The organism is Ruegeria sp. A4 (genome assembly GCF_056543025.1).
On sequence record NZ_JBQGAW010000004.1, the window covers coordinates 111,726 to 166,356 of the forward strand.

At 59.3% G+C, this 54,631-nt stretch carries 62 protein-coding genes (2 of these 62 only partly in view); 31 read left to right on the forward strand and 31 right to left on the reverse strand.

The genetic code is table 11. From position 1 onward, the window contains the following. From sucC to lpdA, 9 genes are all read left to right on the forward strand, one after another. Nucleotides 1-923: the 3' portion of an ADP-forming succinate--CoA ligase subunit beta gene (gene sucC / locus ACR0E2_RS13795; protein ID WP_480446783.1), read on the forward strand. It extends 271 nt beyond the left edge of the window; the window shows 923 of its 1,194 coding nt (coding positions 272-1,194); the start codon falls outside the window, past its left edge; it ends in the stop codon at nt 921-923. A gap of 97 nt (nt 924-1,020) precedes the next feature. Further along, the gene (locus ACR0E2_RS13800) at nt 1,021-1,848 is read left to right on the forward strand and encodes a glycosyltransferase family 25 protein (protein ID WP_171229785.1); all 828 of its coding nucleotides are present in this window, start codon (nt 1,021-1,023) and stop codon (nt 1,846-1,848) included. A 13-nt stretch (nt 1,849-1,861) separates the two neighbouring features. Further along, the gene (gene sucD / locus ACR0E2_RS13805) at nt 1,862-2,743 is read left to right on the forward strand and encodes a succinate--CoA ligase subunit alpha (RefSeq protein WP_152456828.1); all 882 of its coding nucleotides are present in this window, start codon (nt 1,862-1,864) and stop codon (nt 2,741-2,743) included. A gap of 116 nt (nt 2,744-2,859) precedes the next feature. Beyond that, a complete protein-coding gene (locus ACR0E2_RS13810; protein WP_480446784.1) occupies nt 2,860-3,357 on the forward strand; it encodes a DUF805 domain-containing protein in 498 nt (165 codons plus the stop codon). Beyond that, on the forward strand, nt 3,354-3,896 hold the full coding sequence (locus ACR0E2_RS13815) for a DUF805 domain-containing protein (protein WP_480446785.1): 543 nt from the start codon (nt 3,354-3,356) through the stop codon (nt 3,894-3,896). The genes ACR0E2_RS13810 and ACR0E2_RS13815 overlap by 4 nt, the downstream gene beginning before the upstream one ends. Continuing rightward, nucleotides 3,893-6,850, forward strand: coding sequence for a 2-oxoglutarate dehydrogenase E1 component (locus ACR0E2_RS13820; RefSeq protein WP_152456825.1), 2,958 nt, complete (start codon nt 3,893-3,895; stop codon nt 6,848-6,850). Before ACR0E2_RS13815 ends, ACR0E2_RS13820 begins: the two co-directional genes overlap by 4 nt. A gap of 3 nt (nt 6,851-6,853) precedes the next feature. Further along, nucleotides 6,854-8,368: a 2-oxoglutarate dehydrogenase complex dihydrolipoyllysine-residue succinyltransferase gene (gene odhB, locus ACR0E2_RS13825; protein WP_171726809.1), complete on the forward strand. Its 1,515-nt coding sequence runs from the start codon at nt 6,854-6,856 to the stop codon at nt 8,366-8,368. Between the two features lie 2 nt (nt 8,369-8,370). After that, nucleotides 8,371-8,640 carry a hypothetical protein gene (locus ACR0E2_RS13830; RefSeq protein ID WP_152456823.1) on the forward strand — a complete coding sequence of 90 codons (270 nt, stop codon included), beginning with the start codon at nt 8,371-8,373 and terminating at the stop codon, nt 8,638-8,640. A gap of 72 nt (nt 8,641-8,712) precedes the next feature. After that, a complete protein-coding gene (gene lpdA / locus ACR0E2_RS13835; RefSeq protein WP_480446786.1) occupies nt 8,713-10,101 on the forward strand; it encodes a dihydrolipoyl dehydrogenase in 1,389 nt (462 codons plus the stop codon). 165 nt (nt 10,102-10,266) lie between these two features. Here the strand turns inward: lpdA and ACR0E2_RS13840 are convergent, their stop codons facing one another. Next, entirely contained in the window at nt 10,267-10,845 is a 579-nt protein-coding gene (locus ACR0E2_RS13840) for a TetR/AcrR family transcriptional regulator (protein WP_480446787.1), read from the reverse strand. A gap of 103 nt (nt 10,846-10,948) precedes the next feature. On the opposite strand from ACR0E2_RS13840, the gene ACR0E2_RS13845 reads away from it, so the two are divergent. Further along, nucleotides 10,949-11,542, forward strand: a complete 594-nt coding sequence (locus tag ACR0E2_RS13845; protein ID WP_480446788.1) for an NAD(P)H-dependent oxidoreductase — start codon at nt 10,949-10,951, stop codon at nt 11,540-11,542. Nucleotides 11,543-11,562: 20 nt separating this feature from the next. On the opposite strand, the gene ACR0E2_RS13850 is transcribed toward ACR0E2_RS13845, so the two are convergent. The 4 genes from ACR0E2_RS13850 to ACR0E2_RS13865 are packed head-to-tail and all read right to left on the reverse strand — an operon-like array spanning nt 11,563 to nt 14,468. Continuing rightward, complete coding sequence (locus ACR0E2_RS13850) at nt 11,563-12,168, reverse strand: pyridoxamine 5'-phosphate oxidase family protein (RefSeq protein ID WP_480446789.1); 606 nt, start codon at nt 12,166-12,168, stop codon at nt 11,563-11,565. After that, nucleotides 12,152-12,895: a lysophospholipid acyltransferase family protein gene (locus ACR0E2_RS13855; RefSeq protein WP_171229793.1), complete on the reverse strand. Its 744-nt coding sequence runs from the start codon at nt 12,893-12,895 to the stop codon at nt 12,152-12,154. Before ACR0E2_RS13855 ends, ACR0E2_RS13850 begins: the two co-directional genes overlap by 17 nt. Next, nucleotides 12,895-13,794, reverse strand: a complete 900-nt coding sequence (locus tag ACR0E2_RS13860; protein ID WP_152456817.1) for a cell division protein FtsX — start codon at nt 13,792-13,794, stop codon at nt 12,895-12,897. Before ACR0E2_RS13860 ends, ACR0E2_RS13855 begins: the two co-directional genes overlap by 1 nt. After that, on the reverse strand, nt 13,791-14,468 hold the full coding sequence (locus ACR0E2_RS13865; protein WP_480446790.1) for a cell division ATP-binding protein FtsE: 678 nt from the start codon (nt 14,466-14,468) through the stop codon (nt 13,791-13,793). Before ACR0E2_RS13865 ends, ACR0E2_RS13860 begins: the two co-directional genes overlap by 4 nt. Before the next feature lie 182 nt (nt 14,469-14,650). Here ACR0E2_RS13865 and ACR0E2_RS13870 point away from each other — a divergent pair, with 182 nt between their 5' ends. After that, nucleotides 14,651-15,391, forward strand: coding sequence for a zinc-ribbon domain-containing protein (locus ACR0E2_RS13870; RefSeq protein WP_171229795.1), 741 nt, complete (start codon nt 14,651-14,653; stop codon nt 15,389-15,391). 3 nt (nt 15,392-15,394) lie between these two features. Here ACR0E2_RS13870 and ACR0E2_RS13875 read toward each other — a convergent pair whose 3' ends face one another. The 5 genes from ACR0E2_RS13875 to argH form a co-directional block, all read right to left on the reverse strand. Next, on the reverse strand, nt 15,395-17,938 hold the full coding sequence (locus tag ACR0E2_RS13875) for a TIGR02302 family protein (protein ID WP_371813365.1): 2,544 nt from the start codon (nt 17,936-17,938) through the stop codon (nt 15,395-15,397). 37 nt (nt 17,939-17,975) lie between these two features. After that, nucleotides 17,976-19,241, reverse strand: a complete 1,266-nt coding sequence (gene lysA, locus ACR0E2_RS13880; protein ID WP_171726811.1) for a diaminopimelate decarboxylase — start codon at nt 19,239-19,241, stop codon at nt 17,976-17,978. 62 nt (nt 19,242-19,303) lie between these two features. Continuing rightward, nucleotides 19,304-19,459, reverse strand: coding sequence for a hypothetical protein (locus ACR0E2_RS13885; RefSeq protein WP_171229797.1), 156 nt, complete (start codon nt 19,457-19,459; stop codon nt 19,304-19,306). 87 nt (nt 19,460-19,546) lie between these two features. After that, nucleotides 19,547-19,744, reverse strand: coding sequence for a hypothetical protein (locus tag ACR0E2_RS13890; protein ID WP_152459807.1), 198 nt, complete (start codon nt 19,742-19,744; stop codon nt 19,547-19,549). Beyond that, the gene (gene argH / locus ACR0E2_RS13895) at nt 19,744-21,132 is read right to left on the reverse strand and encodes an argininosuccinate lyase (RefSeq protein ID WP_171119715.1); all 1,389 of its coding nucleotides are present in this window, start codon (nt 21,130-21,132) and stop codon (nt 19,744-19,746) included. Before argH ends, ACR0E2_RS13890 begins: the two co-directional genes overlap by 1 nt. A gap of 21 nt (nt 21,133-21,153) precedes the next feature. Between argH and ACR0E2_RS13900 the strand changes: the two genes are divergently transcribed. The 11 genes from ACR0E2_RS13900 (at nt 21,154) to yddG (ending at nt 29,583) form a co-directional block, all read left to right on the forward strand. Beyond that, the gene (locus tag ACR0E2_RS13900; protein WP_050604043.1) at nt 21,154-21,720 is read left to right on the forward strand and encodes a TlpA disulfide reductase family protein; all 567 of its coding nucleotides are present in this window, start codon (nt 21,154-21,156) and stop codon (nt 21,718-21,720) included. Between the two features lie 63 nt (nt 21,721-21,783). Then, nucleotides 21,784-22,152, forward strand: a complete 369-nt coding sequence (locus tag ACR0E2_RS13905) for a hypothetical protein (RefSeq protein WP_170346338.1) — start codon at nt 21,784-21,786, stop codon at nt 22,150-22,152. Nucleotides 22,153-22,236: 84 nt separating this feature from the next. Beyond that, the gene (locus ACR0E2_RS13910) at nt 22,237-22,566 is read left to right on the forward strand and encodes a hypothetical protein (RefSeq protein WP_170346337.1); all 330 of its coding nucleotides are present in this window, start codon (nt 22,237-22,239) and stop codon (nt 22,564-22,566) included. A gap of 59 nt (nt 22,567-22,625) precedes the next feature. Continuing rightward, on the forward strand, nt 22,626-23,012 hold the full coding sequence (locus ACR0E2_RS13915; protein WP_171229800.1) for a hypothetical protein: 387 nt from the start codon (nt 22,626-22,628) through the stop codon (nt 23,010-23,012). Beyond that, nucleotides 23,009-23,980: a sterol desaturase family protein gene (locus ACR0E2_RS13920; RefSeq protein ID WP_480446791.1), complete on the forward strand. Its 972-nt coding sequence runs from the start codon at nt 23,009-23,011 to the stop codon at nt 23,978-23,980. The genes ACR0E2_RS13915 and ACR0E2_RS13920 overlap by 4 nt, the downstream gene beginning before the upstream one ends. Nucleotides 23,981-24,073: 93 nt before the next feature. Further along, the gene (locus ACR0E2_RS13925) at nt 24,074-24,262 is read left to right on the forward strand and encodes a hypothetical protein (RefSeq protein ID WP_171171185.1); all 189 of its coding nucleotides are present in this window, start codon (nt 24,074-24,076) and stop codon (nt 24,260-24,262) included. 103 nt (nt 24,263-24,365) lie between these two features. Next, a complete protein-coding gene (locus ACR0E2_RS13930) occupies nt 24,366-25,199 on the forward strand; it encodes an EAL domain-containing protein (protein WP_480446792.1) in 834 nt (277 codons plus the stop codon). Nucleotides 25,200-25,389: 190 nt separating this feature from the next. Next, nucleotides 25,390-26,565, forward strand: a complete 1,176-nt coding sequence (locus ACR0E2_RS13935; RefSeq protein ID WP_170346332.1) for an acetyl-CoA C-acetyltransferase — start codon at nt 25,390-25,392, stop codon at nt 26,563-26,565. 186 nt (nt 26,566-26,751) lie between these two features. Continuing rightward, nucleotides 26,752-27,474 (forward strand): acetoacetyl-CoA reductase, encoded by a 723-nt coding sequence (phbB, locus tag ACR0E2_RS13940; protein WP_152456804.1) that lies wholly within the window; start codon nt 26,752-26,754, stop codon nt 27,472-27,474. 298 nt (nt 27,475-27,772) lie between these two features. Further along, a complete protein-coding gene (locus tag ACR0E2_RS13945) occupies nt 27,773-28,720 on the forward strand; it encodes a transcriptional regulator GcvA (protein WP_171119722.1) in 948 nt (315 codons plus the stop codon). Then, the gene (yddG, locus tag ACR0E2_RS13950; RefSeq protein WP_480446793.1) at nt 28,717-29,583 is read left to right on the forward strand and encodes an aromatic amino acid exporter YddG; all 867 of its coding nucleotides are present in this window, start codon (nt 28,717-28,719) and stop codon (nt 29,581-29,583) included. Before ACR0E2_RS13945 ends, yddG begins: the two co-directional genes overlap by 4 nt. On the opposite strand, the gene ACR0E2_RS13955 is transcribed toward yddG, so the two are convergent. The 3 genes from ACR0E2_RS13955 to ACR0E2_RS13965 form a co-directional block, all read right to left on the reverse strand. After that, nucleotides 29,580-29,744: a YdcH family protein gene (locus tag ACR0E2_RS13955; protein WP_170346328.1), complete on the reverse strand. Its 165-nt coding sequence runs from the start codon at nt 29,742-29,744 to the stop codon at nt 29,580-29,582. The two genes, yddG and ACR0E2_RS13955, sit on opposite strands and share 4 nt — an antisense overlap. Before the next feature lie 115 nt (nt 29,745-29,859). Beyond that, complete coding sequence (locus ACR0E2_RS13960) at nt 29,860-30,639, reverse strand: tRNA1(Val) (adenine(37)-N6)-methyltransferase (RefSeq protein WP_480446794.1); 780 nt, start codon at nt 30,637-30,639, stop codon at nt 29,860-29,862. Further along, entirely contained in the window at nt 30,636-30,851 is a 216-nt protein-coding gene (locus ACR0E2_RS13965; RefSeq protein WP_152456800.1) for a putative signal transducing protein, read from the reverse strand. Before ACR0E2_RS13965 ends, ACR0E2_RS13960 begins: the two co-directional genes overlap by 4 nt. A 56-nt stretch (nt 30,852-30,907) precedes the next feature. Between ACR0E2_RS13965 and ACR0E2_RS13970 the strand changes: the two genes are divergently transcribed. Beyond that, nucleotides 30,908-31,906, forward strand: coding sequence for a polyprenyl synthetase family protein (locus ACR0E2_RS13970; protein ID WP_171171195.1), 999 nt, complete (start codon nt 30,908-30,910; stop codon nt 31,904-31,906). Here ACR0E2_RS13970 and ACR0E2_RS13975 read toward each other — a convergent pair. From ACR0E2_RS13975 to soxR, 4 genes are all read right to left on the reverse strand, one after another. After that, nucleotides 31,899-32,720, reverse strand: coding sequence for a 4-(cytidine 5'-diphospho)-2-C-methyl-D-erythritol kinase (locus ACR0E2_RS13975; protein ID WP_480446795.1), 822 nt, complete (start codon nt 32,718-32,720; stop codon nt 31,899-31,901). The genes ACR0E2_RS13970 and ACR0E2_RS13975 overlap by 8 nt on opposite strands. Then, nucleotides 32,710-34,380, reverse strand: a complete 1,671-nt coding sequence (locus ACR0E2_RS13980) for a tetratricopeptide repeat protein (protein WP_480446868.1) — start codon at nt 34,378-34,380, stop codon at nt 32,710-32,712. The genes ACR0E2_RS13975 and ACR0E2_RS13980 overlap by 11 nt, the downstream gene beginning before the upstream one ends. Nucleotides 34,381-34,525: 145 nt before the next feature. Then, a complete protein-coding gene (locus tag ACR0E2_RS13985; RefSeq protein ID WP_152456797.1) occupies nt 34,526-36,172 on the reverse strand; it encodes an electron transfer flavoprotein-ubiquinone oxidoreductase in 1,647 nt (548 codons plus the stop codon). Between the two features lie 136 nt (nt 36,173-36,308). After that, the gene (gene soxR, locus ACR0E2_RS13990) at nt 36,309-36,764 is read right to left on the reverse strand and encodes a redox-sensitive transcriptional activator SoxR (RefSeq protein WP_480446796.1); all 456 of its coding nucleotides are present in this window, start codon (nt 36,762-36,764) and stop codon (nt 36,309-36,311) included. An 84-nt stretch (nt 36,765-36,848) separates the two neighbouring features. Here soxR and ACR0E2_RS13995 point away from each other — a divergent pair, with 84 nt between their 5' ends. The 3 genes from ACR0E2_RS13995 to ACR0E2_RS14005 all read left to right on the forward strand — a co-directional run bounded on the left by ACR0E2_RS13995 (nt 36,849) and on the right by ACR0E2_RS14005 (nt 38,941). Further along, complete coding sequence (locus tag ACR0E2_RS13995; protein WP_480446797.1) at nt 36,849-37,229, forward strand: VOC family protein; 381 nt, start codon at nt 36,849-36,851, stop codon at nt 37,227-37,229. Nucleotides 37,230-37,460: 231 nt separating this feature from the next. Continuing rightward, nucleotides 37,461-37,931 (forward strand): transcription elongation factor GreA, encoded by a 471-nt coding sequence (gene greA, locus ACR0E2_RS14000; protein WP_170346321.1) that lies wholly within the window; start codon nt 37,461-37,463, stop codon nt 37,929-37,931. A gap of 14 nt (nt 37,932-37,945) precedes the next feature. Continuing rightward, nucleotides 37,946-38,941: a hypothetical protein gene (locus ACR0E2_RS14005; RefSeq protein ID WP_171634986.1), complete on the forward strand. Its 996-nt coding sequence runs from the start codon at nt 37,946-37,948 to the stop codon at nt 38,939-38,941. Here ACR0E2_RS14005 and ACR0E2_RS14010 read toward each other — a convergent pair. The 6 genes from ACR0E2_RS14010 to fdhD are packed head-to-tail and all read right to left on the reverse strand — an operon-like array spanning nt 38,938 to nt 44,143. Continuing rightward, nucleotides 38,938-39,531, reverse strand: coding sequence for a GNAT family N-acetyltransferase (locus ACR0E2_RS14010; RefSeq protein ID WP_480446798.1), 594 nt, complete (start codon nt 39,529-39,531; stop codon nt 38,938-38,940). The genes ACR0E2_RS14005 and ACR0E2_RS14010 overlap by 4 nt on opposite strands. Continuing rightward, nucleotides 39,528-41,573, reverse strand: a complete 2,046-nt coding sequence (locus ACR0E2_RS14015) for a molybdopterin-binding protein (RefSeq protein WP_480446869.1) — start codon at nt 41,571-41,573, stop codon at nt 39,528-39,530. Before ACR0E2_RS14015 ends, ACR0E2_RS14010 begins: the two co-directional genes overlap by 4 nt. Nucleotides 41,574-41,593: 20 nt before the next feature. Further along, nucleotides 41,594-42,085, reverse strand: a complete 492-nt coding sequence (gene mobB, locus ACR0E2_RS14020) for a molybdopterin-guanine dinucleotide biosynthesis protein B (RefSeq protein ID WP_480446799.1) — start codon at nt 42,083-42,085, stop codon at nt 41,594-41,596. Beyond that, on the reverse strand, nt 42,082-42,726 hold the full coding sequence (gene mobA, locus ACR0E2_RS14025; protein ID WP_480446801.1) for a molybdenum cofactor guanylyltransferase MobA: 645 nt from the start codon (nt 42,724-42,726) through the stop codon (nt 42,082-42,084). Before mobA ends, mobB begins: the two co-directional genes overlap by 4 nt. Continuing rightward, entirely contained in the window at nt 42,723-43,259 is a 537-nt protein-coding gene (locus ACR0E2_RS14030; RefSeq protein WP_171641584.1) for a hypothetical protein, read from the reverse strand. Before ACR0E2_RS14030 ends, mobA begins: the two co-directional genes overlap by 4 nt. Then, nucleotides 43,256-44,143, reverse strand: a complete 888-nt coding sequence (gene fdhD, locus ACR0E2_RS14035; RefSeq protein WP_480446870.1) for a formate dehydrogenase accessory sulfurtransferase FdhD — start codon at nt 44,141-44,143, stop codon at nt 43,256-43,258. Before fdhD ends, ACR0E2_RS14030 begins: the two co-directional genes overlap by 4 nt. A 49-nt stretch (nt 44,144-44,192) precedes the next feature. Here fdhD and ACR0E2_RS14040 point away from each other — a divergent pair, with 49 nt between their 5' ends. Both ACR0E2_RS14040 and ACR0E2_RS14045 read left to right on the forward strand, forming a co-directional pair. Beyond that, complete coding sequence (locus ACR0E2_RS14040; protein WP_480446802.1) at nt 44,193-44,909, forward strand: AzlC family ABC transporter permease; 717 nt, start codon at nt 44,193-44,195, stop codon at nt 44,907-44,909. Next, on the forward strand, nt 44,906-45,238 hold the full coding sequence (locus ACR0E2_RS14045; protein ID WP_171233141.1) for an AzlD domain-containing protein: 333 nt from the start codon (nt 44,906-44,908) through the stop codon (nt 45,236-45,238). The genes ACR0E2_RS14040 and ACR0E2_RS14045 overlap by 4 nt, the downstream gene beginning before the upstream one ends. Here the strand turns inward: ACR0E2_RS14045 and ACR0E2_RS14050 are convergent. From ACR0E2_RS14050 to ACR0E2_RS14080, 7 genes are all read right to left on the reverse strand, one after another. Next, nucleotides 45,227-45,859 carry a hypothetical protein gene (locus ACR0E2_RS14050; RefSeq protein WP_152456787.1) on the reverse strand — a complete coding sequence of 211 codons (633 nt, stop codon included), beginning with the start codon at nt 45,857-45,859 and terminating at the stop codon, nt 45,227-45,229. The genes ACR0E2_RS14045 and ACR0E2_RS14050 overlap by 12 nt on opposite strands. A gap of 17 nt (nt 45,860-45,876) precedes the next feature. Then, nucleotides 45,877-46,011, reverse strand: coding sequence for an aa3-type cytochrome c oxidase subunit IV (locus ACR0E2_RS14055; protein WP_050604020.1), 135 nt, complete (start codon nt 46,009-46,011; stop codon nt 45,877-45,879). Nucleotides 46,012-46,100: 89 nt separating this feature from the next. Continuing rightward, the gene (locus ACR0E2_RS14060) at nt 46,101-46,640 is read right to left on the reverse strand and encodes a hypothetical protein (RefSeq protein ID WP_480446804.1); all 540 of its coding nucleotides are present in this window, start codon (nt 46,638-46,640) and stop codon (nt 46,101-46,103) included. Further along, nucleotides 46,627-48,468: a glycerophosphodiester phosphodiesterase gene (locus ACR0E2_RS14065; RefSeq protein ID WP_480446805.1), complete on the reverse strand. Its 1,842-nt coding sequence runs from the start codon at nt 48,466-48,468 to the stop codon at nt 46,627-46,629. The genes ACR0E2_RS14060 and ACR0E2_RS14065 overlap by 14 nt, the downstream gene beginning before the upstream one ends. 56 nt (nt 48,469-48,524) lie before the next feature. Next, nucleotides 48,525-48,977 (reverse strand): DUF6173 family protein, encoded by a 453-nt coding sequence (locus ACR0E2_RS14070; protein ID WP_480446806.1) that lies wholly within the window; start codon nt 48,975-48,977, stop codon nt 48,525-48,527. Nucleotides 48,978-48,981: 4 nt separating this feature from the next. Continuing rightward, complete coding sequence (locus ACR0E2_RS14075; RefSeq protein ID WP_480446807.1) at nt 48,982-50,028, reverse strand: MBL fold metallo-hydrolase; 1,047 nt, start codon at nt 50,026-50,028, stop codon at nt 48,982-48,984. Continuing rightward, nucleotides 50,028-51,731, reverse strand: coding sequence for an acyl-CoA dehydrogenase (locus tag ACR0E2_RS14080; protein WP_480446808.1), 1,704 nt, complete (start codon nt 51,729-51,731; stop codon nt 50,028-50,030). The genes ACR0E2_RS14075 and ACR0E2_RS14080 overlap by 1 nt, the downstream gene beginning before the upstream one ends. A gap of 138 nt (nt 51,732-51,869) precedes the next feature. Here ACR0E2_RS14080 and ACR0E2_RS14085 point away from each other — a divergent pair, with 138 nt between their 5' ends. Then, on the forward strand, nt 51,870-52,820 hold the full coding sequence (locus tag ACR0E2_RS14085) for an L-threonylcarbamoyladenylate synthase (protein ID WP_480446809.1): 951 nt from the start codon (nt 51,870-51,872) through the stop codon (nt 52,818-52,820). Here the strand turns inward: ACR0E2_RS14085 and ACR0E2_RS14090 are convergent, their stop codons facing one another. Beyond that, a complete protein-coding gene (locus ACR0E2_RS14090) occupies nt 52,821-53,375 on the reverse strand; it encodes a YqgE/AlgH family protein (RefSeq protein WP_171724292.1) in 555 nt (184 codons plus the stop codon). 145 nt (nt 53,376-53,520) lie between these two features. Here ACR0E2_RS14090 and ACR0E2_RS14095 point away from each other — a divergent pair, with 145 nt between their 5' ends. Next, nucleotides 53,521-54,333 (forward strand): protein-disulfide reductase DsbD domain-containing protein, encoded by an 813-nt coding sequence (locus tag ACR0E2_RS14095; protein ID WP_480446810.1) that lies wholly within the window; start codon nt 53,521-53,523, stop codon nt 54,331-54,333. A gap of 4 nt (nt 54,334-54,337) precedes the next feature. Further along, on the forward strand, nt 54,338-54,631 hold the 5' portion of the coding sequence (locus ACR0E2_RS14100) for an NUDIX hydrolase (RefSeq protein ID WP_480446811.1). Its footprint extends 156 nt past the window's final position; the window shows 294 of its 450 coding nt (coding positions 1-294); its start codon is at nt 54,338-54,340; its stop codon lies off the right edge, out of view.

Below are 54,631 nucleotides of genomic sequence, written 5' to 3' on the forward strand. Positions count from 1 at the left end.
TGGTCACGCATCAGACCGGTCCGGCAGGCAAGCAGGTCAACCGCATCTATATCGAAGCAGGCTCGGGCATCGAGCGCGAACTGTACCTGGCCCTGCTGGTAGATCGTCAAACCAGCCGCATTTCTTTCGTCTGTTCGACCGAGGGCGGCATGGACATCGAAGAGGTGGCCGCCGCAACGCCCGAGAAAATCCTGTCCTTCTCGGTCGATCCGGCCACCGGTTACATGCCGTATCACGGTCGCCGCATCGCCTTCTCGCTGGGTCTGGAAGGCCCGCAAGTCAAGCAATGCGTCAAACTGATGGGTCAGCTCTATCAAGCCTTCGTCGAGAAGGACATGGAGATGCTGGAGATCAACCCGCTGATCGTTTCCGACAGCGGCGATCTCAAGGTGCTGGACGCCAAGGTCGGCTTTGACGGCAACGCGGTCTACCGCCACCCCGACATCGCCGAGCTGCGCGACACGACCGAGGAAGACCCCAAGGAACTGGAAGCGTCGAAATACGACCTGAACTACATCGCGCTGGATGGTGAGATCGGCTGTATGGTCAACGGTGCCGGTCTGGCCATGGCGACGATGGACATCATCAAGCTTTATGGTGCCGAGCCTGCCAACTTCCTCGACGTGGGTGGCGGCGCCACCAAAGAGAAAGTGACCGAAGCGTTTAAGATCATCACCTCGGACCCGCAGGTCAAAGGCATTCTGGTCAACATCTTCGGCGGCATCATGCGCTGTGACGTGATCGCCGAGGGTGTCGTGGCCGCGGTGAAAGAAGTTGGTCTGAAAGTACCGCTGGTCGTGCGTCTGGAAGGCACGAATGTCGAGAAAGGCAAAGAGATCATCAACACCTCTGGCCTGGACGTGATCGCGGCGGACAACCTGAAAGACGGTGCCGAAAAGATCGTGAAGGCGGTAAGGGGGTAAGCTTGTTCAAGTGGGGCTGGCCTCAGGCCCGCCCCATCGCGGCTAAAACCAAGCTGAAAAACACTGCCGCGCAAGGCCGAAAGAAGCAATCGATCTGATGACCATCCCAATCTTCCTCATAGGTCTTGAACGCGCCACAGGGCGGGCGCGTTTGATGGAGCAGGAGCTGCAAAAGGCAGGCCTGTCGGCGACGCGCGTTAATGCCGTTGATTGCGACGCCGCCACCCGTGAGGATTTCCTGCGCGACTGTCGGGCCGAGGGGCCGTGGGGCTATTTCCACACCAAGGACATGGCCTGCACCCTCAGCCATGCCAAAGCATGGGAGGTGCTGATCGCCTCGGGCGCGGAACAGGCGTTGATCCTTGAGGATGATGTGTTTCTGACACCGGAACTGGCAGACTGGCTGAATGATGCCTCATGGTGGCCCGCAGATGCCGATATCGTCCGGTTCGAACGCTGGCGCAGCACGAAGCTTTACGTGGCACTTGGACGCAAGCGGTTGTCCCATTTGGGGCGGGAACTGCGCCTGATGCGCTCGCGCCATCCCGGTGGTGCAGCTTATGCGCTGACACGCGAAGCGGCCCGGCACTTCCTGGCCCAGAAACCCTTTGACATTACGCTGGATGGTTTGTTGTTCAACCCTTCCGCCTCGCCGGCGGCGCGCCAGATCAACATCTATCAGGTGATCCCGGCCATGGTCGAACAGGGCAACGAAGCGCCCGGCGAATACAATATGGGTGCGCCGCGCGCGCGGCCAACAGGCTGGCCCCTGATCCGGCAAAAAGTAAGGCGTGGCATCGCTGAAATCAGCAGCGGCCTGCGCACGACGGCCAACCTGGCCCTGGGACGTGCCACGCTCGAGAAAATTACCTATGCGCCGCAGGTTCTGCCGGCGACTGAACCCAATCAATCCAACACCGCCTAGAGAAAGGGACAAAATGGCAGTCCTCATCGACGAAAACACCAAAGTGATCTGTCAGGGCTTTACCGGCTCGCAGGGTACATTCCACAGCGAACAGGCCATTGCCTATGGCACCAAGATGGTCGGCGGCGTCACCCCCGGCAAAGGCGGGATGGAGCATCTGGGCCTGCCCGTGTTCAACTCGGTCCACGAGGCCAAGCACGTGACCGAAGCCAATGCCAGCGTGATCTATGTGCCGCCGCCGTTTGCTGCGGATTCGATCCTCGAAGCGATTGATGCCGAGATGGAAGTGATCGTCTGCATCACCGAAGGCATCCCGGTGCTGGACATGATGAAGGTGAAGCGCGCGCTGGAAGGCAGCAAATCCCGCCTGATCGGCCCGAACTGCCCCGGTGTGATTACACCCGACGCCTGCAAGATCGGCATCATGCCCGGCCATATCCACAAGCGCGGCTCGGTCGGCGTTGTGTCCCGCTCGGGCACCCTGACCTATGAGGCCGTCAAGCAGACCACCGATGTGGGTCTGGGCCAGTCCACCTGCGTGGGTATCGGCGGCGACCCGATCAAAGGCACCGAGCATATCGATGTGCTGGAATGGTTCCTGGCCGATGACGAGACCGAGTCGATCATCATGATCGGTGAGATCGGTGGCTCGGCCGAGGAAGAAGCTGCGCAGTTCCTGGCGGATGAGGCCAAGAAGGGCCGCAAGAAGCCGACCGCCGGTTTCATCGCAGGCCGCACAGCCCCTCCAGGCCGCCGTATGGGCCACGCAGGCGCGATTGTCGCCGGTGGCAAAGGCGGCGCCGAAGACAAGATCGAAGCCATGCGCTCGGCCGGTATCGTCGTGGCCGAAAGCCCGGCGCAGCTGGGCGAAGCCGTGCTGGAAGCGATTGGGTAAGTGACCAAGAACCGGGCATATGCTTTTGGGGCAACGCCCGGCTCGGGGGTGGGCGAGACGCGCCCGCCCATCAATCCTGAAGTTTGCCTTTGGCAATTCCGGGCGGAACAGTAACGATGGGACCAAAGCAAGCCATATCGACCGGCATCCGAAAGACATTTGTCTTTTCGGGCAGAGCGTCGCGTTCTGAGTTTTGGTGGTTTGCCCCTATTGCAATTGTTTTGCCGATCTCCGCCGCATTACTGTTTGACTGGAGCGTTCTCGTAAACTGGGGCACCTCGAGGCTTTTGGTGATCACCGCCGCGTCTTTGCCCCTGCTTTCGGCAATGTGCAGACGGCTGCAGGATACTGGCGAAGATGGGCATCAAGCGCTCTATCCGTTCGCAACAGTATTTATCCTTTGGCTGGGGTATCATGTCTTTCTTGGCTTCGGGTTGCTGATCGGCGGACCGATTCTCCTGTTTCTTCTGGTCATCTTTCTTTTTGTTCCAGTGTTCCTAAACGCGATAGTGACAAGCGCGCTGGTTGCGTCCAATGTTATCGGGTTGATGCTGGTTGCTTCCGACCCAGACAAAAATCGATTTGGGGTGCCGCGTGAAGAGGGCTTCGCATGACCTTCTCCGACGCCATACGCACCTGTTTCTCCAAGTTTTTCACCTTGTCAGGTCGTGCCTCGCGGCCCGAATACTGGTTCTTTTTCCTGTTCATCGTGATTTGGAACATCATCGCCGGCATCATCGACTGGCAGTTCTTCACTCAGGTCGCGATCACCGAAAGCGATGAGGTGAAATCTGTCACCGCAACGTCCTCGGCTCCGGTGCAGAGCATCGTCGGCCTGATCGTCTTCTTCCCGCATCTGGCCGTTGCGTGGCGGCGGATGCACGATACCGGGCGCAGTGGGCTGTACGCTCTGCTGCCGATCCTGCTGGTGCTTGGGGCCTTTGCCGTCCTGATCTTTGGTATCGGGATCGCCTCGAGTTTCCAGCATGGCGGAACGCTCGACATTTTGTTTACCCGCGCAACATTGCTGATCGTCATCCCGACACTTATCGTTCTGGTGGTGTCGCCCCTCCTGGTGCTGTGGTGGCTGACCCGCCCCAGTCAACCAGGCACCAATCAATACGGTCCCAACCCACATGAGGTAGCCCAATGACCGAACACTCGCCCAATACTGCCTTTCATGCCTCGAGCTTCATGCAGGGGCATAACGCCGAATACCTGGAACAGCTTTATGCGCAGTACACCAAGAACCCCGGTGCGGTAGACGCTGCCTGGGTCGAGTTCTTCAAGGCCATGGGTGACGCCGCGCCTGATGTGCAGCGCGAGGCCGAAGGGCCTTCGTGGGCGCGCACGGACTGGCCGCCCATGCCAGCGGATGATCTGACCGGTGCGTTGACCGGCGAGTGGGCCGAGATTGACGCCAAGGCCGCAGGCAAGAAGATCAAGGAAAAGGCCGCCGACAAAGGTGTCGAAGTCAGCGATGACCAGATCAAACGCGCGGTGCTGGACAGTCTGCGGGCGCTTATGCTGATCCGGGCCTATCGGATCCGGGGCCATCTGGCCGCCAACCTTGACCCCCTTGGCATGCGCGCGGCCAGCAATCATCCGGAACTGGACCCCAAAACCTACGGCTTCACCGATGCCGATATGGATAGACCGATCTTTATCGACAACGTTCTGGGACTTCAGGTCGCCTCGATGCGGCAGATCGTCGAGATCGTGAAGCGAACCTATTGCGGTACTTTTGCGCTGCAATACATGCATATCTCGAACCCGGAAGAGGCTGCATGGTTGAAAGAGCGGATTGAGGGCTATGGCAAGGAAATCCAGTTCACCAAGGAAGGCCGCAAAGCCATCCTGAACAAGATGGTCGAGGCCGAAGGTTTTGAGAAATTCCTGCACGTCAAGTACATGGGCACCAAGCGCTTTGGTCTCGATGGCGGTGAGGCGCTCATTCCGGCGATGGAGCAGATCATCAAACGTGGTGGCGCGCTCGGGCTCAGCGATATCGTGATCGGGATGCCGCACCGGGGCCGTTTGAACATTCTGGCCAATGTGATGGGCAAACCGTACCGCGCCATTTTCAACGAATTTCAGGGCGGCAGTTTCAAACCCGAAGACGTGGATGGCTCGGGCGACGTGAAATACCATCTGGGTGCTTCCAGCGACCGCGAGTTTGATGGCAACAGCGTGCACCTGTCGCTGACTGCGAACCCGTCGCATCTTGAGGCGGTGAACCCTGTGGTTCTGGGCAAGGTCCGCGCCAAGCAGGATCAGTTGGGCGACACGGACCGCACCAAGGTCATGGCCATTCTGCTGCACGGCGATGCAGCCTTTGCCGGTCAGGGCGTCGTGGCCGAAGGCTTTGGCCTGAGCGGTTTGCGCGGGCATCGCACCGGCGGGACAATGCATATCGTGGTGAACAACCAGATTGGCTTTACCACCGCGCCGCATTTTTCACGCTCCAGCCCATATCCGACGGATATCGCGCTGATGGTCGAGGCACCGATCTTCCACGTGAACGGGGATGACCCCGAGGCCGTTGTTCATGCAGCCAAGGTAGCGACCGAGTTCCGCCAGAAGTTCCACAAGGACGTTGTTCTGGATATCTTCTGCTACCGCCGGTTTGGTCACAACGAGGGCGACGAGCCCATGTTCACCAACCCGATCATGTACAAGAAGATCAAGACGCATAAGACTACGCTGTCTTTGTACACTGAGCGCCTGGTCAAGGATGGCCTGATCCCCGAGGGTGAGATCGAGGATATGAAAGCGGCCTTCCAGGCTCATCTGAACGACGAATTCGAGGCCGGTAAGGACTATAAACCCAACAAGGCCGATTGGCTGGATGGGCGCTGGTCGCATCTTGACAAGAACAAAGACGAATACATGCGCGGCGAGACGGCGATTACGCCGGAAACCATGGCTGAAATCGGCGATGCCCTTACCCGCGCACCAAGCGGATTTGCCATGCACAAGACGGTTGGTCGTCTGCTTGAGCACAAGAAACAGATGTTTGAAACCGGTAAAGGCTTTGACTGGGCCACTGGTGAGGCGCTGGCCTTCGGATCCCTGCTGACCGAGGGCTACCCGGTACGCCTTGCAGGTCAGGACGCCACGCGCGGCACCTTCAGCCAACGCCATTCCGGATTCGTTCATCAGGAAACCGAAGAACGGTATTACCCGCTGAACAACATTCGCGCCGGTCAGTCGCATTACGAAGTGATCGACTCGATGCTGTCCGAATATGCAGTGCTCGGGTTCGAATACGGATACTCGCTGGCCGAACCAAATGCGCTGGTCCTGTGGGAAGCCCAGTTCGGGGACTTCGCCAACGGCGCGCAGATCATGTTCGACCAATTCATCAGTTCGGGTGAATCGAAATGGCTGCGGATGTCCGGCCTGGTCTGTCTGCTGCCGCACGGGTTCGAGGGGCAAGGCCCCGAGCATTCGTCGGCAAGGCTGGAGCGGTTCCTGCAAATGTGCGGTCAGGACAACTGGATCGTGGCGAACTGCACGACGCCTGCGAACTATTTCCACATCCTGCGCCGCCAACTGCACCGGACATTCCGCAAGCCGCTGATCCTGGTGACACCGAAATCACTGCTGCGCCACAAGCTGGCAGTCAGCACCGCCGAGGATTTCACCACCGGATCCAGCTTCCACAGGGTACTGTGGGATGATGCCCAGAAGGGCAATTCCGACACCAAGCTGGTCGCGGATGACAAGATCAAACGCGTGGTGATGTGTTCCGGTAAAGTCTATTTCGACCTGCTGGAGGAACGCGATGCTCGCGGCATCGACGACATTTATCTGATGCGGATCGAACAGTTCTATCCCTTCCCGGCGCATTCTCTGATCAACGAGCTTGAACGGTTCAAGAATGCCGAAATGGTCTGGTGTCAGGAAGAGCCGAAGAACCAAGGTGCGTGGACCTTTATCGAACCTAATATCGAATGGGTTCTTTCCCGGATCGGCGCGAAACATACCCGTCCGGCTTATGTCGGTCGCGCAACCTCGGCCTCGCCCGCGACGGGCCTGGCCAGCCAACACAAAGCCCAACAAGAAGCGCTGGTTAACGAAGCGCTGAGCCTCGAAGGAAAATAAGCGATGACGATTGAAGTTCGTGTTCCCACGCTTGGCGAGTCGGTCACCGAAGCCACTGTTGCAACATGGTTCAAAAAGCCCGGTGATGCGGTCGCCGTGGATGAGATGCTGTGTGAGCTGGAGACTGACAAGGTGACGGTCGAAGTGCCCTCTCCCTCAGCTGGCGTGATGGGTGAGATTGTGGCCGCCGAAGGCGACACGGTTGGTGTCGATGCTCTGCTGGCGACGATTGCTGCCGGTGAAGGTGCGGCCGCGCCTGCCCCGGCGACAGCCGCAGCAACCCCCGAGGCCGCACCCTCTGCATCGGGCGGGTCGGTTGACGTGATGGTGCCCACGCTTGGCGAATCCGTGACAGAGGCGACTGTTTCAACCTGGTTCAAGCAAGTTGGCGACAGCGTCGCGCAGGACGAGATGCTGTGTGAGTTGGAAACCGACAAAGTCTCGGTCGAGGTACCCGCGCCGGCTGCGGGTGTTCTGGCGGAAATCGTCGCGCCGGAAGGTGCAACCGTTGATGCAACCGCAAAGCTGGCCGTCATCTCGGGCGCGGCCGCAGGCGCAGCCCCTGCACCGGCTGCTGCTGCGGCGGCTCCTGCTGCGGCAAGCACCGGCAAGGATGTTGCAAATGCGCCGTCTGCCGAAAAGGCGATGGCCGAAGCCGGGTTGTCAGCCGATCAGGTTACCGGCACCGGTCGCGATGGTCGCATCATGAAGGAAGATGTAGCCAAGGCGGTTGCGGCTGCTTCGGCCCCCGCACCTGCGGCGGCTGCGCCGGCGCCCGTTGCTCAGGTTCCGCGCGCACCGGTTGCTGCCGAAGATGAAGCCCGCGAAGAGCGTGTACGGATGACCCGTCTGCGTCAGACCATCGCCAAGCGCCTGAAGGATGCGCAGAACACCGCCGCGATCCTGACCACCTATAACGAGGTGGACATGACCGAGGTCATGGCCCTGCGCAATCAGTACAAGGACCAGTTCGAAAAGAAGCACGGTGTGCGCCTGGGCTTCATGTCCTTCTTCACCAAGGCCTGCTGCCATGCCCTGAAAGAAGTGCCCGAGGTCAATGCCGAAATCGATGGCACCGACATCGTCTACAAGAACTTCGTTCACATGGGCGTTGCGGCCGGCACGCCGCAGGGTCTGGTGGTTCCGGTCATTCGCGACGCGGACAGCATGTCCTTTGCAGCCATCGAAAAAGCCATCGCCGAAAAGGGCAAGCGCGCCCGCGATGGCAAGCTTTCGATGGCCGAGATGCAGGGCGGCACCTTCACAATCTCGAACGGTGGCGTCTACGGCTCGCTGATGTCCTCGCCGATCCTGAACCCCCCGCAGTCGGGCATTCTGGGCATGCACAAGATCCAGGAACGGCCGATGGTCATCAATGGCGAGATCAAGATCCGCCCGATGATGTATCTGGCCCTGTCCTATGACCACCGCATTGTTGACGGCAAGGGCGCGGTAACCTTCCTGGTTCGCGTGAAAGAGGCGCTTGAAGATCCGCGCCGCCTGCTGATGGATCTGTAACCATGGCGACACATGTACTCTGGCAGGCTGATGTGGCCGATTTCGACGCCTGGCTGAAAGTGTTCCGCGAGGACAAGCCGATGCGCAAGGCCGCGGGTATCCGCGACCTGCATGTCTGGCGCGATCCCGATCAGAAGGACCATGCAATCGCGATGTTCGAGGTGATCAACCTGGACAAGGCCAAGGCGTTTTTCGGATCCGAGGAATTGGCAATGCACCATGAACGAGGCGGCATTGCGCATATCTCGATCAAGCTGCTGGAACCCGTTTGACAATAGATATTCCCGACCCGCCAGATCGGGTCGGGAAAGCGCCGGATCGTCCGGTCGGTTTAGGAGAATGTAATGGCAAACTATGACGTCATCGTAATCGGCGCCGGACCCGGCGGCTATGTCTGCGCGATCCGCTGCGCTCAACTGGGCTTGAAAACCGCTGTGGTTGAGGGGCGCGAAACGCTGGGTGGCACTTGCCTGAACGTGGGCTGCATCCCGTCAAAAGCTTTGCTTCATGCCTCACACCAGCTTCATGAAGCCGAACACAACTTTGCCAAGATGGGCCTGAAGGGTAAATCGCCTTCGGTCGATTGGAAACAGATGCAGGCCTATAAAGATGAGGTGATCGAGGGCAACACCAAGGGCATCGAGTTTCTGTTCAAGAAGAACAAGATCGACTGGCTGAAAGGTTGGGGCTCGATCCCTGCGGCCGGCAAGGTTCAGGTTGGCGATGAAATCCATGAAACCAAGAACATCATCATTGCGTCAGGCTCCGAACCGTCCTCGCTGCCCGGTGTCGAAGTGGATGAGAAAGTCGTTGTGACCTCAACCGGTGCGCTGTCACTGGGCAAGATCCCGAAGAAAATGGTGGTGATCGGCGCGGGTGTGATCGGGCTGGAACTGGGTTCGGTGTACAGCCGCCTGGGCGCCGAGGTGACGGTGATCGAATTCCTCAAGGAAATCACGCCGGGCATGGATCCCGAAGTACAGAAGACATTCCAGCGTATCCTCAAGAAACAAGGGCTGAATTTCATCATGGGTGCAGCGGTGCAGAAAACCGAAGCAACCAAGACCAAGGCCAAGGTGACCTACAAGCTGCTCAAGGACGACAGCGAGCATGTGATCGACGCCGATACCGTGCTGGTGGCAACTGGGCGCAAACCATATTCCGATGGTCTGGGGCTGGACGCTCTGGGCGTCGAGATAACCCCGCGCGGCCAGATCAAGGTGGGCAAGGACTGGCAAACCAACGTACCGGGCATCTACGCCATCGGCGACGTGATCGAAGGCCCGATGCTGGCGCACAAGGCCGAAGATGAAGGCATGGCCGCCGCGGAACAGGTTGCGGGCAAGCATGGCCATGTGAACTATGGTGTCATTCCGGGTGTGATCTATACGTGGCCCGAGGTCGCCAATGTCGGTGAAACCGAGGCGACGCTCAAAGAACAAGGCCGTGCCTACAAGGTCGGCAAGTTCATGTTCATGGGCAACGGCCGCGCCAAAGCCAACTTTGCCTCTGACGGGTTCGTCAAGATCCTGGCCGACAAGGAAACCGACCGTATCCTGGGCTGCCACATCATCGGCCCCGCAGCAGGCGATCTGATCCATGAGGTCTGCGTGGCGATGGAATTCGGCGCATCCGCCGAAGATCTGGCGCTGACCTGCCACGCGCACCCGACCTATTCCGAGGCCGTGCGTGAGGCCGCACTGGCTTGCGGCGACGGCCCGATCCACAGCTAGGCAGGTCGGGCTCCGCCCGTTTGACGCGTGAAAGGTCCACCGGACCTTTCATCGGCTGCGCCGAACCACGTCAAACCCTGCCACGCGCACCCGACCTTCCGCGAGGCCGCACTGGCCTGCGGCGACGGCCCGATCCACAGCTGACAACCTTGACCCCGGCAGCGATCAGCCTGTCGGGGTCACCCAGGCATCCAGATAGGTCTCCAACCTGTCGGTGAAAGTCGTCGCGGAATGCAACGCGCAGAATCTTAGTGACATGGCCTGAATGGCAAAGGCCTGCACACCTTCGGCCAATAACTCGGGTGGCACGTCCTTGCGCACCTCTGCATGTTCGAGCCACAGCATCACGACGCGGAAATATCGCTCAAAACAATAGGCCACCGGTCCTATTTCGGCGACAGCCGTCGCACCGGAATACCTGATCAACAGATCGAATACATATCGCTCGGACGTCATGAAACTGTGAACCGGTTCCAGCGCAGTGATGATTTCTGCGACAGTTTTGGGTGGCGTTCTGGCCTCGGCCAGATCCAGACAGGCGTTCAGCTTGTCTGCGATCAAAATTTCCATCAGCGCATCCTTGTCGTGAAAATGCGCGAAAAAGGTGCCCTTCGCGACCCCAGCGGCCTTCACGACCTCTTCCACCCGTAACGCTTCATATCCGCCTTTGCGGATGACCTCTTCAGCGGCCGCGAGAAGCTTGGCGCGGGTCTTGATCGTACGTTTCTGAATTGTCTTTTGCATATGGCTCAATCGCATAATTTCTGACCGTGGTCAAATTTTTTATTGACCACGGTCATTTTTTGATTCTATAAATTGACCACGGTCACTATTTAGGAGATACCCGATGCAACCGAAAAAGATTCTCATCCTTGACGGACACCCCGCAGAAAGCAGCCTGTCACGCACATTTGCCGAAACGTACAGAGACGCGGCCCGCGAAAACGGGCACGATGTACGGTTGGTTCATCTGAGCGATCTGCAATTCGATTTTGATTTCGGTCAGGGCAATTATCACGACTTCAAACCACTTGAGCCGGTTCTGGAACAAGTGCTGCAAGACTTTGAGTGGAGCGACCATCTGGTCCTGACCACCCCCATGTGGTGGGGCGGCCTTCCAGCCAAACTCAAAGGACTGATCGACCGAATGTTCATTCCGGGGCGAACCTTTGACACACGGAACACCACCAAGATCGGGTTTCCGGCCCCGATGCTGACGGGGCGCACCGCGCGTGTCATCCTGACGTCAGACACGCCGGGATGGTTCATGCGCCTGATATACCGGCAGGCGCTTATCCGTCAGGTACGGGACCAGATTCTTGGGTTCGTCGGCTTCAAACCAACGCGTTTCACCTATTTTTCCGGTGCAAGCTATCCCAAGCCCGGCAGCGTAGATCGCTGGGTGGAAAAAGTATCAAGGATCGGGGCCGCTGCGGTTTGAACCACAGCCGACCCCCACATCTACCACATCGTTTTTGCGGCGCGTGCAAGCCATTCCTCGTCATATTGCGCGCCGTCTTCCACGCCGTCTGATGCCTCGGACAGAAGCTGGCCTATCGTGGGAAGATCGCCGCTTTCATCACCGCTGGACCAGATACGCGCCCGGATCAGAGCACGGGCACATTGGCTGTATATCTCGGCGATTTCAACGACGATAACGGTCGCTGGGCGTTTGCCGGCCTTCTCGAATTGATGCCGCAGGGTCTCATCCGCCGTTACCCGCGCCAACCCGTTCACCCGAACGACGTTGTTGGACCCCGGAACAAGAAACATCAGCGAAACACGCGGATCGCGCACGATATTGCGCAAACTGTCCAGACGGTTGTTGCCGCGCCAGTCCGGCAGAGCCAGCGTATTCGCATCCAGGTCTTTAACCACCGGGCCATCATCGCCCCGAGGGCTGCCATCCACACCTTCAGGGCCAACCGTGCTGAGCACACAGAGGCGCGATGCAAGGATCCACTTGCGATAGAGAGGCGTCAGTTGATGAACGACCTTTCGCAAGGACGGAGCACCGGGCCGACCATACAAAGATTCAAGCGTTTCAATGTCACGAATGTGCTCCATCCGGATCAAACCCCACTTCCAGCATCAACTCGTTGGAACGTGTTTCTATCACGTCTTCCAGCCGGGCAAGGAAGTCGTCCCGGCCAACACCCGGCTCGATTGGGTCGAGGAAATCGACGATCGCAAGGCCCGGTTTGCGCATGACACCCGTTCGGGGCCAGAAGACGCCGGCATTCGTCGCGACCGGAACGCAGGGAAAGCCGAGCCCTTCGTATAGAACGGCTGTTCCAACCTTGTAAGGTTTCTTCGCACCGGGCGCCACACGTGTCCCTTGCGGGTAGATCACAAGCTGTCCGGGTTCCGAAAACTCTTTCGACACATCCTTGACCATCTTGGTCACGGCGGCACCGCGCTTGCCGCGATTGACCGGAATACAGCCAAGTCGCCGCGCATACATTCCAATGACGGGCGTAAACAAAAGCTCGCGCTTCATGATGAACTTGCCGTGTGGAATGGCATCAAAAATTATGATGATATCAAGAAAAGACTGGTGTTTTGCGGCTATGACCACTTCGTTCGTTGGGACCGTACCCCGCACTTCACACCGAATGCCAACCATCCAACGAGCCAGCCACATCGTGCTGCGCGCGTAGGTCTTGCACGCCTTCAGGGCGCCAGCCTTGGAAAACAGTGCATAGGGCAGAAAGACGATGCCAAGGATCAGCATCCAGGCGTAGATCACGATCATGAAGATCAATGACCGAACCCATTGAACAGCCATCAACATCAGGAAAGCTCCTTCAATTTGCGTCGGGCCGCGGCCCAGGTGGCAAAAAACGCGACCATGGCACCAAGGATCGGGATAAGAACCGGCAACGCCCAGTCTTTGCCCTGAAAGCCGACGCCAGCCAGAAAACCACCCGATTCCGATGCTTCGGGCAGCATCAGAACACCGGTCATGCCCAGCAATGTACCGACCGATGCCCCAAAGAATGCGCGATATGTAAACCGCCTTACGAATGCGCCCGCTATGAACCCATCGCGTGCACCGACCAGGCGCAGCACTTCGATGATCTGGGCATTTGCAGCAAGCGACGCGTTGGCGGCAAGAGTAATCATGGCCGCGGTCGCACCGCCGATCAGCAGGATCGAAATCCACCCCAGACGACGCAGGGACATCGCCGCATCAACCAAAGGCTCCCGCCACCGCGTGTGATCATCCAGTACGGCGCCCGGCACCTCGGCCCCCAGTCGCAATCGCAACCCAGCCACGTCGATGCCCGGTTCGGTTTCAATGATCTCGATAAGCTGCGGCACGGGCAACGTATCCAGCGGCAGATCCGGCCCGAACCAAGGGGCAAGCAACGCCGCCTGCTCTTCCTGCGTCAAAGCACGGGCCGAGGCCACGCCAGGCGTCTGGCCCAGAACGGTAAGCGCCGCCTCGGTCTGGGCTGCACGCTGTTCCGCTGGCGCGTTGATGCGCAGGGTTGCAGCTCCGGCCAGTTCCGAGGCCCAGCGATCCGCAATGCGCCCCGACGCCAGAGACAGGGCCAGGGCGAATACCGCAAGAAACGCCATCGCACCCGCGACGAACAGAGTCAGGTGTGCCGTGTATCCCGTTGGGGGAACAACCCGGTCTGCCCGTTTGTCACCGCGCAACAGATTTCTGAGGTCAGGACTGATCATAGATCCACCCCCGCCAGTTGCAGCTTGCGCTGCGAAATACGCAAGACACGGGCCTGTACCTGGCTTTTGGCCGCGCGGATCAGGCTCAGATCATGGGTGGCGATCAGGACGGTTTTGCCCATCCTGTTCAGTTCGATCAGAAGACGCAGCAGCCGTTGCGACATTTCCCAGTCAACATTGCCCGTCGGCTCATCCGCCAAAACCACGTCAGGCGACAATATGACGGCACGCGCCAGAGCGGCCCTTTGCCGCTCGCCGCCGGACAGTTCAGGCGGGAGCGCTTCGAGCCTGGCGCCAAGACCCACCCAGCTGAGCAGCTCGGTCAGGTTTTCCTGCTCGGATGTTTCCGAACGCCCGGACACCATCAGCGGCAACGCGACGTTTTCGGCAAGGGTCATGTGGTCAAGGAACTGACAATCCTGATGCACGACACCAACGCGGCGACGCAATACGGCCAGCTGGTCGCGATCAAGCGTTGAAATATCCTGATCAAACACGCTCAACCGCCCCGAGCTCGGCAGCAGGGCACCATAGCACAGCTTGAGCAACGTGGTCTTGCCCGCCCCGGAAGGCCCGGTCAGAAAGTGAAACGAACCCGGCTGCAATTGTACCGAGACATCACTCAGCAATTCGCCGCCACCATAGGTGTAGCTGACATTTTCCAGCTCGATCACACGTGCCCCCGTTATTTTGCCGCTCTTCTTGCCCGAGCATGGTGATGGTTTCAATGGCTCTACCGAGTCCAATTGGTGACACTTGACCCGCGAAACCGAAAACGCTCTTTGCTGTTGGGTCTTAACCGAATATCATTCCTGAAAAAACTATTATCGGCCCTTCGCCCGGCCGAGGAGGCAGCATGCGTCTTACATGTCCGAATTGCAGCGCGCAGTACGAGGTTCCTGACGAGGTCATCCCCGAGGAAGGCCGCGACGTACAGTGTTCCAATTGCGATCAGACCTGGTTCCAAGCGAAGCACCCTGCCGAAGCCGCAGAGGCACCGGACGAAAAAGCGGAAACCCCTGAACAGGATGACGCATCGCCCGACGTGGTCGACGCTCAGCAGGACGTTGAACCGGAACCTGTTGAAGAAGCGGTATCCGAAGACAAGCCAGAAGTTGATGAACCCGCCGCGCCCACCGGGAATGTCGATCCGTCCGTCGCCAGCATTCTGAGAGAGGAAGCTGCCCGCGAAGCGGAATTGCGGGCGCAGGAAGGCAGCAGCCTCGAAAGTCAACCCGATCTGGGGCTGGATACGCCGCCAGAACCCAAGGTGCGCCCCAAGCGGCCTTCGGCTTCGGAAACCGCTGTCGATGCCGGGCAGAAAGACGCGCTGCCGGATGTCGAAGCCATCAATTCGACCCTGCGATCAGATGAGCCGGAAGAGGTCCCGCAGCCACCCCGCAAATCGGGCGGATTCCTACGCGGTTTCGCGTTGATGCTGATCATCGGCGTGGTTCTGTATCTGATCTATGGAAATGCCCAACAGATCAGCGAAGCAGTCCCTCAGGCCGACCCGTTGCTCAGCTCATACGTGTCGCTTGTAGATCAGGCGCGCATCTGGCTTGAAGCACAGGCTGGATCCGGTGCCCAGAACTGAGGTCTAGAACCGCTCCAACAAACGTTTCAGGTATTCCAGCTCGATCTGGGGGCGGTCCGATTCCCCGGTTCTGCGTCGGATTTCATCCAGCAGTTCCCGCGCCCGGCGATACACGTCTTCGCCTTGCAGCAAATTCTCATCTGTTGAAATCGAACCGGCGGCACCCGGGTTTCGGCCCAGCGGATCGCGGTTGTTGGCTTGCATGTCGCCATCCTGCGTTCCCTGACCCGGCTGATTCTGCTGGTTCTGCGCCATCGCCTCACCCAGCGAACGCATCCCTTCGCGCAGGGCTTCCATGGCCTCGGATTGCCGGTCGATGGCTTCGGCCAGATCATCCCCACGCAGGGCCTGTTCCGCCTCGTCCATGGCGCGCCCGGCCCGATCCAGCGCCTCGCGCGCGGCGTCGCCTTCGGGCGTACCGGCACCGGGCAACCCCTGCTGCTGGCGGCTCAGCTCATCTCTCAGCGCTTGCTGCCGATCCGCAAGTGAGCCTTGACCCTGCTGGCCTTCGCCGGCCTGATCCGAGCCTTCCCCCTGACCGCCCTGACCTTCGTGGCTTTGCCCCCGGCCTTGCCCGCCATTGCGCCCCTCATTGCCCTGGCTTTCACCGGATTGAGCGCCCGGATTGAACTGTTCCTGCAAATCACGGAAAGCCTGATCGCTCAGCCCTTGTTGTTCACGCAGGGTTTCCGCAAGACCTTCCATGGCCTGCTGACCTTCGGACTGCTGCCCTCCGCCCTGGCCCTGAGTCACACGCATGTTTTCCATCATCTGCTGGAACTCTTCCAGCGCCTGCTGGGCTTCGGCCATCCGGCCCTGTTCCATGAGTTCCTGAATGCGGTCCATCATGCGTTGCAGATCATCCTGCGTCATTTGCAGGGACTCGCCGTTCTGGCCCTGCTGACGCTCGCCATCTTCGCCGTTTGGCTGAGCCAACCGTTGCAGCTGTTGGAGGTAATCCTGCGTCGCTTCGCGCAATTCCTGCATCAGTTCCGCGATTTCCTCGTCGCTGGCGCCGTTCTTCATTGCTTCGGTCAAGCGTTCCTGCGCACGCCGCATCCGTTCCAGCGCATCCGCAAGCGTGCCGTCCTCGATCAACACGGCAAGATCCCAGAGGGCCTGGGCGATCTCTGCCTGCTGTTCGGGTTTCAGCCCGTATTGATCAAAGGTCTCAAGCCGCCGCAGCACGACCCTCAGACGCAAATAGGCAGTTTCCGAACGAAACAGGTCCTCTGGCAGATGCGATACAGCCCGCAGCAGTTGCGCGATCCGAGACGCATTGGACCGCGACCACAGCAGATCGCGCCGTTGTTCAATCACCGCAGCGGCCAGCGGATCAAAGAACCGACGGGCCGGAAGGTCGGTCACATAAGGTTCGGAAGACGATTGCTGATCCGCCGCGTCCGTGGCCATCAAGGTGATCCGGACCGGCAAATGCGCCCATGGGTGTTGCGAGAAATCCTCGATCAGATCTTCTGCAAAATCCGCCCGATCGCCGGTGATCGGCATAGGCAGTTCAACCGCGATCGCTTCGCGTGGCTCGGGCTCTGCCGCCAGACCATAGCGGCGGTCAACGGCAGCCAGATCCAGTTCGATCAGGGCAGAGCCTGAAACCACACCATAGTCATCTCCTGCGACGAATGGCAGCTTCATCTGCCCGCCCGCTTCGGCCTCAGCCGATCCGGCCACGGCGATCTGCGGTGCCGTGTCGTCAATGATCTCAAGGGCCCATTCCCGCCCCGCTGGCCCGTCGATGCGCAACTGGCCAGAGCGTTCTGCCACGAACTCCTGCTCGGGGTCGGTCGCCGCCTCGGCCCCCAGGGCCGAGCTGTTTTCCGTCAGGCTATGTGCGCCAACCTCACCATAAAGCCGCAAGGTAACGCGACTGCCTTTGGGAACGGCAAGCTCTGCATCCGTTTGGTCCGCAAGATACAGCGTTGGAAGGCCCGTATAGCGCGGGGGTTCGACCCATCCTTCCCAAGTCGGCCCCTGCCCGGCGGCGGCAGTGCCCGGGGCCATGTCCGCCACCGACCCCACGCGCCACAACGAGCCGAAAACCAGCGCCACGACAAAAGCCAGCAACGCCGCGTAGCGCAGTGCATAAGGATCTCGCGAGGCCAGCCGAAGATCTGGCTTCACGGCCCCGGCCGTCGCGACCCGTTGCGCCATCCGGGCTTTGTGGGCTTGCCACAGCGCCACGGAATCCCGATCGGCCGCACCGATGGCCTGATCATCCATCAAGGCCTGAATTGGGCGTCCCGGCAAGGTCTCATCCAGCCGCACCAAAACGTCGGCGCGCGAGGGCAACTTGAGCCCCCTCAGGCCCAGCACCGCGGCCGTCAAAAACAATCCCAGGGACAGCGCGCCAACTGCCCAGACGATTTCCACGGAAACAACGTCTTGAAGCCCCAGCATCAAAGCCGCAAGCAGAACAAGTACGATCGAGAAAGCCGGCCAGAACGCGCGCAACACCTGTTCTGCCACCATGCCGACATGAGTCAGCCACACGGACAGGCGCGGAATGGGCAGGTTTGAACGGTCGGACAAGACGGGCCTCCGGGGTTAGGCCCGCGCGGTCATCGCGTCAAAGCCATGAAGGTATGGTATCGCGGTTTATGATTTCGTCAAAGCTTGGTCGTTCACGAATGACTGCAAATTGATCACCATTGACCAGAACCTCGGGGATCAGCGGGCGGGTATTGTACTCGCTGGCCATCACCGCACCGTAGGCACCCGCGCTGCGGAAGGCGATCAGGTCACCCGATTTCAGCGGCGGCATGTTGCGTTGTTTGGCAAAAGTGTCACCGGATTCGCAAACCGGGCCCACGATGTCATAGGCTTGCTGTTCCACGCCTGCCGCCGGTTCCTGCACCGCGACGATATCATGATGCGCTTCGTACATCGCCGGGCGGATCAGATCATTCATGGCGCCGTCGACAATCAGGAAATCACGGCCTTCGCCCGACTTCACATAGATCACCTTGCTGACCATCAGCCCCGCATTGCCTGCGATCAGGCGGCCCGGCTCGATCTCGATCTCACAGCCCAGATGGCCCAGTGTTTTCTTGATCAAAGCGCCATATTCCACCGGCAGCGGCGGCGCGTCATTCGAGCGGGTATAGGGGATGCCCAATCCACCGCCCAGGTCAAGACGGCGGATGTTGTGGCCTTCAGCCCGCAACTGCTCGGTCAGTTCGGCCACTTTCGTATAGGCCAGCTCGAATGGTTCGAGTTCCGTCAGCTGCGAGCCGATATGGACGTCGATGCCGATCACCTCCAGTCCCGGCAGGCTGGCCGCATGCGCATAGACGTCCGAGGCGCGGGATATTGGAATTCCAAATTTGTTCTCGGACTTGCCGGTCGCGATCTTGGCGTGGGTCTTGGCATCAACATCCGGATTCACCCGGACCGTGATCGGAGCAACCACACCCAATTCCAGTGCAACGGCGTTGATCACTTCCATCTCGGGCTCGGATTCGACGTTGAACTGACGGATGCCGCCGGTCAGCGCGGTACGAATCTCATCCGCCGTTTTGCCCACGCCGGAGAACACGATCTTGTCGCCGGGAACGCCCGCCGCCTTGGCGCGCAGGTATTCCCCGCCCGAGACCACGTCCATCCCCGCGCCCGCCTGTGCCAGAGTTTTCAGGATCGCCTGATTGCTGGCCGCTTTCATCGCATAGCAGACAAGATGGTCCGTGCCGTCAAGCGCATCGTCGAACAGTTGAAAATGCCGCAGCAAGGTTGCGGTGGAATAGACATAGAACGGCGTTCCGACCGCGGCAGCGATTTCGGAGACAGGGACATCCTCGGCGAAAAGCGCGCCGTCGCGGTAGAGAAAATGATCCATGTCTGCGCGCTTAGACCAGAAGATGGCTTCGAATCAATGGATTCCGAACCCATCGACCAAGTTTAATTTCGGGTCGAAACTCCAACCCGGCCATAGCCCGAGATCGAAACTCCGGTGCCCGATTGCTTGGGCTCTGCCGCAGGTTCCGGGCGTCTTGCCGATGTAGGTTCGCAAGCCGTCAAAGCCGCAAATACCAGAAACAGTCCTAGTGTTCTCATTTCAGTATCTTTTCTTTGGATGACATGCGCACCGACATGCCACCTCACGTTGGTGGATATAAAACCGATGCGCAATATGAAAGTGGCTTAGAATCCCAGGTAAATCCCCAGCGGCCCACGGCTTAGACCTACGCCACCGCCTACATACGCTCCACCAGAGCCAACGCCGACGGTTGCACTGACAGTTGGCTGAGCGGGCGCAGGCTGAACGGGCTCGCCGTCGGCTCCGCATCCGGCCAGCATTAGGCCGGACCCTGCAATAAGAATCGCGCGCAGCACGGTCATCACACCATTGCCTTCCATCGTTCAACCTGAGCACGCACCTGATCCGGGGCCGTGCCACCATAGGACTGGCGTGAGTTTACAGAGTTTTCGACACCAAGGACAGAGTAGACGTCATTTGTGATCTCGGCATGGACCGATTGCATGTCGTCCAGCGTCAGATCGGGCAGGTCGCAGCCCTTCTTCTCGGCCATGGCCACCAGCGATCCGGTAACATGATGCGCGTCGCGGAAGGGCAGGCCCAGCACCCGCACCAGCCAGTCGGCCAGATCAGTTGCAGTCGAGAAACCCGAACCCGCCGCAGCGGCCAAGCTGTCGCGATTGGCGGTCATGTCCTTGACCATGCCTTCCATCGCCGCCAGCGCCAGCATCCAGTTGTCGGCGGCGTCAAAGACCTGTTCCTTGTCTTCCTGCATGTCCTTTGAATAGGCCAGCGGCAGGCCCTTCATCACCATCATCAGCGCCGTGTTGGCGCCAAATATCCGACCCACCTTGGCACGGATCAGCTCTGCCGCATCAGGGTTTTTCTTCTGCGGCATGATCGACGAGCCGGTCGAGAACCGATCCGACAGGGTAACGAAACGGAACTGCGCCGAGGACCAGATCACCAGTTCCTCGGCAAAGCGCGACAGATGCACGGCGCAGATCGAGGCCACCGACAGGAACTCCAGCGCGAAGTCACGATCGCTGACGGCGTCCAGCGAGTTGGCTGCAGGCCGGTCAAAGCCCAGCGCCTGTGCCGTCATGTGGCGGTCGATGGGAAAGGACGTTCCGGCCAGCGCCGCAGCACCCAGTGGCGATTCGTTCATCCGGGCGCGGGCGTCACGAACGCGGGACAGATCACGGCCAAACATCTCGACATAGGCCATCATGTGATGGCCCCATGTCACCGGCTGCGCCGTTTGCAGGTGGGTAAAGCCGGGCATGACCCAATCGGCCCCGGCCTCGGCCTGCGCCAAAAGCGCGCGGATCAGGGCCAGCAAGCCGCTCTCAGCGGCGTCCAGCTGATCACGAACCCAGAGTTTGAAATCGGTTGCGACCTGGTCATTGCGTGACCGGCCTGTGTGCAAACGGCCTGCGGGCTCTCCGATGATCTCTTTCAGACGGGCCTCGACATTCATGTGGATGTCTTCCAGCGCGGTCGAGAACTGGAATTCTCCGTTCTGGATTTCTGACAAAACGGTGAGCAGCCCTTCCCGAATGGCTTCGGCATCACTATCACTTATGACGCCTGTGGCTGCCAGCATGGCCGCATGGGCGCGCGAGCCTGCGATGTCCTGGGCTGCCATCCGCTGATCGAACCCGATCGAGGCGTTGATTGCCTCCATGATCGCGTCTGGACCGGCGGCAAAGCGGCCGCCCCACATCTGGTTCGAGGATTGATCGGTCATGTAAGAAAACCCGGAGTTGATATGCGCCTATTTCGTCTGATCCCCCTTTATATGGCCCTTGCGCTGGGTGCAAATGCCGCCTTGGCGACCGATGCCGAGACGCTGGCCCCTCTGCGGGAAGACAGCCTGAAACGTCTGATCCTGCACAAGGAACCGAAACCCGCCAAATCAATCGAATTCCAGCTGGAAGATGACGGCGGCGTCGGCACGCTTGCCGATTATGAGGGCAAATATGTGCTGCTGAATTTCTGGGCCACCTGGTGTGCGCCTTGTCGCAAAGAGATGCCTCAGATCGCTGAGCTTCAGGAAGAGTTCGGCGGCGACAAGTTTCAGGTTCTGACACTGGCCACGGGCCGCAACTCGCCTGCCGGCATCAAAAAGTTCTTTGAAGAGAACGGCATCGCCAACCTGCCCCGTCACCAGGACCCCAGCTCGGCCGCTGCCCGTGAGTTCGGCGTCATCGCCTTGCCGATCACGGTCATCCTGAACCCCGAAGGGCAGGAAATCGCCCGGCTGATCGGCGACGCCGAATGGAACTCGGACAGTGCGAAGGCGATCATTTCGACGCTTGTTGGCGCTGAAAGTTAACGCATTTAGAAAAATTTGCGGAAACATGGTACCCTCCCACGCATTAAGAGTGGGAGGTTTTATATGAAACATACGATTTTATTCCTTGCTGTTGCAGGCACATTGGCAATCGCTGGCGCCGCACATGCGGACTACAAACGGATCAAGACCGCAAAGCAGTTCAATTCCGATATTGTTGGTAAAAAGCTGACCGACGAACAAGGCAATGTTTTTGTCGCGAATGCTGATGGCACGATTTCAGCCAAACTCAAAAGTGGGAAAAAGTTCAGCGGAACCTGGGTCTGGAACAAAAAATTCTGGTGCCGAAACGGAGTATTGGACGGCAAGGCGCTGGGCACGGATTGTCAGCTTTGGGAAATTGACGGGGCCACTGCCCGAATGACCCGCGAAAAAGGCAAGGGCAAAACAACCGTTTATTCGGTCAGCAACTAAAGGCGTCAGCCCCTTTCAATCTCGTGATATACTGTTCCTGCCCTGCCGGACAGGGCAGGCATATTGTTTGAAATGGAGGCAATGATGAAACCCGTCGTACTGCTGATCGGACGGTTGCCAAATGTAATCGGTGACGTGGCGCGGCAACTGGATCATCTGCCGATTCAGTGGCTGGGCGCACATGACACGGACGAGGTTCGGAAACAGCTGGATGCCGAGCCCCGGATTGCCTGCGCCATCCTGGGCGCGGGGCTTGACGACAAGATCCGTGGTGAAATGGTGGGTATTATTGCCGCCCGCCGCCCAGATATCTGCATCCATCTGAAGGATCGTACATCCGGCCCCGAGGGGCTGGTGCCCTTCGTCGAACGTGTGGTGCAACACGAGATACTGGAACGGCTGGAAAACAGCTGACGCAACGCCACCTTTGACAGAGTTTCAACTCCTTTGCACTCTGCGCTCAGGAGGATGGAATGCCACTTGAAATTCTACTGGCGCTGGTCGTCGGCGGCATAGCTGGTGTCACCCTGTTATTACATCTCACCGGCAGGTCGCAGCAGGTGATGCTGACGCCCGACATTGCACGATCACAATGGGCACGTCACTTTCCGGACGATGATGTGGTCGACGTCACGGTTTCCCATGATGGCCACGCCGCGGTGGTGCGCACCAGTTCGGGCAATGGGTTGCTTTGGTCCTTCGGGGCCGACACCGTGGCCCGGCATCTGATGGACTATGATCTTCTGGATCATCCGGAAGGCTTTGAGATCCTGTTTCACGAATTCTCGGTGCCCAAGACACTCATCCGACTGGACGATTTCGAACGCCATCACTGGCGTGACCTGATGGAGCCCGCATGACAGACCAAATGAGTTTTCCCGATGCGGTACAATGGGCCGTTCCCTTTTTCATCGCAGCGATTCTGGCCGAGTTTCTGTGGATCGCAGTCAAAGGCAAAGGCGGGCGTTATGAAACACGCGATGCGGTGACCTCTTTGATCATGGGGGCCGGAAACATCGCATCGGGTTTTTTGCTGGGCTTTATCGCCTATTCGTTTTTCATGTGGCTGTGGCAGATCACGCCCATCAACCTGGGCACGTCGATTCCGGTAATCATCCTGTGCTTTGTCCTGGACGATCTGCGTTACTACTGGGTCCACCGTTTTGGCCATCGCATCCGCTGGGTCTGGGCCAGCCACGTAAACCATCACAGCTCGCAGCACTACAACCTGACGACCGCACTGCGGCAGACCTGGACCTATACGTTCACTTTCATGATGGTCGTACGCGCCCCGCTGATCCTGCTTGGGTTCCATCCTGCGATGGTTTTGTTCGTCGGTGGCCTAAATCTTATCTATCAGTTCTGGATTCACACCGAGGCCATCGGCAAGATGCCCCGCTGGTTCGAGGCGGTAATGAACACCCCCAGTCACCACCGCGCCCATCACGGCCGCAACGCGCGCTATCTGGATTGCAACTATGCCGGGGTGTTCATCATCTGGGACAAGCTGTTCGGAACCTTCGTCCCCGAGCAGGAGGACGACCGGGTGGACTATGGCCTTGTGCACAATATCGGCACTTTCAATCCCCTGCGGGTGGCCTTTCACGAATGGGTGGCCATCTGGCGCGACGCGACCCAGCCGGGTCTGACCCTGAAACAGCGGCTGGCCTACTGCTTTGCCCCACCTGGGTACAGCCATGACGGCAGCCGGGACAGTTCGGAACAGATCAAGGCCAAGCATCTGGCACGCCACCCGGAAGACCGCGGAACGCCAGGTTTTGAGCATCTGGACAAAAAACTGCCCAGCGGACAAGCAGAACAGGCCTGAAACGGCCGGCTGGAACCTGCTTGTGCCTTGAATCTCGGCCGTTGAACGCCATATCAGACGACAGGCGCCATGTATGAGTGAGCGAGGGTCGGTATGAATCGTTTGGCAACCATTTCAACATTTTTCGGCCTGTTCGGCCTGTTGATGGCCATGCTCGCAGCCCTTGGGGGCGCCATTGCAGCCCTGATCGCGTTGGGTTTTGCAATGATGGCCCTAGGTGCGATGGGCGCGATACTTGGAGCGGCAGCTTCTTTGACGCGCGCGTGGCAATCCACCCGCTGAGCCCTCGAGACGGAAATTTTTCCGAACCCTTAACCGCAGATTCATCTCTTTGCCCCGAGACTGTGACCGGACACCTGTCCCGGACACATGGGAATCCGCGCTTATGGGAAACAAAAAACTGGCAAATCTGCCTGAGGGGTCGGACAGCCCGTTGAATGCGGCCGTTTCGACGCGGGATCGTTCGGTTGTGCAGATGGCAACCGATGCCGTGAAGCATAAGCAATGCAAACTGGCTTTTCAGCCGGTGATTCAGGCGCACGCCCCGTACCGAGTCGCGTTTTACGAAGGGTTCATTCGGGTTCTGGACGAGACCGGCCGCGTCATCCCGGCGCGCGAATTCATGCCTCAGGTCGAAAACACTCCTATCGGCCGCGATCTGGACTGCGTCGCGTTGGAGCTTGGGTTGCGCACATTGGCGAGGAACCCGGAAATACGCCTGTCGATCAACATGTCTGCGCGCTCGATCGGTTATTCCAACTGGTCCAGAATACTGGACAGATTCCTGAATCGAGATGCCGGATTGGGCGAACGCTTGATCCTCGAAATCTCCGAAAGCTCGGCCATGCAGGTGCCCGAGCTGGTTGTCGACTTCATGGACCGCTTGCAGGATCGCGGCATCGCTTTTGCGCTGGATGACTTTGGCGCCAGCAATTTCAGCTTTCGGCATTTTCGCGAGTTTCTGTTCGACGCAGCCAAAATCGATGGACAGTTCGTTCGGGGCATCAGCAACGATCCCGACAACCAGACTTTGGTGCGGGCCCTGATTGCAGTGGCCCGTGAATTTGAAATTCTGGTTACGGCCGAATCGGTTGAAACGCAGGAGGATGCCGCTTTCTTGGTGGCAAGTGGCGTGGATTGCCTGCAAGGATTCTTGTATGGCGCACCCAGTGTCGTGGAACCCTGGAAGCAGGAAAACAGATCAAAAACAGGAAGTTGATTGCCCGTCCATCGACATTTTCCTACCATTTCCGACACTGAGACAAGCTGCCCGTTGCTGCATGTGCAGCGTTACGCTATTGCAAGAGTACTTGAGCGGGGGATCACGGGGCGCTCTTGTTTCGAAAGGACACCTTTCGACCTGCGCCGTCAGAAATTCCGCTGGCCCATGACGGTAAAGGACTGATCATATGACCAACGTAGTAATCGCATCCGCCGCACGCACAGGTGTTGGCAGCTTCAGTGGTTCGTTTGCGAACACACCTGCCCATGATCTGGGCGCTGCCGTTCTGGAAGCAGTTGTCGAGCGCGCCGGAGTGGAAAAAGGCGAAGTCAGCGAAACCATTATGGGTCAGGTTCTGACTGCCGCCCAAGGCCAGAATCCCGCGCGACAGGCGCATATCAATGCCGGCCTGCCACAGGAAAGCGCCGCATGGGGCATCAATCAGGTTTGTGGCTCGGGCCTGCGCGCCGTTGCTTTGGGCGCCCAGCATATTCAGCTGGGAGACGCGGAAATCGTCGCTGCTGGTGGTCAGGAAAACATGACGCTGTCACCCCACGCCGCCGCGCTGCGCGCCGGTCACAAGATGGGCGACATGAAGTATATCGACACGATGATCCGCGATGGCTTGTGGGATGCTTTCAACGGCTATCACATGGGTCAGACTGCCGAGAATGTTGCAGAGAAATGGCAGATTAGCCGCGAGATGCAGGATGAATTCGCCGTCGCTTCGCAGAACAAGGCCGAAGCGGCCCAAAAGGCCGGCAAGTTCGCGGACGAAATCGTGCCCTTCACCATCAAGACCCGCAAGGGCGACATCGTGATGGACAAAGACGAATACATCCGTCATGGCGCAACCATGGAAGCCATGGCCAAACTGCGCCCGGCCTTCACCAAGGACGGTTCGGTCACCGCAGCCAACGCCTCGGGATTGAACGACGGTGCGGCCGCGACGCTGCTGATGTCAGCCGAAAACGCCGAAAAGCGGGGAATCGAACCTCTGGCGCGCATCGCGTCCTACGCGACTGCCGGTCTGGACCCGTCAATCATGGGCGTCGGCCCGATCTACGCATCGCGCAAGGCACTGGAAAAAGCAGGCTGGTCGGTAGACGATCTGGACCTGGTCGAAGCCAACGAAGCCTTTGCCGCGCAGGCTTGCGCGGTTAACAAGGATATGGGCTGGGATCCGTCGATCGTGAACGTAAACGGCGGCGCCATTGCCATCGGCCATCCGATCGGTGCTTCGGGGTGCCGTGTTTTGAACACCCTGTTGTTCGAAATGAAGCGACGCGATGCAAAAAAGGGTCTGGCCACCTTGTGCATCGGTGGTGGCATGGGCGTTGCCCTTTGTGTGGAGCGCGACTAAGCGCTTTGACAATCAAATAGAATTAGGCGCCCAGTGGGCGCCTTTTTTTGTTACATTGAGGTTCTAACCCTTGGATGCGACGATATTGCCGCCCGGAAACCGAGATTCAAAACGAAACAATATTGCGCACAACCATCTCTCAGAGTAACAGCATTACTAAGACGACTAAAATTGAAGGAGTCATAAATGGCACGAACAGCACTCGTAACCGGCGGTTCCCGCGGCATTGGCGCAGCAATTTCCAAGGCGCTAAAAGCCGAAGGATATAACGTTGCGGCCACCTATGCAGGAAACGACGAAGCAGCCGCAAAATTCACCGAAGAAACCGGGATCAAGACCTACAAGTGGAACGTCGCGGATTATGACGAATCCAAAGCGGGCATCGAAAAGGTTGAAGCTGAGGTTGGCCCCATCGATGTGGTCGTCGCCAATGCAGGCATCACCCGCGATGCACCGTTCCACAAAATGACGCCGGATCAGTGGAAAGACGTGATCGACACCAACCTGACTGGCGTGTTCAACACCGTGCACCCAATCTGGCCCGGCATGCGCGAGCGCAAGTTCGGCCGTGTCATCGTCATCAGCTCGATCAACGGTCAGAAAGGCCAGTTCGCTCAGGTGAACTATGCAGCGACCAAGGCAGGCGACCTGGGCATCGTGAAATCCCTGGCGCAGGAAGGCGCGCGGGCGGGGATCACTGCCAACGCGATCTGCCCCGGCTATATCGCAACCGAAATGGTCATGGCAGTGCCTGAGAAGGTGCGCGAGTCCATCATTGGCCAGATCCCGGCCGGCCGTTTGGGTGAGCCGGAGGAAATCGCCCGCTGCGTGGTCTTCCTGGCATCGGACGATTCGCAGTTCATCAACGGTTCGACGATCTCAGCCAACGGTGCGCAATTCTTCGTCTGATCCAGACTTGTGAACAAAAAACGGGCCGGTCCTTTTGGGCCGGCCCTTTCTGATCCCGTAAGAACGCGCGCGCTGCGATCAGCGGGAACCGAATATCCATCCCCAAAACTGCCAGACCACCCTGCTGCGCTCTTGGTGGGCACGCAGGATCGCCATCTGGGCGGCGGGATTCGTCGTCATCTCGATCATGGCAGTCTCCTTTTCAAATCAGTTTTATTTGACCTGTTGTGAATATGGCTGTTAAAAACAAACACGACAAACGAGCTTTCTTGAGACTTCAGTTAAGTTTTTCTTCACTATGAGTGACTATCTGCCTCCGCTGACCGCGTTGCGTGCTTTTGACGCCGCAGCCCGGCACATGTCTTTTTCGAAGGCGGCGGAAGAGCTGCATGTGACGCCAGCTGCCCTGTCGTTTCAGATCAAGTCGCTTGAAGAACACCTTGGCCGGCCGCTGTTTCGTCGTCTGAACCGCGCCGTAGAACTGACCGAGGCGGGCCGTGCCCTGGCGCCCGGTGCGGCAGAAGGGTTTGCCACCTTGCAAGCCGCATGGCGTGCGGTGCGCAGACAGGAAGATGACACAAGCCTGACCGTCACCGCGGGCCCAGCTTTGACCGCCAAGTGGCTGGCGCCGCGGCTTTACGAATTTGCTCGGGCGCATCCCGAGATCGATCTGAAATTCTCGGCCACGCTGCGCAACATGGATCTGGAGCGGGACGACGTGGATGTCGCCATCCGCTTCGGGAATTCGGCCGATGACGGGCTGTATTCCGTTCCCGTCAGAAAGGAATGGCTGACCCCTGTCATGACCCCCGAACTTGCGGAACAATTCACCACGCCGGCAAGCCTTGAAGGGGCCCCGCTGATCCATGACGATTCGATCAGCTTTCTGACCCCGCCTTGTGATTGGCCCGCTTGGTTCCGTGCTGTCGGAATGGATTTCACTCCGACCCATGGCGCGCATTTTTCCAATGCAGATCACGCGATTGATGCCGCTGTTGCCGGTGTCGGCGTGGCACTGGGGCGACGCGCCATGATTCTCAAGGACCTGACCGAAGGCCGCCTGGTTGCACCGTTCAAGGTGGCCCTGGAAACACAAGGCCGGTTCCGGTTTCTGTGCCTGCCGGGGGCCGAAAAGAAACCTCAGATCGCAGCGTTTCGCGATTGGTTCCTGACCGAGATTGAAAAAACCGCACATATATCGGATGAGTTCAAAATCATACCGATTGAAGAGGTTTCCCGCCCATGACCAAAATGCGCGCAACGGCCATCGGCTTCGTGGCTGTCTTGCTATGGGCCTTGCTGGCGTTGTTCACTGTCGGGTCGGCGCCCACGCCGCCCCTGCTGCTGAACACGATCTGCTTTTCGATTGGTGGAGCGCTTGGGCTTGTCTGGGCGACGGCGACAGGTGGTCTGAGCGATCTAAAGCAAGTCCCCTGGACGACCTACCTGTTTGGCGCATTGGGCCTGTTTGGCTATCACGCGCTGTATTTTTCGGCCCTGCGCATGGCGCCGGCTGCCGAGGCCGGGCTGATCGCATATCTCTGGCCTCTGCTCATTGTGCTTCTGTCGGGCCTGCTTCCGGGTGAACATCTGCGTATCGGCCACCTGATCGGGGCCTGCCTTGGATTCGCAGGGGCCGCTGTCATCATTGCCGGGGGTGGCGGCGCGGGCTTTCAGGCCCAATACTTGCCCGGATACGCATTGGCCTTGCTGTGCGCACTGACATGGTCGGGCTATTCCGTTCTATCACGCAGACTGGAGGGCACGCCGACCAGTTCCGTCGCAATTTTCTGCCTTGCGGCTGCACTGGCTTCGGGTCTGCTGCATCTGGCGGGGGAAGACACTGTACTGCCCGATACGGCACTGGGCTGGGCGTCGGTGCTGGCGCTCGGCCTTGGGCCCGTCGGGCTGGCGTTCTACGTCTGGGACATTGGCGTCAAGCAAGGCGACATTCAAATCCTCGGAACCTCATCCTATGCGGCCCCGTTACTGTCGACCCTTGCTTTGGTGGTGGCCGGGACCGCGACCCCGTCCTGGGGGCTTGCGATCGCGGCCTTTCTGATCACCGGCGGGGCCTTGATAGCGGCCCGCGCCAGCCTGAAAACTTAAGCGGACAGGCGTTCGATCTCTTCTTTCAGCTTGAGCTTCTGTTTTTTCAACTGAGCAATATGGAGATCATCGATACCTGGCGAGCGTTGGGCTTCTTCCACTTCCAGACCGAGAGATTCGTGCTTTTTCTTCAGTTCCGTCAGATGTGCGCTCACGCTCATTGCGATCCTCCTTGTTCATGTGTCTGTATGTCACGTAAGAATTTGACCACATCGTTTCCACCCTGTCACGCCGCAGACGCACAGAATCTGTAACAAATCCGACAAATTCGGCTGGTCATTGCCGATGGCACAAGTTCCGAGGCAACGGAGCGGCGTGTCGAAGCACGGCTGAGACCGCCTCGGTATAGCTTTCACCGTCTTTTTCGTGGCGCTCACCAGCGTGCAGAATCAAAGGCGCATGGAGGCGAAATGCCGCGCGTCCCCCTTTGCGGGCGCTCAGGATGACCAGTTCGGCCTCGCGGCCCACCCGCGCGCTGAGCGGCAGCACCTCGATTGAACCCAGTTTCCCTTCACAAGCCGTCAGCATATCGGGAAGACGGTCGGCTTTCTGGATCATGTGCAGAAACCCCCGAGGGGCAAGGCGTTTGGCCGCCACGGTGATCCAGTCAATTAGAGGCGTATTTTCACCCAAGGCAATGCTCCGCCCTGTGTCGCTGGCGGGGCTGTGCGCCCCAGACCGGTAATAGGGCGGGTTCGCGATAACGTGATCAAAGTGACGCTGTCGGAGGTCATCAGGCAAAGCGTTCAGGTCAGCCTCGATCACATCCAGATCACAGCCGTTGATTTCCGAATTGCGGCGGGCCAGCTCCGCGTAGGCCGGTTGCAATTCGATCCCAACCATTTGCAGCCCCGGTACCCGCGCGGACAGGCACAGAATGGCAACCCCCGCGCCACATCCCAGTTCCAGCACGGATTGCCCGGCCTTTGCAGGGACGGATGCGGCAAGCAGAACAGGGTCTACTCCGGCGCGGTAACCTGACGCAGGTTGCAGCAATCGAACACGGCCGCCAAGGAAATCGTTGCACGTCAATTCATTGTCGTCGAAGCGCATCATCGGCCCAGCGGGATCTCGTTGTCGCGCATCACACGCTCGGCCCGGGTCAGGTCTTCGGACCGAACCATCAGTCGACGGGGGAAGATCCCGATACCACCTTCGAGGATGCTCATATTTACGTCCATCTGAAAGCAGTCTATATCCTCGCCCTCAAGGAGAGCGGATGCAAAGGCCAGGATTGTCGGATCGGTACTGCGCAACAGTTCTTTCATGGGGATGGATGTAAGGGCAAGGCGAGGCGAAAGTCGAGCCTTGTATCAGGAGTGTGATGACCGTCGACATGATCTCAAAACCGCATGAGCGTCTGGCTGAAATTCTGGCGGGCGAGATGGAGGCCGTGAACGGGCTGATCCGCACGCGGATGGCGTCGGACCATGCGCCACGCATCCCGGAAGTGACGCGGCATCTGGTCGAAGCAGGTGGAAAACGCCTGCGCCCGATGCTGACACTGGCCGCAGCACGCCTGTTTGGCTATTCCGGCGACCACCACGTGCGCCTTGCTGCGACGGTCGAATTCATTCACACTGCCACCCTGCTGCATGACGACGTCGTGGATGAAAGCGCACAGCGACGGGGCCGCCCGACCGCCAATCTGCTTTGGGACAACAAATCCAGCGTTCTGGTTGGCGATTACCTGTTTTCACGCAGTTTCCAGCTGATGGTGGAAACGGGCTCGCTGCGCGTTCTGGATATCCTGGCCAATGCCTCTGCAACCATTGCCGAAGGCGAAGTGCTGCAAATGACGGCCGCAACCGATCTGCGTACGGATGAAAACGTTTACCTTCAGGTCGTGCGCGGCAAGACGGCGGCATTGTTTTCAGCCGCGACCGAAGTGGGCGGCGTGATCGCAGGCGCCTCGGAAGAGCAGGTCAAAGCGCTTTTCGACTATGGCGATTCACTGGGCATCGCGTTCCAGATCGCCGATGACCTGCTGGATTATCAGGGCGACAGCAAAGCGACCGGGAAGAATGTTGGCGATGACTTCCGTGAACGGAAACTGACCCTGCCCGTCATCAAAGCCGTGGCGCAATCCACGCCGGAAGAACGCGCCTTCTGGGAGCGCACGATCGAAAAGGGCCGCCAACAGGACGGGGATCTGGATCAGGCGCTGGGGCTGATGAACAAATACGCCACGCTGGAAGAAACCCGGCAAGACGCTTTGGGCTGGGCCAACAAAGCCAAGGCGTCGCTGGAGGTGCTGCCGGATCATGAGATTCGCAGCCTGTTGCGCGAATTGGCCGATTACGTGGTTTCACGTCTCAATTGAGCTGCGTGGCGCGGCACCACCAATCGGGATGGGCTGCGCCGATCTCATAGGCCGCGAAATGCGCGTCTTTCATCGTCGGATAGAGCGCAAAACAGGTTGATCCTGACCCTGACATGCGCACCACGAGCGCGCGATTGGTCATCTGCAACTCGTCCAACACCTGCTCGATCTCGGGTGCGACGTTCATGGCGGGCACTTGCAGATCGTTGCGTTGATTGCGCAGCCACTGGGCGCACTCATCGGCATTGTCTAACTCAGGCAGGCTTTCAGGCATTGGCGGGTTGTCTCTGGACGCCAGCGCGTTGAAAACGGCGCCGGTGGGCACCTGCACATTCGGGTTGACCAAAAGGGCGGGCAGGTGCGGAAGGTTCACCGCCGTCAAACGATCGCCAATGCCCTGCATTCTGATCGCCCGACCTTCCAGGCAGACGGGAACATCCGCCCCCAATGACAACGGCAGGCCCTGCGGGAGGTCGTGGCCCTGATCTGCCAGGACCCCAAGCGTGGCCGCGGCATCAGACGACCCTCCGCCAATGCCCGCCCCATGGGGCAAAGACTTGGTCAATTGGATATGACCGGTCCAACCGACAGCTTCTGCCGCCCTCCAGACCAGGTTTCGGCTGTCCGTGGGGACTCCGCCGGCAAACTCGCCGCGCACGTCCATGGACAATTCGGGGCCGGGGGTGAATGTCAGCCGGTCACCCAGATCGGCGAATACAACCAGCGAATCCAACAGGTGATAGCCGTCGTCTCGACGGCCAGTCACATGAAGGGTCAGGTTGATCTTGGCGGGCGCAAACGCCTTAATTTCCATTGGCGACTTTCAATGGCTCCGAACCCTCTTCGGCCAGAACGGCATCCAGCCCGACTTCGATCTTGCGCCGGATTCGATCCGGATCGGCTTCGCCGTCCGTGTCTTCCGGGTCGATGAAGGACAAGGCGCGGCTCCACTGGAACTCGGCCTCGCGCGCGCGCCCGACAGCCCAATAGACGTCACCCAGATGATCGTTGACCACCGGATCCACCGGCATCAGCTCGACCGCACGTTCCATGTGTTCGACGGCCTCGTCGTAACGCCCCAGACGGAACAGAACCCAGCCCAGACTGTCCACGATATAGCCACTGTCCGGACGCGCAGCTACTGCGCGCTCGATCATGTCCAGTGCTTCGTCCAGCTTTTCTTTGCGCTCAACCAGCGAATACCCCAGGTAATTCAGAACCTGAGGCTGATCCGGGTTCAATTCCAGCGCCCGGCGGAAATCAGCTTCGGCCTGATCCCATTGCTTCAGCCTTTCATGACTGATTCCGCGAGCATAATGCAGGAACCAATTCCCACCCGCCGCGCTGTCCGTCAGCGTGATCGCAGTGTCATAAGAGGCCACGGCAGCGGCATAGTTTTCCTGTCGGCGCTGCAAGTCTGCCAAAGCGACATGCACACCCGGGAAATCAGGGTCTTGCGCAGCCAGGTTCTGCAACACCTCGACGGCCGCATCGGTTTTTCCCGAACGGTCCAGAACTTCGGCCCGGCCCAATTCGGCCGCATGGTGATCGTTGCTGTCCGCCGGGACCAGGCGGTATGCCTCAACCGCCAGATCATATTGCTGCAAGTTGTCCAGCAGATCCGCGCTCAGCAAAATGGCATCCGTATGATCGGGGCGCAGGAAACTGGCCAAGCGTGCGTACAGCAGAACGTAATCGGCCGAAGCTTCGCTGTTCAATGCGGCACCGACGGTGAAAAAAATCTCGGCCATACCGTCCTGAGCGGATCGGACATGGGTGAACGGCAGTGTTTCACCCGCCGTCAACTGGCTCAAATACGCCTCGATGGTCGGGTCACTGCCCGCTACAAACACATCGTCCAAAAACTGAATGGCGTCTTCGTTGCGATCCAGCTGCGACAGAATCTCGGTGCGGGCCAAGGCGGCACGACGAGAGAACCGGGCAACCGTTCCATCATTGTCGGCAAGTATCGCCTCGGCGCCTTCGAAATCACCGATAGACGCCAATGCCATCGCCTTGTGGTAAAGCGCGAATTCCCTGAGGCCATCCTGTGTCGCGACGGAATCGAACTGTTCCATCGCCTTGGTCATCTCGCCCTGCCCCAGATGGGCCCAGGCGATCATCAGGCCGTCAACAAGGGGGCCAACTCCCTGTGTTTCAGGGTCCCGGGCCAGCAGGTCGTCAAATCTCCCATCGGCGATCAGATTGGCCGAAATCACCATACGCGCTGCCTGGCTGGGCAGGTTGGCTTCTTCGATCTGCTGGGCGATCGGCAGCGCGCGCGCCACTTCCCCCAAAGCGATGCGTGCAACGACAACGCTTTCCTGCAACAGCGCATTTTGGGGATCAAACCTGAGGGCCTGAGCGTAATATCTTTCAGCGGCAGAATAGTCGTTTTCGTAAATCGCCTGCCGCCCGGCCAGATAAGACCCGGCACCCGTTTCCGAAAAGGCCGGAAGCGCGACCGACGACATGAACAGCACGGACAAAGCCGCGCGACGAACCAGGGAAAACACCGAAATCCTGCCTTGCTATCGTTGACTGAGAGGTAAGCTAGGGCTTCGGCAGGCAAGAGGCAATGGCAGAGCCTTCACAGCGCCGCCATTGCCCGTTTTTTGCTTACATGTTCGGATAGTTCGGACCGTCGCCGCCCTGCGGTGTGGTCCAGGTGATGTTCTGGCTGGGATCCTTGATGTCGCAGGTTTTGCAGTGAACGCAGTTCTGGAAGTTGATGACGAATCGCGGGCCGCCCTCATCCTCGACCACCTCATACACGCCCGCAGGGCAATACCGCTGCGCCGGCTCGTCGTATTTGGGCAGGTTGACCTTCACGGGGATCTCGGGATCGGCCAGACGCAGATGGCAGGGCTGGCTTTCCTCGTGGTTTGTCGCTGCGAACGAGACATTCGTCAGACGATCGAAAGACAGCGTTCCATCCGGCTTTGGGTAATCGATTGGCTGGTGCTTGCTGGCATCCTCAGTCGATTCCGCATCGTTCTTGCCATGGCCCAACGTTCCGAACAGCGAAAAGCCAAACGTGTTGGTCCACATGTCCAGACCACCCAACATCAGGCTGGCGGTCAGACCCCATTTCGACCACATCGGCTTGACATTGCGAACCTTCTTCAGGTCGGAGCCAATCGCGCCATTGCGAACTTCGGTCTCGTAAGCCGTCAGTTCATCGCCCGAACGCTCGGCCTTGATCGCTTCGAAAGCAGCCTCGGCCGCGGCTTTGCCCGACAGCATCGCGTTGTGGTTGCCTTTGATGCGCGGCACGTTGACCATGCCCGCCGAACAGCCCAACAGCGCCACGCCCGGCGCGACCAGTTTCGGCATCGACTGATAGCCGCCTTCCGTAATCGCACGGGCGCCGTAGGCCACGCGCTTGCCGCCTTTCAGCAGATCGGCCACCATCGGATGGTGCTTGAAACGCTGGAACTCCATGTAGGGGTACAGATGCGGGTTCTTGTAATTCAGGTGCACCACGAAACCGACGTAAACCTGATTGTTCTCAAGGTGATAGATGAAGGATCCACCGCCCGCGTTGCTGCCCAGAGGCCAGCCCATCGTGTGCGTGACGCTGCCTTCCTTGTGCTTGGCAGGGTCGATCTCCCAGATCTCTTTCATGCCAACGCCGTATTTCTGCGGCTCTTTGCCCGCAGACAGGTCGTACTTGGCGATCACTTCCTTGGACAGCGACCCGCGCACACCTTCTGACAGGAAGACATATTTGCCGTGCAGCTCCATCCCCGGTTCGGTGTTGGGGCCATAGGAACCGTCTGCCTCAAGGCCAAAAACGCCTGCTACCACGCCTTTGACTTCGCCATTGTCGCCATAGACCATTTCCGAGCACGCCATGCCCGGAAAGATCTCGACACCCAGTTCTTCGGCCTGTTCCGCCATCCAGCGGCACACATTGCCCATCGAAACGATGTAGTTGCCGTGGTTGTGCATCAGCGGCGGCATCGGGAAGTTCGGGATGCGGACCTGGCCTGCTTCACCCAGCATGTAGAACTTGTCGTCCTTCACGGGCACATTCAGCGGCGCGCCTTTTTCTTTCCAATCCGGGATCAGTGCATCCAGACCACAGGGATCAAGAACCGCGCCCGACAGGATGTGCGCGCCAACCTCGGAGCCCTTTTCCAGAACGACAACGTTCAGGTCGGCGTCCAGCTGTTTCAGACGGATGGCCGCCGACAGGCCCGCAGGACCTGCACCCACGATCACCACATCGTATTCCATCGCTTCGCGTTCAATCTCGGCCATCGCGGGCTCCCTAGCTAACTTTCCGAATTGGCGCTGTCACCGCATGATCTGCGCAATTTTGTTTCACGGCTGATTACATGGTCGGAAAGACATTGGTCAATCGAAACACGGCGTAACAAGGGCGCTATTCGACACATCACCCCTCTGGTGCATCCCCCATCAGGTATCTGGGGCCGGTACCATGCGATTTTGCCCGGTCATCGGGGTTGTAGAGCGCACATTTCGGCAGGCTCAGACAGCCGCATCCGATGCAGCCATCCAGATTGTCGCGCAACCGCGTCAGGGTGTCGATTCGCTGATCCAGATGGGCCCTCAGCTGTACGCTGATCGCCTTCCAGTCCTGAGGCGTCGGCGTGCGGTTTCCGGGCAGTCCCGACAGCACCTGCCGGATTTCAGGCAGGGTCAGGCCGAACTGCTGCGCAATCATGACAAAGCTCAGCCGCCGAATATCGGCCCGCTGATAGCGCCGCTGTCCGCCCGCGTTGCGCCAGGGCGAAATCAGACCCTGTGCTTCGTAATACCGGATGGCCGACACGGCCAGACCTGTGCGCCGGGCCAATGCGCCAATCGCCAGCCCCTCTGATGCCGCCATCGAACCCTCATGAAAAATTCCTTGACCTAAAGTTAGGTTTAGAAATTACGCTGAGTCGGGACAAGCCAAAAAACAGGAGATCCCATGATGGCGACGCTTGAACACACCAACTTCACTGTCCGCGACCCAAAGGCCTCGGCCGATTGGATGCAAAAGGTCTTTGGCTGGAAAACCCGTTGGGAAGGCCCCGCAATTGCCGGCGGGTACACCGTGCATGTCGGCTCGGCCCATACGTATCTGGCACTGTACAAACCTGACGACCCGAAGCAGTCGGATGAAAGCAGCTATGATGTGATCGGCGGGCTGAACCACGTGGGTGTTCTGGTCGAAGACATCGATGCCACCGAAGACAAGGTTCTCAAGGCAGGATTCGAGCCCCACAACCATGCCGATTACGAACCAGGGCGCCGGTTCTATTTTCGCGATGACAACGGGGTCGAGTTCGAAGTGGTGCAATATGATTGAGATGATTTGGCTTTGCACCCCATCGCAGCGTTGGCGCAGGTCGCGGCATCCCGATCATCGGCACAGGCCCCACCCCAAATCAAAACGGCGCGAAGTCGCGAATTGATCGCTGCTGACGCTGTCACCTCTTGCAATTCACGTGGCATTTGGGTCAGGTAACTGCCAATCTAACATTCGCCCCGACGCTCCTGTGCGGCGGGGCGACTCAATTTATGCGTGGACGTAGAGAGTATGGAAAAGATCCCGATGACGCCTGCGGGCAATGCCGCGCTCGAGGCTGAGCTGAAGAACCTCAAATCCGTTGAACGCCCGGCGATCATCGAAGCCATCGCCTCGGCGCGCGAGCTGGGCGACCTGAAGGAAAACGCCGAATATCATTCTGCCCGTGAAAAACAGGGCTTCATCGAAGGTCGCATCAAGGAACTGGAAGGTATTCTGTCGCTGGCTGATGTCATCGACCCGGCAAAATTGTCGGGTGCGGTCAAATTTGGCGCAAAAGTCACATTGGTCGACGAAGATACCGATGAAGAAAAGACCTGGCAGATCGTTGGTGAATACGAGGCCAATATCGAAAACGGCCTGCTGAACATAAAATCCCCCATCGCCCGCGCCCTGATCGGCAAAGATGAAGGGGACAGTGTCGAAGTGCGCACACCCGGCGGCGTGCGCTCTTACGAAATCCTGAGTATCGAGTACGCCTGACCGGAGCGCATGTAATGTCGGGGCCAAAACCTGACCCGGAAACCGAAAAGCCGACGTCGCTGGGCATCTATGATCGCCCGAAGACTCCGGCTGTCACCGAAATCGAGATTGCCGCACTGGTGCTCAGCCTGATCTGGCTGGTGGTGTCGGTCGTCTTTCTCGTGCTGCCCGGTCAGGGGCAGAACGGTGGCTTTGTCGTCGCCTTTCTGGCCGTGTTCATGCCCGTGGCGATGATCTGGGTTGCGGCCACCGCGATGCGCGCCAGCCGGGTGATGCGAGAGGAAAGTGCGCGGTTGCAAACGGCAATCGACGCGATCCGGCAGGCCTATGTGGCGCAGCAGCAGCGCGCCTCCAGCACCTATGAACCTGCGGTGACCAAAAAGCTGGATGAAATCGCTGCGGCCACAAGGAAAACCGAAGACGCCCTGGCGACGTTCTCGACCAAACGCACGGCGCGTTCTGCCACGGCCGCGCAGTCTTCCGCTCAGGGCGACCAGACCTCGTTGGAACTGGGCACACCTGCGGAAGAGATCACACCGCCGCTGAGTACCGAGGTTTTCATCCGCGCCCTGAACTTCCCCGAAACGCAGGATGACACCGAGGGGTTCAATGCGCTGCGTGTTGCATTGAAGGACCGCAAGACGGCACAGCTTGTGCAAGCTTCGCAGGATGTTCTGACGCTGCTCAGCCAGGAAGGCATCTACATGGATGACCTGCGGCCCGACAAGGCCCGGCCAGAAATCTGGCGCCAGTTCGCCCAGGGCACACGCGGGCGCGCCGTGGCGGCGCTGGGGGGCGTACGCGACAGATCCTCACTTGCGCTGACGGCAGCCCGGATGAAACAGGATCCGATTTTCCGCGACGCCGCGCACCATTTCCTGCGTCGGTTTGACAAGATGATGGCCGAGTTCGAACCCACGGCAAGCGATGCGGAACTGAGTGAACTGGGTGAAACCCGAACGGCCCGCGCATTCATGTTGCTGGGTCGCGTGGCGGGCACGTTTGATTAATCCGACCCGACAATCCACGACATTTTGGTCGCGCTGCTGAAATTGAACAGATACTTCAGCGGTCCGGTTTTTTCTTGACCCACAGGCTGGAACCCCTCGCGCTCGTAAAGGCTGCGGGCGCGGGGGTTCGTGTCGATGACATCAAGCTGAACCTCTGACATGTCGCGGTTGCGGGCCTCGGACTTGATGGCATTCAGCAATGCCGTGCCCACTCCTTTGCCGCGCGCTTCGGCAGCGACAAAAATGCCATCCATCTGGAACACGCCCGGTTTCAGTTCGCGCTCCAGCACGCTCAGAACCAAGGCGCGCCACGTCGCCCCGAACCAGCCATAGACCTGCGCCAGATCAGACATATTGCCCCCCGCAAAAGAGCCGTCACGTGTCTTGAAACCTGCCAGACCCAGCATCCGGCCCGTTTCATCCCGTGCAACCAGCGCGAAATCCGGGTTCAATGCGATTTCAAAGAAAGCCAATCCTTTTTCGTCCGGTCCCATGACTTTGCCCAGCTTGGTCGCAAATGCCTGCCAGAACAGTGCTGCCGCTTCCGCGCGTTCCTGATCGGCGAACCCTCTGGAAATCGTGACCGTCACAACCCGAAACTTCCATACGGAAGGAACCGGACCATATCGCCCGGTTTGACATGGCGCGCACCGTCCTCGATTTCGACCAACCCTTCAGCCCAGCTGAGGCCACTGATCCGGCCTGATCCTTCCGAGTGGAAAACCTCGGCCCGCCCATCCCGCATTCTTGCTCGCAGATATTCCCGGCGACCGGGCTTCTTGCGCTTTTCAAAGGCGGCAGGCACTTCGAAACCTTGCGGTTCAGCCCAGCCTTCGCCGGACATCAGCCCCAAAGCCGGACGCGCGAAAATCAATGTACAGACCATGGCGGCAACCGGATTTCCGGGCAGGCCAAACACCGGCACGCCAGACCACAATCCCAAAGCCAGCGGCCGCCCGGGTTTCAACGCAATGCGCCAGTGCTGCATCGCTCCGGCCTGACGCAACAGGGCCGAAACATGGTCTTCGTCACCCGCTGACGCGCCACCACTGGTCAAAATCACATCCGCCTGTTCCGCAGCCTGATCCAATCGATCCCGCAAGGCGTCCCGATCATCCGAAACACGCCCCATATCCACGGGCACGAACCCCATACGTTCGATCAAGGACAGCAGCATTGGGCGATTGGCGTCGAAAATCTGACCCGGACCAGCGCTCTCTCCGGCTTCGACCAATTCATCACCCGTAGAGACCACGGCCACGCGAAGCGGTTTGCGCACGTTGACTTCGGCAATCCCCACGGCAGACAGCAGCGCAAGATCGGCAGGGGTCAGTCTGCGCCCGGCAGGAAGGGCGATTTCGCCTGCGGTCACATCTTCTCCCGCGCGCCGTGTGTTGGCGCCTTTTTTCAGCGGGCCGTGGAAGGCTATGTGGCCGTCCTTGACCGTGACATCCTCTTCCAGAATGACCGTGTCGACACCGGCGGGCAGCGCCGCCCCCGTCAGCACGCGCAAGGCCCAACCTTCACGCACGTCACCGTCGAACGGGATCCCTGCCGCCGCGCGCCCGTCAATCAATGGCATGATCTGTGGGCCATCAGGGGCGGGGCCAGCAAACCCGTACCCATCCACGGCCGTATTCGGTTGCGGCGGGTTCGAACGTCGGGCGACCACATCCCCGGCCAGAACGCGCCCGCATGCCTGGGTCAGCGCCATCGTCTCAGATGCGGTAATCGGGTGCAGCCTGTCACGCAAACAGGCCAGCGCCTCATCCACCGGTGTCCAGTTGACCCCGGCGGGCAAGGCAAAACAATCGTTCCGCAACGGGGGCGGGGCTATGTTCGGCTTGTCCTGAGGCACACCCAATATCCAACCTTCCTCTGCCGCTGAGACGTTCAATTGCGCATCCAACTCCTGCTCTGTCAAACCCGACAGAGTCAAGGCGGCCTGTTCAACCTGCCAGGCATCTTTGATCCGCCCTTCCGGAGGCGCGCCCAAGGTCAGAGACGGCCAGATTTCCACGAAGGCGACTGGTTTATCCAGCGGTTCGAACGGCCAGACCGAGATTTGCCCGGCAAACCGATGGCGAAGCCGGTTTAGAATCGGCAGCCCCATCATGACTTGGCCACCAACCGCGCCTGCCCCTGCCATCTGCCAGCAGGTGAAGCTTCCTTTTGCCAGAGTCTCAACGACACGACGGTTCGGGAACGGGTTGGAATAGTCCGATTTGGTACGCGGCAGGCCGTCAATATCTCGGCGCAATCCATTCATCCAGAACGGACCACGGCCGTCAAACTGAAGGTTGATCCGACCCGCCAGATCAAAGCGGTTGTTGGCCTTCGGAGAATCCTCGATTTGTTGGTCGAACCAATCCCACAACGCCAGCGGATCGTCCGTTCCGGTCATCGCCCGTGCGAAGCCGCAAGGATATCCAAAAGGAAAATCGAACCCAAGAAGCAGGCGGCGACCGGCCTTCAGTTCGGCGCGGATCAGAGCATCCAACCTCTGCTCGGCTATCCGCCTGTTGCGCAGGTATTCGGGGTCATGCGCTTTTCCGTTTCGTGCAATGCAGGCCCAGATCGCATCCTTGCGCGGGGTCGGCCCGGTGTCGTTTCCGCCAGACCAATCCACCATTGCAAAGGTCTGGAACAGGCTCACAAACCGGCCTCTTTCAGGATGAAGTCAGCAATCCCGGCAGTATCGTCCAGATCATAGACCGGGCGGTCCAGATCCAGCGGAGTGTCGCTGGCCACCGCGCGGATGGTGCCATTTTCAGGTGCCATCAGCGCATGGCCCGCCTCAACGCGATACGCTTCGATCTTGGGGTGGTCCTCGCGCTTGAACCCTTCGACCAACACCAGATCGACCGGCGAGAGCCTCGCCAGCAGCTCGGCCAGCGGCGGTTCAGGCGCGCCCCGCAATTCCTGCATCAAAGCAATACGTTGCCCCGAGGCAAGCAGCACCTCGCTGGCGCCCGCAACGCGGTGCCGGTAACTGTCGGTGCCCGGCTGATCCACATCCACGCTGTGATGCGCGTGCTTGACCGTAGAGATCGTAAAGCCCCGGCCTGTGATCTCGGCCACCAGCCGTTCCATCAGCCCGGTTTTGCCGGCATTCTTCCAGCCTGTGACGCCGAAGACCCTCATGCCTGCTCCAGCAAAGTTCGGGCACGGTCCAGATCTTCGGGCGTGTTGACGTTGAAAAACGGATCAAACGGGTCGGCGCTGAACAATGCCTCGCGCCCGTCATGTTTGTCGGTCCACAGCACCACCTTGCGCAACCCGTCCATCAGCGCCGCCCGCAGATCATCGCGCAGCGCCACGGGCCAAAGCCCGAATGTCGGGTGTCGGTTGACTCGCTTGCCGCCACCGGATTTCAGCGCCTCGTCGCCCGAACGCGGCGTGGTGGCCAAAACCAACGGGTGTACCTGCCCTTCCGCAGCCTGCGTCAGTCGCGCCACCAGATCGCGCGGGAAAAATGGCGTATCCGCAGCAGCTGTCACGATGCAGTCCGCCCCCTGCTCTGCCGCCCAGTCGAGCCCGGCCAGCACACCGGCCAGAGGCCCGGCAAACCCTTCGATCGTGTCAGGCAGGACGGGCAGGCCCAGATCAGCGAAGCGCTCAGGGTCGCCATTCGCGTTCAACGCCAACCCACTTACCTGTGGGGACAGACGGTCAATCACATGGGACAGCAGGCTCTGCCCCCCGATCTGCAGCAAACCTTTGTCGCCACCACCCATACGTGTGGCCTGCCCGCCTGCAAGAATGACGCCAAGCGGTTTCGTCATGATGGGTCCTCGATCTCCGGCCATTTTTGGAATTTCTCCAGCGGTGAAAAAATCCAAACCCCACTACCCGCACCAAGCAAAATGAAACACAGGCTCACAGGAAGTCCGGAAAAGTCGGCCAAGACATGGCTCAAGCGAATGAAAGCGAAAAAGAGCACCAAAACCGCCACAGGCGCGAAAAACAACCAGAAAAAGCACCGATACCTGCGAAGTGATCGTCTGATTTCGTTTGGCAAAACGACTGAGGCTGGCAAACCTTGAAGAAGGGTACGTTGCAACACGGCGCTTTGTTTTTGCACCGCCAATCCCCAAGCTGCCCATCCCATCCGGAATGGGGCAAACAGGTCGAATGTGCCGATGTATTCTCTTGCCTCCCACCCCAATCGATCCAAAATTTCTTCGTCCAACCGTGCCATGCCCTCTACGATTGCTCGTTTGCTGCGCGCGTAGTTTCGCGCAGCAAGAATGCTCAGCGGCAAGATACTGACTGCAACAACAAACAGGAAAAAAAGTCTAAGGGTTTCCAAAATCATCCTGCACTTTTCCGGCGGTGTTTCCTGTCTTCGATCGCTACGGTTGACGGGTCCACGTCGCGCAGCAGGCGATCCTCACCCGACAGGCAGACAAAGCGCTGGCCGCGCATCCGCCCGATCAGCGTCAGCCCGACCTCGCGCGCGATCTCGACGCCCCAGGCGGTGAAGCCCGAGCGGGAAGCCAGTACCGGAATCCCCATCATCGCCGTTTTGATCACCATTTCGGATGTCAGGCGACCAGTGGTATAGAGAATCTTGTCCTCGGCACCTTCTCCTTCTGACAGCATCCAGCCAGCGATCTTGTCGACGGCGTTGTGGCGGCCCACGTCCTCCATATAGACCAGCGGGCGGTTTTCACGGCACAGGACCGTGCCGTGAATCGCTCCGGCCTCGAGGTACAGCGACGGAGTGCGGTTGATCTTCGTGGCCAGATCATACAGCCAGGAGGTGCGCACCTGAACCTGCGGCAGCTGCACGTCTTCCAGCCCCTCCATCATGTCGCCAAATACAGTACCCACGGCACACCCGCTGGTGCGGGTCTTTTTCTTCAGCTTGTCCTCGTACGATGTTTCGCGCGCGGTTCGGACGATCACGGTTTCAAGATCGTCATCATATTCCACGCGCGTGATTTCGTCATCCGACAGCAGCATCCCCTGATTGCGCAGAAAGCCCAGCGCAAGATATTCGGGATAATCGCCAATCGTCATCGCCGTCACGATTTCCTGCGAATTGAGGAAGATCGTCAGCGGGCGTTCCTCGACGACAGATATCTGGCTGATTTCACCGTTCTGGTCCATGCCCTCGACCGCTCGGGTCAGGCGCATCGCGCCCGGATCAGGGGCGATAAGATAGTCCGACAGATCGAATTCCGTGGCCAATTGCAACCCCTTCCCAAGACAGTTACTGCTGCATGAATCACCATAGGATTTAGCCATGGCCTCTGCCACATCCAAGTCATACTTCTGGAAAGGTTTTCGGGACGGGACGCCGTTTATCTTCGTCGCCGTGCCCTTTGGCCTTCTGTTTGGTGTTTTTGCGACGGAGGCCGGGTTGACCCTTGTCCAGACGATGGCCTTTACATCGACCGTTTTTGCAGGTGCCGCGCAATTCGCGGCGTTGCAATTGTTGCAGGACAACACCCCGACCGTGATCATCATAATCTCGGCGCTGGCCGTGAATCTGCGCATGGCGATGTATTCCGCATCACTGACACCTTACCTGGGTTCCGCGCCCATGTGGCAGCGTGCCTTTGCGGCATATCTGACCGTGGATCAATCTTATGCCTGCTCGATCGTGCGGTTCGAGAAAGAGCCCGACCTGTCAGTGCCACTACGCATGGCCTATTTCGTGGGCTCTGTCACGCCGATCACACCGCTTTGGATTCTGAGCACTTATCTAGGCGCGGTGCTGGGTGCGCAAATACCGGAAAGCTGGGCGCTGGATTTTGCCCTGCCTATCACCTTTCTGGCCATGATAGGGCCGATGATGCGGACCTTTGCACATGTGGTCGCGGCCCTTGTGGCCATCACGATATCGTTGTTGACCGTCGTAATCCCGTTCAATCTGGGTCTGTTGATCGCCGGATGCGCTGGAATGGTTGCCGGAGCACAGGCGGAACTGATCCTCGAACGCAGAAAGACGCGACAATGACACAGCCCGATTCCGTCACCATCTGGACCATTATCATCGGGCTTGCCATCGGCAGCTATGCGCTGCGCTTTGTCTTTATCGGTTTTGTGGGTGATCGCTCGATGCCGCCTTGGCTGCTGCGTCACCTGCGATATACAGCGGTGGCCATCCTTCCTGCGTTGATCGCACCGCTGGTGGTTTGGCCCTCTGCCACCGAAGGGCAGCCTGATCTGCCACGTATGTCGGCGGCAGCAGTTGCCCTGGCGGTCGGAGTGATCAGCAAAAACGTGATAGCGGCCATCTTTTCCGGGGCCGCCACGCTCTATGGTCTGCTTTATCTACTGAGTTGAGACAGCGTCGAGCTGGTTGAGACGCGCATTGTTTGCCGCCAAACCTTTTTGCAGATCCGCATCGTCATTTTCCCGATATTCTTCGGTAACGACGCCCGGAATCTGCGCAAACTGTTCCGACAGGTTTACCGGATAGAACGTCACATCAATCTGCTCGAACCCCGGCACCTGCTTCAACAGTTGAGAAGTCGAGTTAGTGCAGAACGCTCCGGCGACCGGACCGGATTGCTTTGCCAGTTGCAAGGCGATTTCAGCCTGTTGCGGGCTCACCTGAATAGTCTGTATGCGGGCATAATGCGTCTCGCGCGCGTGCGAGCTGCGATAAGCTCGTTCGACCGCCGGGGTAATGCCGTAAAGCACATCATCCTTCACCGGAACCACATCCGCCCGGAACGAACCGGCAGGATCAAAGATCACCCGCTCGCTGCCCGAGATCATCAGCGACGTATGCGCGCCCGATCCGGTGCGTGTATTGATCATTGTGTACAGCGTCAGGGTCGCTGGCCCCGGATCACGGTAGGACCGGGACACGATCTCGTTCCGATCCGCCTGTGGACGGTTCGAATTGGCGCAGCCCGCCACTGTCACTGCCAGCAAGCAGGCAATCAATATCCTGAACAAGTCAGCCCCCGAAACGATTAGGAGGCGAAAACCGCCAGGAACAGGCACAGGAAGGCAATGGCGACCACACACCACGTGGTGGCCTTGATGAAACCGTTGAATGTCTTGGTTTGGACCGTGATGTCCATTTCGCCGTGCTTGTGTTCAGCCATGAGTCTCAGATTCCCAATTCGCGTGTTTGATCTGTTGGATAATGGAAAACAGAACGCCTGTCACGACGTCATTCGCGCGCAGGACGCTGTTACTTGAGAACCGAACAACCGGGATACCCGAACCCCCACCGCCAGGGCAGGCCGCTGCACGGCCCGCCACCGAATCGCACCGCCCCGTACATTGCATCCGCAGTGATCGCGTGCACGCTGCGAATCTGTTCAGGCGACATGTTGTACTGGTCGGCATAGTCCTCGGCATGGTTGTCTCCGTGCTGCACCACACAGGCGTGCAAGGCGTCATCCGCTGCCAGACGTGCCTCATAGCTTTCGTTAGCTGTCTCTGCACCGCCAGCATTGTGATATGCCCGGTCGTGGATGACGCAGCAGTACTCCCACGGCGGGTGTTCTTGATATAGCGCGCCAACCTGTGGGAATTGCTTTGCCACCCAGCGCCAACTGGCTGACAACCCGCCTGAACAGCCATCGGTTTCAAACGGCGTCAGTTCGGCGTCCTTGCTTTGCTCGATCAGGGCGCGGTGGCCCGGCATCTCAAATCCGCGCATCAGATCCTGTGCCCATGCCGACAGTGGCAGCAGAGACAGAAACAGCGCCATGTTAAGGACTTTCATCGCGCATCGCCTCTGTATCGACCTGCAATCCAAAGGTGGTTGCCAGCCACAGCAACAGCCGCTCGCCCGGCCCCATTTCAGCGCGTATGCGCAAAACCTCATTGGCCATGGCCGGGCGGTCGGTAATCAAACCATCCACACCCATCGAGGCCATCCTGGACATCTGCAACGGATCATTCACCGTCCAGACATAGATATCCTTGCCGGCGTCCTGCACCTTGCGGATCAGCCCGGGTGTCACCATGCCTGCATTGACGGCAACAAATTCACCTTCCAACCCCGACAGATCCCCAATGGCCGTGGCCGCCAGCACACCAGAGCGCCAGTCGGGCCGCAACTTTTCCATCTTTTGCACGGCCGGGTATTTCAGCGACATGGTGGCAACGTCGGTCTGCATCCCAAGCTCTTCGACAAGGCCGATCACCCGATTTTCCAGATCGACGTCGTGACCATAATATTTCAGCTCGATAAGAACCTTCGACTTGCCCTTGGCCGCTTCCAGTACCTCTCGCAGGGTCGGGGTCCGCTCTGCGGCGTATTCCGGTCCGAACCAGCTTCCGATGTCGATATCAGCAACATCCTGCATCGTCGCATCCCAGACCTTCAGGTTGACGCCGGCCAATTTCATGAAATCGCTGTCATGGGCCACGACAACCACATCATCCGCCGTTTCCTGAACGTCTATCTCAACCCAGTCCGCACCATCCTCGATCGCTTTCAAGACCGAGGCCATCGTGTTTTCAGGTCGCAAGGCCGCAGCGCCCCTATGGCCGATGACCTCGGCTTGATCCGGCGCCTGCACGCGTTCCAGCAAGCTTTGCCCAAGCCAGAAGCCCACGCCCAACGCGGCCAAGGCCGCCGCGACAGTGACAAGAACCGGTACGCGGATCCTTCGGGGTTCTGGATGGGGAACGTCCTTGGTCTCAGCTTCAAAGAAACCGTCCAGCAACACCGCCAATGCGCCCAGCGCCGTGGCCGCCAGAACCAACCCTGCCAGGGACCAAAGCCCCGCAATGACCAGGCTGAGGATCAATGCCAGTCTGAGGCTGCCGCCTTCCTGCAAGGGCACAACCGCAAACAACAGACCGGCCACCGCCGCAATCAGAGCCGCAATCACAAGCCGCAGTCCCAGCCAAAGGGCAAGCTCGATCTTCAAACGCCCGCGCTTGCCTTCCATCTTTTGTTCGCTTTTCGCGAATGCTCCGCGTGGTGAGGCCCCCTCGAACAGGACCAGATGCAACGCCAGCGCCCATCCCGACAGTCGGCGGATCAACACCCATGCCAACGCAAGAACGACAAGTCCGATCAGAACCACGGCCACCTGAAAGGCCGGAGGGTGGAATGTCAGGTAATAATTGATGTCATATTCCGTCAGCGTCCACCATGCGATCAACCCCGCGATGGCCACAAACGGCAAGGCGAGCAGCAGAACGCGCAGGATGAACCGAACGGCAAATCCGAACAGCGCCGGAAAGCGGGACAGGTTCAGTGCCAGTGCCGCACTGCCTGCGCGCCAGGGGTCGTTTTCTCCCATGCGCAAGGACCCGGCCATGACCGCGAACACAAGCACCTCGGCCAGCAAGAACAGACTGAGCACAGCAACACCCGCGATGAACCCTGCCGGAGACAGCAGGAACATCGCAATGTCCTGATCGGTCAGAGCGGTCTGATTTGACAGAGAGACCGCCAGATTGACAGCCACAGCCACACCCGGCGCGATCAGCGCCACCAGCAGCAGGCGCACAGCGACATAAATTGGCACAAAGACCCGGCGCCGTTCCCAGGCACCTGCATAGGCATGTGTTACTGCTTGAAAGAACCTTGTCACGTGGGCGCCTCCGGACTGATGCAGTCATTCAAAGGCGCGCAAGCGTGAATTGCAAGTCAGCTGTCTTCCAGATCCGCCGCCAGACGGAAACCGATGCGGTTGGCGGGTTTGTCCTCAACCGATTTGGGCAAGGCGCGCAGCATCACGTTCAACTGGCTGACATGCTGCACCAATTGCGTGCGGGCCCCGGTTCCGTCAGATCCGTAAAAAGTGATCATGTCGGGGTCGAAATACCCCATCCCTTCGATCCGCATGACGCCGGCATCGCCGCCGGTAAAGCCCATGGCGACTTCGTGATCGCCGTCCAGCGTCTTTTCAAAGTTCTGGATATACAGGATCAGACGCTCGTAAGCCCATTGCGCCGGGCTTTTGTTGGCAACTGGCTTCTTCAACCCCTCGGGCAGGTCTTTGGCTCCGGATTCTGCATTGGGATCCGCGTGCACCTCGTGACACCGCGGCAAAGCGGCGGCTTCGGCGGCCTCGGCCGAGGTTTCGATCTGGTCCTGCATTCTTCTAACCTTTGCGCTGATACAGCCATGCCCCGTCAGCGCGTTGCGTCCGGGTTACCGCACCAATGTGGTAGAGATGATTCACATGCGCAACCGCCTCAACCAGCGCAAGCCCATATTCGCCTTCGCGGATCGTGCGTTTGAACAGTGGCAGAAAACAATCCGCGGCCGCTCTGGGTTGATCCAGATGCTTCAACAGGCGGTCCAACGCGCCGTGGTGGTTGTCGATCAGCTGTTTCATCCTCAGCGGCAGGCCCGAAAACGGCAGCTTGTGCCCGCCCAGAACCAGATGATCGGGCCGGGCAAGCGTCTGCAACCGCTCGCAGGCTTCCAGCCACGCTGAAACCGGATCGGCCATCGGTTCCGTGGCATAGACGCCCAGATTGGGACTGATCGAGCTGAGAATCTGATCGCCGCTCAACACCAGATTGTCGTCAGGGCTCCAGAAGGTGGCGTGTTCCGGCGCGTGGCCATTGCCCATATGCACATCCCAGTCGCGCCCTCCCATTCGGATCACGTCGCCCTGCTTGATGCGGGCAAAGCCCAGCGGCATGGGGTAAACCGTGTCGGCAAAGTTGAACGGACGATCCTTCATCCGCGCATTCAGAACCTCGGGCGCCATGCCGGCGTTGCGATAGAAATCAAGCGTTTCCTGCGGCCATGTCTCTTGCACATCCAGCGTCAGCATCCGCGCGAACAGCCATGAGGTGCGGCTTGTGACCAGCTCGGCCCCGTGTTCCGACTGAAACCACCCGGCATTGCCGACATGGTCAGGATGATGATGGGTCACCACCACACGGGTGATCGGTTTGCCTTTCAAAGGCCCGCCCATCAGGGTTTCCCAGATACGCCGCGTCTTGTTCGACGACAGCCCGGTGTCAATCACCGTCCAACTTTCGCCATCGTCCAGCGCGTAGATATTGACGTGATCCAGCGCCATCGGAAGAGGCAGGCGCATCCACAGGACACCCTCGGCAACCTCGACGGCTTCACCCGGCGCGGGCGGTTCAGCCCACGGATATCTGATCCCCGATACGCGATCCCCGTCCATCACGCCGCCAACTCATCCGGGCTGAGCGAGAAGAGGTCATCCGCGCCGCTTTGCACCCGCGCCAGAAGCCCGGAATGCTCGGGCAACAAGGCGTTGATGTAGTAGCGCGCCAGTTTGGCCCGTGGTCCTTCCGGATCGGCCAGTGCCGCGGACAGGTGATAATGCCCGCCAAGAACCCGGGCAAATGCCTGAAGATATGCCGTTGCGCCTGCAAACCGATCGTTCATGTCGTCTTGCGCCACCAACCATTCGGTTGCCTCGCGCAGGGTTTCTGTTGCCTCCCACACTGGACCGGCCAGATCGGGCATCGTCGTACGCGCGTGCTCGGCCTGTTCTTCGATCTCGTCCAGAAGGTTCGATGCCGCCTCGCCCCCGTCCATCATTTTGCGCGCAACAAGGTCCATGGCCTGAATGCCGTCGGTTCCCTCGTAAATCGCGGTCACGCGAACATCGCGGGAATATTGCGCCGCGCCTGTTTCTTCGACAAAGCCCATGCCGCCATGCACCTGTACGCCGGTTTCTGCCACGCGTATCCCGGTCCGGGCCCCAAAGTTCTTGCCGATTGGCGTCAACAACGCGGCCCGCGCGGCCCAATCGGCGTCGCCGGTGGCTTTCGCCATGTCAATCGCGGTCGCGTTGGCCAGAAGAATAGCCCGAGCTGCAAAGATATCGGCGCGCATATCCATGATCATGCGACGCACATCCGCATGTTCGATGATCGTACCAGAAGGCGTCCTGCCCTGCTTGCGTTCCAGCGCATAGGCCAAAGCGTGCTGATAGGCGCCTTCCGCAACGCCCACACCCTGGCCACCCACGCCCAGGCGGGCGTTGTTCATCATGGTAAACATGGCCGCCATACCACCATGTTCCTTACCCACAAGCCATCCTTTGGCGCCGTCATATTGCATCACGCAGGTGGGAGAGCCATGCAGGCCCATCTTGTGTTCGACGGAAACAACCTTCAGGTCGTTGGCCACGCCGGGATTGCCATCCGCATCGGGGATGTATTTCGGCACCAGAAACAAGGAAATGCCCTTGGTGCCGGGCACACCGTCCGGCAGACGGGCCAGAACCAGATGGCAGACATTTTCAGCAAAGTCGTTGTCGCCCCAGGAAATGAAGATCTTCTGCCCGGTCACCGAGTATGTGCCATCACCGTTTGGTTCGGCCTTCGAGGTCAGCGCGCCCACATCCGATCCGGCCTGAGCTTCGGTCAGGTTCATGGTCGCAGACCATTCACCCGAAATCATTTTGGGCAGATACAGTGACTTCAATTCGTCGCTGGCGTGGTGTTCCAACGCCTCGATCTGGCCCTGCGCCATCAGCGGAGCAAGTTGCAGCGACAGGCAAGCGGCGCTCATCATCTCGTTCACGGCAGTGGTGACAGCCATCGGCAGGCCCATTCCGCCATATTGGGGATCAGCGCTGATCCCGATCCACCCGCCTTCGGCAATCGCCTTCCAGCCATCGGCATAACCCGGAGAGCTGCGCAGCACGCCATTCTCAAGCCGCGCTGGTTCCAGATCACCGGCACGCTGCAACGGGGCCAGAACCTCTTCGCTCATCTTGGCCGCTTCGGTCAGGATGGCCGTGACGACATCGGCGCTGGCATCTGCAAAAGTCTCGGTGGCGGCGACCTTGTCGAACCCGACGACATGGTCCAGCAGAAATTGATAATCTGAGATTGGGGCGCGATAGGGCATGATTTCTCTCGGGGTTTAACGGATCGGAATACATCGGCGGGCTTGGAATCAAGTGCAAGCGCCGGTAAGCGTGTGGGCCTGAACCGATTACGTACCTTACCTCAAGTTCCAGGCAACCAAAACGCGGCGTCATCAGATATGATCTCATCCGGCACACAGGAATTGACGGCAGATCCCGGCGGCATCGCGCAGGCTGCCGATTTTTTGCGCCAGGGTCTTCTGGTCGCTTTTCCGACCGAAACGGTCTATGGCCTTGGCGGCGACGCCCGCAACGGACAAGCCGTCGCATCGATTTACGAGGCCAAGGGACGGCCCAGCTTCAACCCGCTGATCGCTCATGTCGCCTCGGTCGAAGCGGCCCAGCGCTTTGTGCAATGGTCGGATCTGGCCGAGCAGCTGGCACAGGCCTTCTGGCCCGGTCCTCTGACCCTGGTTTTGCCGTTGCGCGAAGGGCACGGGGTTTCCTCGCTGGTGACCGCCGGGCTGGACACTCTGGCCGTGCGGGCACCTGCGCATCCGACGGCGCGTGCGCTGCTGGCCGACTTTGACGGACCGGTCGCGGCCCCTTCGGCTAATCCCTCGGGTCAGATCAGCCCCACGACGGCGGCTCATGTGTGGTCCGGTCTTGGCGGAAAGATCGCGGCTGTTCTGGACGACGGCCCCTGTGCGGTGGGTCTGGAATCCACCATTGTCGGTCTGGCCGGAGAGCCCACATTGCTGCGTCCGGGCGGCGTTGCGTTGGACCGAATCGAAAGCGTGCTGAACATGCACCTGCACCTACACCAATCCGGCGATCTGCTGACCGCTCCGGGACAGTTGCAGTCGCATTATGCGCCCGACGCCCCGGTCCGCCTGAACGCTACTGCGCGTCACGGGGATGAGGTTCTGCTGGGCTTTGGGCCAGTGGATTGCGACCTGAACCTGTCTGTCGAAGGACGTCTGACCGAGGCGGCCGCAAACCTCTTTGCAGCCCTTCACAGGCTGAACGAGACCGGCCGACCCATTGCCGTATCTCCGATCCCGAACACCGGATTGGGGGCCGCAATCAACGACAGGCTGCGCCGCGCCGCTGCACCACGCGACAGCTGATCAGGCCCGGCCTGCGCTGGCGGACAACGTCAGAGGATCCACCCCGAGCGTCGCCAAGGCAGCTTCCCATTTTTCGTCATCAGGCACGTCGAAGACAAGTTTCGTCGTCGCTTCGGTGGTCAGCCAGCCGTTCATCGCTATTTCGTCCTCAAGCTGACCCGGGCCCCAGCCGGAATAGCCCAGCGTCAGCATCGAATTCAGTGGTCCGCTGCCAGAGGCCAGATCTTCAAGCACATCCAGCGTCGCCGTCATGCTGAAATCCGCGGAAATATGCATCGAATGCAGATTGGCCTCATAATCGGCGCTGTGCAGGACAAATCCGCGCGACATCTCGACCGGGCCACCGAAATGCACCAGGCGCTCTCCGATCACCGGGATACTGCAGGCGATGTTCAGTTGCCCCAGCAACGTCTTGATTCGCAGATCCGAAGGCTTGTTCACGATCAATCCCATGGCGCCATCGTCGCCATGGCTGCACATATACACCACCGAATGGTCGAATCGCGGATCGCCCATTCCGGGCATCGCAATCAACAGTTTTCCGGTCAGGTCCATGGGCCGTCATCTCTTTGTCAGTTCACGTCAACAATGGCCCTGCCGCACCCCAGTTTGCAAGAGACCAACCCGTATTTCGACAGATTTCAGCGCGGTGACCGGATCGTGACTTGGAATCCGCGCCATCGACGCGCATTTATGGGGTATGAAGATGCCGATCAAACCCACCGCCGTCGCCGCGCTCGCGTGTCTGAGCCTGTCCGTTCCAGTTGCCGCGCAAGACTTGGACAACGTGGTTCGGCTGGATGTTCTGGATGGTGGACGGACGACCAACGGCACCTATATGTCCGCGTTGAAACTTACGCTCAAGGATGGCTGGAAGACCTACTGGCGCGCGCCAGGAGATTCCGGCATCCCGCCAGAGTTCGACTGGAAGCGATCCAGAAATGTCGGCCAGGTGGAAATCATCTGGCCCTCGCCCGAAGTCTTTGACCAGAATGGCCTGCAATCGATTGGCTATGAAAATCAGCTGGTCCTGCCCATCAAGGTCACTCCGCGCAACCCGGCAAAACCGGTCCGTCTGAAAGGCAGGATGGATCTTGGGGTCTGCAAAGACGTTTGCATCCCGGAACGCCTGGATTTCGACCACACGCTGGACGCCGAAGCTGATCGCAACCCGGCGATTGCCGCAGCGATGGCGCAAAGACCCTATTCCGCGCGCGAAGCCCGTGTCACCAAGACCACCTGCAACCTGACGCCCACGAAAGATGGGATGCGGATCGAGGCGCGGATGACGATGCCGTCGGCAGGTGGTCGAGAAGTCGCCGTGATCGAACCCGGCAATCCTTCGCTATGGGCCTCGCAACCCGTATCTCAGAGGCAGGGGGATACATTGGTGGCCGAAGCGGAAATCATACACGCATCAGGTGCACCTTTTGCGCTGGACCGGTCCGAGATCCGGATCACCGTTCTTGGGTCCGATCACGCGGTGGATATTCTGGGCTGTAGCGCGGGCTGAATGCATGAGCCAATCCCCCAAGATCGGTGCATTGGCGGTTGTTCTGCATCAGGACAAGGTTCTTCTGGTTCAGCGCAGCAAACAGCCCGACAAAGGGCTGTGGGGGTTCCCCGGCGGCCACGTAGAGTGGGGTGAAACCGTTCTGCAGGCGGCGCAGCGCGAGTTGCGGGAAGAAACCTCGGTGATTGCGGAACCGTCTCATTACTTGAGAAATCTGGATCTGCTGCGTCACGACAAGGCGGGGCAGGTTTTGTCCCATTACCTGTTGGTCGGCGTTGCCTGCCGCTATCGCTCCGGC

Excerpts from the sequence above, each read along its gene's own strand:
- ACR0E2_RS13890 (WP_152459807.1), bottom strand. The coding sequence starts at position 19,744 with ATGACCGTGCTGCGCGCGATTCTTATTGCAGGGTCCGGCCTAATGCTG.
- ACR0E2_RS13820 (WP_152456825.1), top strand. The coding sequence starts at position 3,893 with ATGACCGAACACTCGCCCAATACTGCCTTTCATGCCTCGAGCTTCATG.
- odhB (WP_171726809.1), top strand. The coding sequence starts at position 6,854 with ATGACGATTGAAGTTCGTGTTCCCACGCTTGGCGAGTCGGTCACCGAA.
- ACR0E2_RS13920 (WP_480446791.1), top strand. The coding sequence starts at position 23,009 with ATGACAGACCAAATGAGTTTTCCCGATGCGGTACAATGGGCCGTTCCC.
- ACR0E2_RS13915 (WP_171229800.1), top strand. The coding sequence starts at position 22,626 with ATGCCACTTGAAATTCTACTGGCGCTGGTCGTCGGCGGCATAGCTGGT.
- ACR0E2_RS14080 (WP_480446808.1), bottom strand. The coding sequence starts at position 51,731 with ATGCCCTATCGCGCCCCAATCTCAGATTATCAATTTCTGCTGGACCAT.
- ACR0E2_RS14060 (WP_480446804.1), bottom strand. The coding sequence starts at position 46,640 with ATGAAAGTCCTTAACATGGCGCTGTTTCTGTCTCTGCTGCCACTGTCG.
- ACR0E2_RS13910 (WP_170346337.1), top strand. The coding sequence starts at position 22,237 with ATGAAACCCGTCGTACTGCTGATCGGACGGTTGCCAAATGTAATCGGT.
- greA (WP_170346321.1), top strand. The coding sequence starts at position 37,461 with ATGGAAAAGATCCCGATGACGCCTGCGGGCAATGCCGCGCTCGAGGCT.
- ACR0E2_RS13985 (WP_152456797.1), bottom strand. The coding sequence starts at position 36,172 with ATGGCCGAGATTGAACGCGAAGCGATGGAATACGATGTGGTGATCGTG.
- ACR0E2_RS14015 (WP_480446869.1), bottom strand. The coding sequence starts at position 41,573 with ATGGTGGATTGGTCTGGCGGAAACGACACCGGGCCGACCCCGCGCAAG.
- ACR0E2_RS13800 (WP_171229785.1), top strand. The coding sequence starts at position 1,021 with ATGACCATCCCAATCTTCCTCATAGGTCTTGAACGCGCCACAGGGCGG.
- ACR0E2_RS14005 (WP_171634986.1), top strand. The coding sequence starts at position 37,946 with ATGTCGGGGCCAAAACCTGACCCGGAAACCGAAAAGCCGACGTCGCTG.
- ACR0E2_RS13975 (WP_480446795.1), bottom strand. The coding sequence starts at position 32,720 with ATGGAAATTAAGGCGTTTGCGCCCGCCAAGATCAACCTGACCCTTCAT.
- ACR0E2_RS13945 (WP_171119722.1), top strand. The coding sequence starts at position 27,773 with ATGAGTGACTATCTGCCTCCGCTGACCGCGTTGCGTGCTTTTGACGCC.
- ACR0E2_RS14095 (WP_480446810.1), top strand. The coding sequence starts at position 53,521 with ATGAAGATGCCGATCAAACCCACCGCCGTCGCCGCGCTCGCGTGTCTG.
- sucD (WP_152456828.1), top strand. The coding sequence starts at position 1,862 with ATGGCAGTCCTCATCGACGAAAACACCAAAGTGATCTGTCAGGGCTTT.
- yddG (WP_480446793.1), top strand. The coding sequence starts at position 28,717 with ATGACCAAAATGCGCGCAACGGCCATCGGCTTCGTGGCTGTCTTGCTA.
- ACR0E2_RS13965 (WP_152456800.1), bottom strand. The coding sequence starts at position 30,851 with ATGAAAGAACTGTTGCGCAGTACCGATCCGACAATCCTGGCCTTTGCA.
- ACR0E2_RS13850 (WP_480446789.1), bottom strand. The coding sequence starts at position 12,168 with ATGGAGCACATTCGTGACATTGAAACGCTTGAATCTTTGTATGGTCGG.
- ACR0E2_RS13855 (WP_171229793.1), bottom strand. The coding sequence starts at position 12,895 with ATGTTGATGGCTGTTCAATGGGTTCGGTCATTGATCTTCATGATCGTG.
- ACR0E2_RS14030 (WP_171641584.1), bottom strand. The coding sequence starts at position 43,259 with ATGATTTTGGAAACCCTTAGACTTTTTTTCCTGTTTGTTGTTGCAGTC.
- ACR0E2_RS13925 (WP_171171185.1), top strand. The coding sequence starts at position 24,074 with ATGAATCGTTTGGCAACCATTTCAACATTTTTCGGCCTGTTCGGCCTG.
- ACR0E2_RS13810 (WP_480446784.1), top strand. The coding sequence starts at position 2,860 with ATGGGACCAAAGCAAGCCATATCGACCGGCATCCGAAAGACATTTGTC.
- ACR0E2_RS13885 (WP_171229797.1), bottom strand. The coding sequence starts at position 19,459 with ATGAGAACACTAGGACTGTTTCTGGTATTTGCGGCTTTGACGGCTTGC.
- ACR0E2_RS14075 (WP_480446807.1), bottom strand. The coding sequence starts at position 50,028 with ATGGACGGGGATCGCGTATCGGGGATCAGATATCCGTGGGCTGAACCG.
- lpdA (WP_480446786.1), top strand. The coding sequence starts at position 8,713 with ATGGCAAACTATGACGTCATCGTAATCGGCGCCGGACCCGGCGGCTAT.
- ACR0E2_RS13960 (WP_480446794.1), bottom strand. The coding sequence starts at position 30,639 with ATGATGCGCTTCGACGACAATGAATTGACGTGCAACGATTTCCTTGGC.
- ACR0E2_RS13995 (WP_480446797.1), top strand. The coding sequence starts at position 36,849 with ATGATGGCGACGCTTGAACACACCAACTTCACTGTCCGCGACCCAAAG.
- mobB (WP_480446799.1), bottom strand. The coding sequence starts at position 42,085 with ATGAGGGTCTTCGGCGTCACAGGCTGGAAGAATGCCGGCAAAACCGGG.
- ACR0E2_RS13830 (WP_152456823.1), top strand. The coding sequence starts at position 8,371 with ATGGCGACACATGTACTCTGGCAGGCTGATGTGGCCGATTTCGACGCC.
- ACR0E2_RS13900 (WP_050604043.1), top strand. The coding sequence starts at position 21,154 with ATGCGCCTATTTCGTCTGATCCCCCTTTATATGGCCCTTGCGCTGGGT.
- ACR0E2_RS13840 (WP_480446787.1), bottom strand. The coding sequence starts at position 10,845 with ATGCAAAAGACAATTCAGAAACGTACGATCAAGACCCGCGCCAAGCTT.
- ACR0E2_RS13955 (WP_170346328.1), bottom strand. The coding sequence starts at position 29,744 with ATGAGCGTGAGCGCACATCTGACGGAACTGAAGAAAAAGCACGAATCT.
- ACR0E2_RS13845 (WP_480446788.1), top strand. The coding sequence starts at position 10,949 with ATGCAACCGAAAAAGATTCTCATCCTTGACGGACACCCCGCAGAAAGC.
- ACR0E2_RS14085 (WP_480446809.1), top strand. The coding sequence starts at position 51,870 with ATGATCTCATCCGGCACACAGGAATTGACGGCAGATCCCGGCGGCATC.
- lysA (WP_171726811.1), bottom strand. The coding sequence starts at position 19,241 with ATGGATCATTTTCTCTACCGCGACGGCGCGCTTTTCGCCGAGGATGTC.
- ACR0E2_RS13935 (WP_170346332.1), top strand. The coding sequence starts at position 25,390 with ATGACCAACGTAGTAATCGCATCCGCCGCACGCACAGGTGTTGGCAGC.
- ACR0E2_RS13870 (WP_171229795.1), top strand. The coding sequence starts at position 14,651 with ATGCGTCTTACATGTCCGAATTGCAGCGCGCAGTACGAGGTTCCTGAC.
- ACR0E2_RS14070 (WP_480446806.1), bottom strand. The coding sequence starts at position 48,977 with ATGCAGGACCAGATCGAAACCTCGGCCGAGGCCGCCGAAGCCGCCGCT.
- ACR0E2_RS13930 (WP_480446792.1), top strand. The coding sequence starts at position 24,366 with ATGGGAAACAAAAAACTGGCAAATCTGCCTGAGGGGTCGGACAGCCCG.
- soxR (WP_480446796.1), bottom strand. The coding sequence starts at position 36,764 with ATGGCGGCATCAGAGGGGCTGGCGATTGGCGCATTGGCCCGGCGCACA.
- ACR0E2_RS14040 (WP_480446802.1), top strand. The coding sequence starts at position 44,193 with ATGGCCTCTGCCACATCCAAGTCATACTTCTGGAAAGGTTTTCGGGAC.
- ACR0E2_RS13970 (WP_171171195.1), top strand. The coding sequence starts at position 30,908 with ATGACCGTCGACATGATCTCAAAACCGCATGAGCGTCTGGCTGAAATT.
- mobA (WP_480446801.1), bottom strand. The coding sequence starts at position 42,726 with ATGACGAAACCGCTTGGCGTCATTCTTGCAGGCGGGCAGGCCACACGT.
- argH (WP_171119715.1), bottom strand. The coding sequence starts at position 21,132 with ATGACCGATCAATCCTCGAACCAGATGTGGGGCGGCCGCTTTGCCGCC.
- ACR0E2_RS13860 (WP_152456817.1), bottom strand. The coding sequence starts at position 13,794 with ATGATCAGTCCTGACCTCAGAAATCTGTTGCGCGGTGACAAACGGGCA.
- ACR0E2_RS13815 (WP_480446785.1), top strand. The coding sequence starts at position 3,354 with ATGACCTTCTCCGACGCCATACGCACCTGTTTCTCCAAGTTTTTCACC.
- ACR0E2_RS14045 (WP_171233141.1), top strand. The coding sequence starts at position 44,906 with ATGACACAGCCCGATTCCGTCACCATCTGGACCATTATCATCGGGCTT.
- phbB (WP_152456804.1), top strand. The coding sequence starts at position 26,752 with ATGGCACGAACAGCACTCGTAACCGGCGGTTCCCGCGGCATTGGCGCA.
- ACR0E2_RS14090 (WP_171724292.1), bottom strand. The coding sequence starts at position 53,375 with ATGGACCTGACCGGAAAACTGTTGATTGCGATGCCCGGAATGGGCGAT.
- ACR0E2_RS14055 (WP_050604020.1), bottom strand. The coding sequence starts at position 46,011 with ATGGCTGAACACAAGCACGGCGAAATGGACATCACGGTCCAAACCAAG.
- ACR0E2_RS13905 (WP_170346338.1), top strand. The coding sequence starts at position 21,784 with ATGAAACATACGATTTTATTCCTTGCTGTTGCAGGCACATTGGCAATC.
- ACR0E2_RS13980 (WP_480446868.1), bottom strand. The coding sequence starts at position 34,380 with ATGTCGTCGGTCGCGCTTCCGGCCTTTTCGGAAACGGGTGCCGGGTCT.